The following is a 54,951-nucleotide window of genomic DNA, read 5'->3' on the forward strand; positions in this document are numbered from 1 at the left end:
TCTGCCGCGTTCCGCTCATCGCTTCGACCTTTCGTACGGAGTACCCGAATCGCCTACAGTACTTCTTCCTCTCCGGCCGCCACTCGAACGGCAAGCCCGGCGGCTGACGGGTCGAACTGGTATTTTCTGCGCCCATGAGCCGTCGAGGCTGGATCGTCACATCCGTGCTGGTCGTGCTCGCCGGGCTGGTGACCGTCCAGGTCTTCACCAGGTCGGACGACTTCCTGCCCCGCCAGGTCAGCCCGCTGCCTGCGGCCGGCCCGGCCCCGCGCGGCCATCACACGGCCGTCTGGACGGGCACCGAGCTGATCGTCTGGGGCGGGGACGACGGCCGCCGCACCCTGAGCGACGGCGCCCGCTACCACCCGGTCCGCAAGACCTGGACCCGCCTGCCGCCACCGCCCATCCGGCCCCGAAGCCACCACGTGGCGGCCTGGACGGGCAAGGAGATGATCGTCTGGGGAGGCACGTCCACGCCCGCGGAGACCGGCTTCGCCGCGCTCGCCGACGGAGCCCGCTACGACCCGGCGACCGGCACGTGGCGCCGGATCTCCCCGGCGCCGGCACCTCCCCTGGAGGCCGGTGTGCGGGCGGTCGGCGTCCCCGGCTACCTGGTGGTCGCCCAGCGCAAGGCCATCCTCGTCTACGAGGTGGCCACGGACCGGTGGCGGACGGTCACTCCGTCCGACGAAGGCGTCGATCCCCTGCTGGAGGAGGTGATCGACCTGGCCGTCGCCGGGGACCGCGTCGTCGTCATCAGCCGCGCCCATTACCTCGGCACTCCCCCCGGCCTGGGCTTCGCCGTCCTCGACCCCGCCGCGTCCACCCTGGAGGAGGTGGGCGCCTCCCTGGGCTACGGCGGGCTCGTCGGCGTCGGAGCCACCTTCGACGGCACTCACCTGCGGGTCCTGGTCGAGGACGAGGACGGCAGCACCCTGCACAGGGTCGGCCTGGAGGACGGGGAGACCTGGGACACGCCCGGCGCCGAACCCGACTACGACGACAGCGACGACGGCGACTGGGAGAACCCGAACGCCTGGCAGGCCGACGGCATGCCTGCTCCGATCCGTCCCGGCATGCCCCCGACCAGCGGCGACTCGCTCGTCTGGACTTCCGGCGGGCCGCTCGCGCTGACGTCCGCCGGTCTCAGCCGTTTCCTGGTCGACACCGAGGCGGTGGAGACGAACGGCGACGTCACCGGCCACTGCGGCGGCGCGGCGGCCGCGTGGACCGGCATCTCGCTCATGGTGTGGGGCTGCGGCGGCGCGGACGGCGACGGCCCGCCGGGCCAGGCCGTCGGCCTGCAGATCACTCCATGAACACCGGTCCCGCAGCCCTGGCCCGGCCGATCACGCGACGTCCCGCAGCCTGGTCACCATGGGGACGGCGGCGGCCGTGAGCAGCCCGCAGACCAGGAAGAGCAGGAAGTAGTTCGGCCCCGGCGCGAACGGGTCGGCGCCGACGCCGAGCAGCAGCGGCGCCACGGCGGGCGCGATCGCGCTGGGCAGGTGCTTGGCCATCGAGAAGGCGCCCAGGTACCGCCCAGCCTCCCGCTCGTCGGGCAGGACCTGCGTGACCAGGCCCAGGTCGACGGCGTAGTAGACGCCCGTCGCCGCCCCGGAGACGACCGCCACCACCACGACCACGGCGACGCTGGCGGTCACCGCCTTGAGCACGAGCATCGCGGCCAGGATCGCCGTCGCCCAGAGCACGAACGGCCTGCCCCGGCCGATCCTGGCCGCCCACCTGCCGCCCAGGTAGGCGAACCCGCCGGACAGCAGCGTGCTGAGGATCACGGTGATCCCCACCAGCGCGCCGGCCTGCTCGGTCGGCATGCCCAGGCGGCTTTGCAAGTAGTACAGCGAGTAGCTGGAGATCAGCGCGAAGCCGATGCTGACCAGCAGCCGCTGCGCCCACAGCAGCCGGTAGTCGCGCGCGCCCCTGGGCAGGACGAGCAGCGCGGCGGCCAGGCCGCGCAGGCTGATGGGGGCGCGTTCGGCCGGGCCGAGCACGCGGTCGGGCAGCAGCAGGCACAACACCGCGCCGGCGGCCACGGCCAGCGCGCCGACCACGGCGAACTGGGTCAGCAGCGAGTCCTTGAGCACCTGGGCCAGCACCATGGCCGGGACCACGCCGACCACGTTGCACATCGAGAACACCCCGGCCATGCGCACCCGCCGCTCGGCCGGGAACTGGTCGACGACCGTGGCGGTCAGCCCGGCGACCATCGCCTGGTAGCCGATCACGGCGACCACCCAGCCGATCGCGACCACGGGCACCGTGGCGGCCAGTGCCAGGAGCAGCAGCCCGGCCAGTCCGAGCAGCGAGCCGCCGAGTATCCATGGCCGGCGCATGCCGTACCTGCTGGTGGTGCGGTCGGACAGGTGTCCCGCGACGGGGTTGGCGATCACGGTGGCGATGCCGCCGAGCGCGGCGACCAGGCCGAGCGTGGCTTCCTTGCCGTCCGGGGCGATCTGCTGGATCTTCAGGCTCAGCCCGAGCACGAGCGGCAGGGCCCCGGCGGCGGCGTAGCAGAGTTCGGCGACGCCGATCGCGGCGACCAGGCCGGGCCGTACGCGGGCGGCGGGACGTTCGGTGGTGAGCGTCATGACGTCACCAGCGCCGCGCGCAGCCGGGCGACGTGCTCGGCGCCGAGCCCGTGGGCGGTCAGCAGCTTCTCCGCGCCGCCGCGCTCGGCGAGCGCGGCCAGCAGGGTGCGCATGGCCGCGGGCGGCGCCTGCAGCAGCTGCGCGGGCACGTCGTCGGGCAGGACGAGCCCGGCGGTGACGGCCGCCAGGTGCTCGCCGGTCAGCGCGTAGTCGCGGACGATGTCGTCGTGGCCGATCCCGAGCAGATCGAGGATGAGCGCGACCACGATGCCGGTGCGGTCCTTGCCGGCCGCGCAGTGCACCAGCGCGGGCAGCCCGTCGGCGATCGCGGCGATCACCTGGGCGAACCAGGCGGTGCGGTGGTCGAGCAGCATCACGTACAGCTCGCCCAGTCGCAGGTCGTGCGGCAGGGAGGCGGGCGAGCCGGTCTCGTCCAGGCCCAGCCGGGCGACGGTGGTGAGTTCGGCGGGCCAGTCGTGCACGGCGCGTTCGGCCTCGCCCCGCAGGTCGGCGATGAGGCGCAGGCGGGCGATCAGGGCCTCATCCGCGGCGGAAAGGCCCTGCGGCTGGGCCGAACGGTACAGCAGTCCCGGGCGTAGCGAGGTGTGCTCGGCGACGTCACGGAGGTTCAGAAGCGGCATGGGTCATATATATGAGTGGCCGGGGTGTGGCCGCGTGGCGCGAGCGTGACATCACGGTGAACCTCCCGCCATGTTTAGGGTTGGGCCCGTGCCTAGAGAAGCGCGCTACCGTCAGATCGCCCGTGAGCTGGGGCGTGACATCGAGACCGGGCGACTGCCCCCGGGTCAGCGGCTGCCCACCGAGGACGCGCTGGCCGAGCGCTTCGGCGTGCACCGGCTGACCGCGCGGCAGGCGATGGTGGAGCTGCGCCGTACCGGCCTGGTCGAGACACGTCAGGGGCTGGGCAGTTTCGTGCGGCGGGCGCCGCGCCGGATCGAGGTCAGCGTCGATCCCGCCACCCGGCGGCACCGTCCGGCCGACCTGAAGGAGCTGGCCGCGGCCTTCGGCGCCGCCCGGCCGGCCGAGGTGGCGGGGGTGGCCGGGGCGGTGCCGGAGGAGGTTCTTGGGCGTGAAGACGCGCTCAGGCCGGCCGCCGCCCGGCATCTGGGCCTCACCGGCGGGCTGGTCCACGAGATCACCACGCTTCTGCGCACCGACGGCGTGCCCTGCGTCGTCAGCCGCTACCATCTGCCCCCGGACTGGTCGGAGCTGGCCTTGGTACCGGCGGCGGGCGTGTTCGGCTCGCTGGGGGTGGAGATCGAGTACGTGTGGCACGCGGTGTCCGCCGAGCCCGCGGGTCCCAGCGATCAGGCGGTGCTCGGCGTGCAGCCGGGCTCGGCCGTACTCGTCAGGGAGGGGCTGACCGCGCACGGCGGCCGGCCCCTGTGTCACGTCGAGCGGCGCTGCCGCGGCGACCTGATCTCCTTCGTCACCCGATATGACTGAGCAGCACCTCGGTCGGCAGCTCGTAGACCGGCGGCACGGCCGAGATCGGCACGAGCGTGGCCGTCACGCCGCTGTCGCGCAGGTCGACCCGGGTGTAGGCCTGCAGGTGCACGGCCCTGGTGAGCCCGGCCGGGGCCATGGTGTCGGCCGCGTAGGCGTTGCCCGGGCCGACCCACACCGGCACCCCGGCCAGCTCGCCCATCGTGGCGCTGTGGGTGTGCCCGGCCAGCACGACCCGCACGTCGGTGCCCGCGACCACCTCGGCCAGCCGGTGGGGCTCGCGCAGGCCGATGCCGTCCATGAGCGGCAGGACGCTGGGGATCGGCGGATGGTGCAGCACCAGCACGGTGCCGTCGAGGGCGGGCTCGGCCAGCACCCCGGCGAGCCAGGCGAGCTGGTCGTCGCCGAGTTCGCCGTGGTGGTGGCCCGGCACCGTCGAGTCGAGCGCGACGATGCGCAGGCCGCCGGCCGTCGTCACCGAGTCGGTCCGGCTCACGCCCAGCCCGGCGCGGAAGGCGGCGGGCTCGTCGTGGTTGCCCATCGCCACCACGACCGCCGCGCCGAGCTCGCGCGCGACCGGCGCGACCAGCGCGTCGACCGTCCGGTAGGACTCCTCGTCGCCCTGGTCGGCGATGTCGCCGGAGAGCACGAAGGCGCTGACGGGCAACCCGGCGGCCGAGACCGCCGCCAGGGCGGCGCGCAGCCCGGCGACGGAGTCGACCGAGCCGTGCAGGCGTTCCCCGCCGGGCACGGCGTGGATGTCGGTCAGGTGGATCAGCGTGTGGTTCATGCCTGCCACCATGGGTCATATATATGAATGTTCGGGTGGCGTGCGGGAGAACATCTCCTGCATACCCGCATGCCGGCGGGTGACCCCGCGACCCGCTCCTCATCATCGCCGACAAGGTCACCATGGACTCGCCGGAGATGCCGTTCCTGGTCGTCTACCTGGAATGCGCGTGGGGAATGCGGGTCGTCCCCCGCGAGCTCCCCGCCATTCACATCAACCTCTCCATCGGCAACATGGACTTCGGCGAGTTCGAGGAGAGCGCCGACGCGGACGGCGTCTTCCGCGGGTTCCCCCGCTGAACCGGTTCTGGTGCCGGCCTGGCCCGGCCGCCCGCTCAGCCGGGGCCGGCGCAGAGCTGGGCGGTGAGGGTGGTGCGGGCCCACTCCTCCCAGGTGTCCGGTGACCAGCCGCGGTCACGGACGAAGATCAGGTAGAGCTGCGGGCTGAGCAGGCCGAACAGCACGTCCGCCGCCGTCTCGACGGAGAGACCGGGACGGACGTCGGGCTTGCCGGCCAGGGCCTCGGCCGCGGCGTGTTGCACGGTGTAACGCGGGTCCGGGCCGTCCGGCCACTGCGCGGCGATCTCCGGGTCGGTGGCCGCGGCGGCCGCGATCAGCGGCATGATCGGGGCGACCCGGCCGAGGATCTCCCGGGTGCCGCGGACGTGCGCGCGCAGTTGCCCGGCCGCGGTGGGCTCGGCGCACGCGGCGCGAAACCACTCGCGATCCATGGTGGCGACCGGCTCGGCGTCCCCGGCGATGGACGTGTCGACGACGTCCTTGAACAGCGTGCGCTTGTTGCGGAAGACGAAGTAGACCGTCTGGACGGCCACGCCCGCCCGGTCCGCGACCTCCTGCAGGCTCGTCGCCCCGTAACCCCGCGCGATGAACAGCTCGCGAGCCGCCTCGACGACCTTCTCCCGGGTTTGGCGCGAACGCTCGGCCCGCTTGTCCGGCCGCTTGACTCCATCCATGTTGCGAGTATATCTCTAGAGTTCGACACTAGAGTTCAACTCTAAAGATTTTGGAGGAGACGATGGACCAGCCCAGCACCACCAGGAAGCCGGAACCGGACTCAGCTCTGCGACACCAGGAGGAGGAGTCCGTCCGGCGTGCGCTGGAGGGCTTCTACCGCGCCGGCAAGCCGCCGTGGGACACCGGCGTGACGCCGCCCGAGCTGGTCGCCCTGGTCGAGGGGCACGAGGGGCTGCCGCCCGGGTGTGCGCTCGAACTCGGCTGCGGCACCGGGACCAACGCCGTCTACCTCGCCAGGCACGGCTGGGACGTGGCGGCCGTCGACCTGATCGACCGCGCCGTCGACCAGGCCAGGGAGAAGGCCGCGGCGGCGGGCGTGGCGGTCCGGCTGCGGCACGGAGACGCCACCCGCCTCGACGAGTTGGACGTGCCCGGCCCCTTCGACCTGTTCTTCGACCTGAGCTGCTACTGCGGGGTCCCGCTGCACCGCCGCGACGCCTACGCCGCCGGGCTCACCCAGCGCGCCGCTCCCGGAGCACGGCTGCTGATGTTCGGGTACGGCCCCGAACCGCTCGGCAACCCGGTCCCCGAGGTCGCGTCGTGGGCGGCGGGCGTCACGGCCGACGAGCTCCGCACCAGGTTCGCCGGGTGGGAGCTGATCGACGTCACGCCGGGCACCAACTCGGTGCCGACCTTCTGGTTCACGCTGCGCCGCGACGCCTAGCCGCAGCGACCGCCGGCGGGATCGGCGCAGCGATCAGCTCGCCGATCCCGCCGGTCCTCGCCGATCCTCATCGGTCGCGGGCAGCCGCTGCCCGACGGCTCGGCGACCTCCCTCCCGGACGGCTCCACCCAGGCGGTGCGCACCAGGCGCTTTCGCCCGCCCAAGGGCCGCTGCCACCTGTTCCCCAGGTAACTCGATTGCCCGCCACCGCCGGCATGGGCAGCATGGACGATCGACCCGACGAAAGGTGATCTTGATGCGATCGTTCCTGCGGCCGGACGACGTACGCGACCTGGTGACGGAACAGTTCGGCGCCGCCCGGCGGCCGACCGCGCTCGACCGGCTGGCCGGGGGCAGCAAGAAGGGCGTCTACCGGCTCCGGCTCGACGACGGGACGACCGCCGTCCTCTACGTGTGGGCGGCCGGCGAGAACTACTGGCCGGCCGCGCCGACCGTCCCGGACGACCCGTTCACCGACGCTTCGGGTGCGGAGCTGTTCGCCGTCAACCACTCCGCCCTCACGGCCGCGGGCGTGCGGGTCCCCCGGCTGCTGATGCTCGATCGCGGTGGCCGCCATCTGCCTGCCGAGGTCGCCCTGGTCGAGGATATGGGCGCGGTGAAGCTCGAAACGTTGATGGAGCGTGACCCGGCCGCGGCCGCCGCGCCGCTGGCCACGCTCGGCGACGCCCTGCGCCGCATGCACACCACCCCGGGACGGCGATACGGCCGGCTCAACGCCCGCGGCGACGCGTCCCGGACCCGGCCCGCCGAGGACGTCATCGTGGACCGGGCGCTCGCCCATCTCGACGCGGTGGCGACCCGCGACGCCCGCCTGGGCGAGGCGCATGACCGGATCGCCGCGCATGTCCGCCGTCTTCGCGGCGCGGTCATGGCCCGTGAGAGCTACGGGCTGGTGCACGGCGAACTCGGACCGGATCACGTGCTCGTCACGCCCGCGGGTGAGCCCGTCGTGATCGATTTCGAGGGCCTGACGTACTTCGACGTCGAATGGGAGCACGCCTGGCTGCAGCTGCGCTTCGGCGAGGCGTACCCGGCGCTGCGTCCGGTCGGTCTCGACCCCGACAGGCTGGAGCTCTACCGGTACGCGCAGGTGCTCTCGCTGATCGAGGGCCCGCTACGAATCGCGGACACCGACTTCCCCGGCCGGCGATGGATGCTGGACCTGGCCGAGTGGAACATCGCCAAGGCCCTCGCCGCCGCCTGACGGCTCACTCGAACGCAGACGTGCCCGCTACTTCAGCGTGGACGACACCACCTGCGGTTTGCCCGCGCCGAGGAAGAAGATGCCGGGGAAGCCCGCGGTCGCGAATCCGGCGTTCGGGTTGCGGCGGAGCGTGGAGTGCTCGATGCGGAGCGTGCCGGTGCGGTCGTTGCTGACGAAGAAGATCGCCCCGCCGCCCTCTCGCGCCCGGTTGCCCTCGATGCGCGAGCCGGCGATGCGCACCGTGAACCGGTTGCCGTCGGTGTAGATCGCGCCGCCGCTGCCGCCGCCGGGGGTGCCGGCGCGGGCCGGGTTGGCGCCCCGGCCGATGGCCCGGTTGCCGGTCATGACGCTGCCCGATATCACCCAGGACACGCCGATGCTGCTCAGCGCGCCACCGTTGGAGCAGACCCCGCCCTGGAACGTGCTCCGCACGACCTGGACGGGCCGGTCGCGGTACTGGTCGAGCACCCGGATCGCGGCGCCGCCCACGTCGGGGCCGGTGGGGTCGCAGCGGTTGCGCAGGAACTTGGAGCCGACCACCTTGAGCTGCCCGCCGCGCACGAAGATCGCGCCTCCGCCGCCGCCGTCCGTCCGCTCGCCGGTGGCGTTCCCGTCGGCGAAGGTCAGGTCGCGCACGGTCAGTCGCGGGGTCGCCTGGTCGTCGCAGTGCGAGGTGGTCCACAGCTGGGCCTTGTCGCAGGTGTTCTGGTAGAGGATCCGCCGCTTGCCGCCGCCGCTGAGCGTCACCTTGCCGCCGCCGTCCAGGACGACCGTGGCGCTGTTGTTGCGGACCTTGGCGGTGGCCTTCATCAGGATCGTCACGGGCTTCGGGCCGCAGTCGAAGGTGATCGTCCCGCCCTTGGCCACGGCCGCGACCACGGCTTGGGACGTACAGCTCGCGGGGGTGCCGTGCCCGACCACCTGGGCTCGGGGTGCGGCCGGGGCGGGCACGGCCGACACGAGTAACGCGACCATCATCGTGAGGCGCATGCGGCAGATGCTAACCGCGCGCCGACGTCATCACAATTACCGGCTGAAGGTTCGAATCGCCGGCGGCCGAATGTACGCCTTTACCGCCTTGGGACTTCTTCGCAACCACTTCGCGCCTGTTCGCCTCTCGTCTGAGGTGAGAAATTGTTTTCATGATCCCGGCAACGACCGGCAGTGCCACTCCGGCGACTGAAAGCCTCAGCCGGCGCCTGGTCGCCGCGGGGGCCGTGGGACTCATTCTCCCCGTCCTGCTCGTGGGGGCGAGCTTCGTGCTCATGTCCTACGGCGAGGAGAACGGCAGGTGCGGGCATTTCGGCTGCGCCCAGGTGCTGATCTGGCTCTGGGAGCCCGGACGATGGCTGGCGGTGGCAGCCGGATGGCCACTGCTTCGCCTCTTTCACGTGCGGCCCGCGTGGCGCGTCACCGTGGTGGCGGCGTTCTTTCTGGTGGCGCTCTGGGAATTCGCCTGGGCGTATTTCGATGATTCGGTCGGTCTCGTCCTGCTCAGCGGATTGTTGACTTATCCGAGTGCCGCCGTGGCGACCGATCCGCGCGTTTCCGGGTTTCGGCGGGCGGTCATCGTCCTGCCTTACCTGGCCGCTCTCGTGGTCGCCGCCCTTCTCGGCTGACCCCGGATATCACGCACGCTCGGCAATGCCTTCCCGCGCTCGCTAGGATTTCCCGCGACCGGACGGAGAAGAGCGACATGGCCGAGTTGATCCGCGGCGTCCACGACGAGGCGCCGATCTCGTACGGGCGGTTCGGCCTGTACGACGCATCAGACCGCGGCCGCGATGTCGTGCGGGAGACCGAGCACGGTGCGCTGGTGGCCGAGCCCGAGGGCATCGCGCTGGGCAAGGTCGAGCTGGTCAGCCGGGCCGGGGCGCGACTGGCCGGGGTGCGGCTGGAGGCATGGGACGCCCAACCCGAGGATGAACCCGGCGAACCATGGGCGGAGGCGGGGCGGGTCCTCTTCTGGAGTCCGGGCGGCATCGTCGCGATCGGTGGAACGGGATACAGCCCGACGGGACAGAAGCTGCTCATCGGACCGCCGTGTCACGCCTACCGGCTGAGCGCCTACACCGGTCCGGTGCGGAGCGAGCCGACCCCCTGGGATCCCGCCGAGGTCGAAGCCGTCGAGGAGGGCTGGCTGCTGCGGTTCTGGCCGGTGGCGGACGCCGCCGGCCCCGCCCTTCGCGGTGAAGACGACAGCGGGCACCTGGCCAGGATGCGCGAGATCCTCTCGCTCGGCCCCGATACGGCGGCGCCGCCCCCGCGGGCCTGGCCCGCGCTGCGCCCGCATCCGCGGCCCGACACCACCACGGCGGTGATGCGTTACGACCCGCCGGCCCCGCACCGCGCCGTGGTGCTGCACGATTCGACGGGCGGCGGCGCTCCGGGGCGCGAAAGAGGGCGCGTCTCGCTCTCGTCCGTCGAAGCGGAGGATGACTCGCGGCTGGTCCACGAGGTATTGGGCGACCTGCTGTACGACGTGCTCGGCAACCTGCCGCCGAACGTGTGGTCCTGGTCGCGGCCGATGCTGGCGGACTACGCGACGCGGTTGCGCGTGGACCGGCGCATCGGCCGGGAGCTGAACCCGGACGGCGCACCCACCCTGGTGCTGGAGGCGTCCAGCGTGAGAACGCCGTTCTTCGGGGTCGAACCGGGTTTCAGCGGGCGGGCCTGGGTGTGGGGGCCGGATGAGCACGCCCACGCCGACGTGCTGTCGGTCGGCAGGGAGGTCGTCGCCCGTGATCGCATCCGTGAGAACACGCTGGTCACGGGGGTCGTCACCGTCCTGCGCAGGGAGAACGACTTCGTCGAGGTCCGTGCGGCGTCGCGGGCCGAGGCCGCCCGGGTGATCGACGTGGAGCGGTCGCGCGGCTGACCGAGACCGTACGGGTTCTTCACCATCGCCATGCCTGCTCCTACCTTCCGTACGTCACGCTGAAGAAAGGTGCAAAAGGGACATTTGGAGCGTAGGCATGACTCTGCTCAAGAGCCGTTCACTCCCGGCCGCCGTCCTCGCCGGAGCCCTGGCCATCCTGGCGGCGGCCACCGGTCCGACCGCCGCCGAACAGCGGCGCGACGACATCTACTGCGGCCCCGGCCCGGGCGGCGCCGTGTCCATGGTGACCAGCGAGCCCAAGCCCGACGCCTGCGCGACCGCCCAGAACGTGGCCCAGGCCTACAGCCAGGCCGTGTCCGGCGACCAGCCCGCCACGGTGCAGGTGGCCGGGGCGACGTGGAACTGCGGGGTACGTCAGGGCGACCCGAACACCTACCTGGAATGCGTCAGCGGCAGCGACGCGGTACGGATCACCTCCTGACGCCCTGGCCGACGACACATCACTTCCGGGTGCAGGTCGAGGGCGGCCCGGGTCAGTGCCCGTGGCCGAAGGAGCGCCGGTAGGCGGCCGGGGTGGTGTGCACCAGCGCGTGAAAGCGCCTGCGCAGGTTGGTGGCCGAGGACAGGCCGACGCGGTCCGCGACGATCTCGACCGGCAGGTCGGTCTGTTCCAGCAGCGCCCGGGCCGCCGCGACCCGCTGCTGGAGCAGCCAGCGGCCGGGGCTGACGCCGAGCTGGCCGGCGAACCTGCGGGCGAGCGTCCGCTGCGAGACGCCGGCCCGCGCGGCGAGGACGTCGAGGGTGAGAGGCTGGTGCAGCCGTTCGGTGGCCCAGTCGAGCAGCGGGGCCAGCGATTCCGACCGCCGTTCGGTGAGGGCGTCGGTGCTGTACTGCAGTTGCCCGCCCTCACGGTGCGGGGGCATCACCATGTGCCTGGCGACGTGCGCGGCGTACGCGGCGCCGTGGTCGGTGCGGGCCAGGTGGAGGCACAGGTCGATGCCGGCCGCCGTGCCGGCGCTGGTGGCGACGTCGCCCAGGTCGACGTACAACATGTCGGGTTCGACCAGCACGTCGGGGAAGCGGGTGGCGAGCTCGCCGGCGAGCCGCCAGTGCGTGGTCGCCCTGCGGTGCGCCAGCAGCCCGGCCTCGGCGAGCAGGAAGGTGCCCGAGCAGATCGCGACCACGCGGGCGCCGCGCCCGTGCGCGCGCCGCAGGGCATCGAGTACGGCCGACGAGGCGGGCGCCGCGCGGTCGTGCCAGCCGGGGACGAGCACCGTGTCCGCCGCGTCGAGTGCCGTCAGGTCCGCGCCGACGAGCATGTCGTACCCCGCCAGCGTCGGCACGGGGCCCGGCCGCTCGGTGCACACCGCGAACGCGTAGCCGTCGCGCAGGCCCGGACGGCTCAGGCCGAAGACCTCGGCGGCGGAGGCCAGCTCGAACGTGGACTGCCGAGGCAGGACCAGTGCGGTCACCCGATGGACGCTCATGGCAGGAATGTACTTGCCGATGTCGATCCAGTCACTGGCCGGGACCCCTGGTCCGGTCCGAAGATCGGATCATGACGCAAGCACCGAATGACGCCCGGTCTCCGCACCCCGACCAGACCGGCCCGGACCACGGCCCCACGGCGACGATCATCAGGATCAGCGAGGCCCGCGTACGTCCTGACCGCTTCGAGGCGTTTCGCGACTTCATCATGTCCGCGGTGCGCGAGTTCCCCGCCCGCCATCCCGGGCTGGTCGATCACGAGGTCCTGCTCGACGCGCCTGACTCACTGCTGTACGTGAGCCGCTGGCGCGGCGAGGAGGACCTGGTCGACTTCGCCGGGGAGAACTGGCGTGACCAGCCGGTGCTCTTGCCCGGGGAGGAGGAGTACCTCGCCGCACCACTGACCGTGCGGCACTTCACCTCACACAGTTGAGCCGGCCGTGGCCGCGCGGCGGATCGGCGGATCGGACGCCGACGTTCAGTCGTCCCAGGCCCCGGCCGCGGCGGCCGTCTTGACGTAGTCGGCGAAGGGCCGCGGGTGGCGGCCGAGCGCGCGCCACACACCGTCACCGACGTGCTCGCCGGCGCCGTCACGGATCCTGCCCAGCAGTTCGCCCACCAGCGCGGCCGCCTCGTCCGGCACGCCCTGAGCCGTCAGCGCGGCGTTGAACCGGGAGGTCTCCAGCGGCGTGTAGCGGACGTGCCGCCCGCTCGCCTCGGCGATCATCTCGACGGCGGTGCGGAACGACAGCGCCTCGGGCCCGGACAGTTCGTAGATCTCGCCCGCGTGGCCGTCCCGGGTGAGCGCGGCGACGGCGACGTCGGCGATGTCCTCGGCGTCGACGAACGTCTCACGCCCCTCCCCCGCGGGCAGCGCCAGCTCACCGGCCCGCACCGGCTCCAGGAACAGGTCCTCGCTGAAGTTCTGCGCGAACCAGGCCGGACGCAGGATCGTCCACTCCAGGCCGGTCGCGCGCAGGGCCAGCTCGACCGGCTCCTGATACGGGCACGCCGCACCGGCCACGCCCCGCGCCGAGAGCAGCACCACCCGGCGGACCCCGCTGCGCGCCGCGACACCGAGGAACTCCGCCACGGTCGCGGCGGCGACGGACTCGTTCATCGGGATGAGGTAGACGGCGCCGGCGCCGTCCAGAGCCGGGCTCCAGGTGTCACGATCGGCGAAGTCGAACCGGGTCCCGCCGCCGGAACGCGAGGCGGCGCGGACGGGGCGGCCGAGCCGGTCGAGCCGGGCGGCGATGCGGCGGCCGGTCTTGCCCCGGGCGCCGAGTACGAGAATGGGTGAGTCTGACATGTGCCCAGCACATCAGCAGCGGGGCGAGACGATCCATGGTCATTCATCTCGGTCACATGTGAGATCGTCTCTTCATGGATCTGCTTGAGGACCATCTCGCGGGTGTCCGGGCGCGTGGCGCGGTCTTCTGCCAGTCGGTGGCCGAGCCGCCGTGGTCGGTGCGGTTCAGCGATCCGGCGCCGCTGGCGCTGGGCGCGATGCTGCGCGGGGAGTCCTGGATCGTCCGCGAGGGATTGGCTCCCCTCCGGGTCCCGGAGCGGGGGATCGTGCTGGTGCGCGGGCTGCGTCCGTTCACGGTGTCCGACCGTCCGGGCACGCCGCCCCAGGTGGTGATCGGCGGCGCGCAGCAGTGCTGGACGACGGACGCCGGCCCCGCCACGTCCGGGGACGATCTGGTGCTGGGGCCGCGCACGTACGGGTTCAGCGCCGACGGCTCCGACCTGTTCGTCACCGCCGAGTACCCGCTGCACGGCGAGGTGTCCGGGCCGCTGCTCACGGCGCTGCCCGAGGTGGCGCTGATCCCGCCGGAGCCGGAGTTCGCGCCGCTGCTCGACCTGCTGGCGCTGGAGATCGGCCGCGAGGAGCCCGGTCAGCAGGTCGTCCTCGACCGGCTGCTGGACCTGCTGCTGGTCCGTGCCCTGCGCTCGTGGTTCGCCCGCCCCGGCGTGCCGGCGCCGACCGGCTACCGGGCCCTGTCCGACCCGCGCATCGGACGGGCGCTGCGGCTGATGCACGAGCACCCGGCCCGCCCGTGGACGGTCGCGGCCCTGGGCGCCGAGGTGGGCATGTCGCGGGCGGTGTTCGCGCGGCGCTTCGCCGAACTGGTCGGGCGGCCGCCGCTGGCCTACCTCACCGAGTGGCGGATGACCATCGCCGCCGACCTGCTGCGCACGCCCGGCGCGACCGTCGCCGCCGTGGCCAGGAGGACCGGGTACGCCGACGGGTTCGCCTTCAGCAACGCCTTCAAACGGGTACGCGGCGTGCCGCCCAGCGCCCTGACCCGTCCGTCGCGGGAGGACGAAGGCCCCGCACGGGTCAGATGACGGATCCGGGCCGGCACCACGGGGAACGGCAACTCGGAGGTGGTGGGTGCGCGGGGCGTGGATGCGCGGCGGCGACTCCGTGGCCCGCTGCGGCGCCGGTGGCATGCTCACGGGCGGGCCCGAGTTGGAGATCCGCCAGCTGCCCTGACCATCAGGATCGCCGGCCGCCGCGCCGATGACCGTGGCGGGCTGCTTCAGCCGGCCAGCAGCAAGATCTTGCCGACGTGCCCGCCGGCCTCCATGAGCCGGTGCGCCTCGGCCGCCTCGGCCATGGGCACCCGCTGGTCGATGACCAGGCGCACGGCGCCGCTCTCGATCATCGGCCAGACCTTCTCCCGCACCTCGGCGACGATGGCCGCCTTCTGCTCGGCCGAGCGGGTGCGCAACGTGGTGCCGTGCACGGAGATGCGCTTGAAGACCAGTTCGGCGAGGTTGAGCGAGCCCTCCAGCCCGTTCTGCAGGCCGATGACGACCAGGCGTCCGTCGGCGGCCAGGGAGCGGACGTTGGGTTCGAGGTATCGGCCGCCGACGACGTCGAGGATCACGTCGTAGGGGCCGTGCTCGGCGAAGTCCTGGGTGCGGTAGTCGATCGTCACGTCCGCGCCGAGTTCCCGCGCCCGGGCCGCCTTGCCGGGGGTGCCGACGGTGGTGACGACGCGGGCGCCGAGCGCCTTGGCGATCTGGATCGCCGTGGTGCCGATGCCGCCGGCCCCGCCGTGCACGAGCAGGGTCTCGCCCGCCTTGAGGTGCGCGGTCATGACCAGGTTGGACCACACGGTGGCGGTGGCCTCCGGCAGGGTGGCGGCCTCGTCCAGGCTGATCCCCTCGGGGATCGTGAGCAGTTGTCCGGCGGGGACGGCGACCTTCTGCGCGTAGCCGCCTCCGGTCAGCAGCGCGCAGACCTCGTCGCCCACCTGCCAGCGGCGCACGCCCTGGCCGACGGCGGAGATGCGGCCCGAGACCTCAAGCCCCAGGTACGGCGAGGCGCCGGGCGGCAGCGGGTAGAGGCCCATCCGCTGCATGACGTCGGCCCGGTTCAGCGCACTGGCCACCACGTCGACGACCACTTCGCCGGGGGCGGGCGACGGATCGTCGACCTCGGTCCATTCCAGGACCTCCGGGCCGCCGGGTTCCTTGATCGTTACAGCCTTCATGACACTTCCGTTCAGCTGGGCGGGCGGAGGGCTCACGTCCGAGGCAAGCACGGCCGGTGCACGTGGGCGACGAGGCGCGACTGTCCGACCCTGATGTGTTCACTGCTTACATTAGGTGAGCGATGTAGGCGGTGTCAACATTGCACGATGGTCCTGGTGGAGTGCGGGCCCGTCAGGCCGTCGGCCTCTGAGGTGACATCGCCGCCGAGGCGGTGAACAGGGCATGGACGGCGGCGCGGACCCGCTCGGCGACCCCGTCGGGCGTTGCGGCGTCGAACTTGCCGTCCAGGTGCAGGAACGCCAGCCCGTGGACGAGGGCCCACACCGTGGTCGACATCGCGTCCGGGTCGGCGCCGGGGAACGCGCTCCGGACGACGCCGCGCACGTAACCGGAGATGGCGGCGGTGGCGGCGACCCGCTCCTCGCTGCCCGGATCGCACGGCTCGGCGAACATCGCACGGAACAGCGCCGGGTGGTCGAGCGCGAAGCGGACATAGGCGACGGCGACCGCGGCGAGGTCGTCGGCGCTCGCCGGCGCGGGATGCGCGGCGGCCAGGTGCCCGGCCAGCTCGCGATAGCCCTGCGCGGCGACGGCGGAGACGAGCGCGTCGCGGTCGGCGAAGTGGCGGTAGGGGGCGGTCTGCGACACGCCGGCCCGCCGCGCCACCGCGCGGAGCGACAGCCCGGCACTGCCGTCCTCCTCCAGGAGTTCCCGCGCGGCGCGCAGGCAGGCGGCGCGCAGATCGCCGTGGTGGTACGAGGCGCCGGCCGGCGACACGCGACCCACCCCCTTCTCGAATCGCGATGTGTACGCTGCAAACATTACCGGATCGCATTCGAGGCCAGGTCGGTCCAGAGTCGTTCCTGATGCCCGGGTTGAGCAACGGCGATCGGGGCCGCTGTTGACGGCGGTTTCCGGGGCTTCGGCGGACGCCGGTCGCCCGGTCGCACAGGCCGCCCTTGGAGACAATGGGCGGCTCAGTTGCCGTGCAGGGCCGTTCTCAGGGCGTCGATGGCGAGTTTGCATGCGACGTTGGCGGCGCGGGTGTCGCGCAGGCTGTCCAGCAGCAGGAAGTCGTGGACCATGCCCGCCACCCGGACCGAGGTGACGTCCACCCCGGCCTCGCGCAGCTTGTTCGCGTACTGCTCGCCCTCGTCACGCAGCACATCGGCCTCGTCGGTGATGACCAGGGTCGCGGGCAGCCCCCGGAGCTGCTCGACGGAGGCCCGCAGCGGGGCGGCGTACACCTCGGCGCGCTGGGCGGGGTCGGCGGTGTAGGCGTCCCAGAACCATTTCATGCCGTCGCGCGTGAGGTAGTACCCCTCGGCGAACTGCACGTAGGACGGGGTGTCGAAGTCGGCGTTCGTCACCGGGTAGAGCAGCACCTGAGCCTTGAGATCGATCCCGCCGCGCTCCTTGTTCATCAGCGCGAACACCGCCGACATGCAGCCGCCGACCGACTCGCCGGTGACCGCGACCCGCGAGGTGTCCAGGCCGTGCTCCGCGCCGTGCGCCATGACCCACTGCCCCACGGCGTAGTTCTGCTCGACCTGCGTCGGGTACTTCGCCTCCGGCGCCCGGTCGTAGACGGGGAACACCCCGGCGGCGCCCGCGCCGACCGCGAGTTCGCGGAAGAGGCGGTCGTGGGTCTTGTCATCGCCGAAGACCCAGCCGGCGCCGTGGATGTAGAACACCACCGGCAGCGGCCCGCTCGTCCCCTTCGGCCGGATGATGCGGGTACGTACCGTGCCCCACTGGCCGGCGTCCACCTCGACCCACTCCTCGTCCACGTCCGGACGGGGCACGCCGGCGTCGCTCTGCAGGCCGAGCAGGATCTCCCGGCCCTGCTCCGGAGGGACCTCGTAGATCCGGGGGTGCGGGTCGGTCGCCTCGGTCAGCTCCGTGGCGGCGGGCTCGAGGTACGGGGTGATCGGCGGCGGAATCTCGGTCATGCTCACTGACTCACTTCATGTCGCGGGCACAGGCATGCCCCGTGGTGCGCTGCGGCTGATGGACGGCTACCGGACAGGCCGGACAGTGACGCCATTCATACCCACAGTGACGAAATCCAGCCTCTTCCACTGCGGCACGCCGGGCCTCGACGCGGTCGGCCCGCTCCGCCAGGTGGCAGAGCGGGCCGAGGAGGAGAACGGCGTCCGCGCTCTCGTCCGGCACGGGCAGGTGCCGTGCGTCGGCGGATGCACCCGGCGTCGTCGCCATACTTGATCACGACAGCGGGCGGGATCGGCCGCCACCCTCGTCCGCTTACGTGGCCGCCCGAACAGCCTCGCCCACCAGGGACGGCGAAGTGTGCCAGGGAGCGCCGTGACCGGGAAGCACCCAGGACGCCGACAGCCCGGCGATCCGGTCGAGCGAGGACAACGCTTCGTCCGGGTCGTCGGTGAAGGGCGCCGGCTGCGGGCCTCCGCGCCCGGTCAGGACGTGCCGCGTGGTCAAGGCGTCCCCGACGAAGACCGCGTCGGCGATCGGGACGTGCACCGCGACACTGCCCGGCGAATGCCCCGGCATCCCCACGATCACCGGCTTCCCGGGCAGGTCCAGGACGTCGCCGTCACCGATCTCGATCACCTCACCGACATAGCGGGGACGCAGGCCGCCCTTGCGGACGGAGTAACCCAGGAACCCAAGCGTCGGACCGATCCGCATGGGACCGAACGCGACCTTGGGCTTCTCCCCCGTACGAGTGCGGACGGCGTCGGCGGCGTGCACGAACACCGGCACGCCGTGCTCGCTGCGCAGCCGCTCGGCGAAGCCGATGTGGTCGGAGTCGCCGTGGGTCAGCACCAGACCGCGAACATCGGCGACGGACTTCCCCAGAGAGCGGAGCTCGCGCTGCAGATCCTGCCAGTGACCGGGCAGTCCGGCGTCGATGAGCGTGATGCCCTCGGCGGTGTCGACGAGGTAGCAGGCCACGAGATCGTTGCCGAGGCAGTGCAGATGAGGTGCGAGTTTCATGGAACTTCTTCCTTCAGATACCTGAACACACTGCGAGCCAAGGCGAACGATCATTGATCCGCCGGCTCGTGCAGCGCGCCGATGATCTCGCGCCCGACGGGATTCGTGAAATCGGCGGCCAACGCGTCAAGCGCCGTGTGCCGCGCGGCGGTGTCCTTCGGCCTGCCCGTCCATGCACGACCGACGCCGGTACGGTCACGGCCCGCCGCACAGGCGCAGTGCGCTCCGCAGGCAGTGGGTCTCCGCCTCCTGGGCGGTGAGGCGGCCGGCTGCGACCAGGGCCGCAGCGGTGTGCTGGAGCCCGAGGACGGCGGCGGCGAGCCAGGCCGCGGACAGCGAAGGGTCGAAGTCGCCCGCGCGCTGGCCTCGCTGGATGAGCCGTTCGAGTCTCGGGGGTGCGGTGTCGTGGGGGTCGTCGTGGGGGCGGGGGATCCGGGTCGCGGTGGCGTTCAGGAGAAGCGGGTAGCGGTCGAGGAATCGCCAGCCGGCGCCGAGGAACCGGGCCAGCGCGTCGGCGGGCGGGGCGGTGTCGAGGTCCGCCTCGTCGAGCAGGGCGGCGTATTCGGCGGCCGCGGCCTCGACCAGGGTGGCGATGAGGTCGTCGCGTGAAGGGAAGTGCGCGTAGACGGTCTGGCGGCTCACACCCGCCGTGACGGCGATGTCCTCCATGGTCGCCTCGGGCCGCTCGCTCAGCACGAGGCGGGCCGCGTCGAGGATGGCCTCGATGCTGCGCCGCGCGTCGGACCTGCGGCGGCGCGGCTTGGTCGCCCTGGGCGGCGTGACGGTGTCGTGCGAGTCGGCCATTTCAAGGATGGTACGCATGCCGACTTAACCTTGACAAGCCGTAAGACCTGGCTAACTCTTACAGCGTGACAGAGAAAAGTCGGCGGAGGACCACCCCGGGCCCGGTCCACGCCGCACGGGCGGCCTGACCGATCGACTGACGAGGAAGGGTGACATGCGCATTCTCATCTCCGGCGCCGGCATCGCCGGTCCGGTCCTGGCGTACTGGCTCACGAGGAACGGCTTCGAGGTCACCGTCGTCGAGCGCGCGCCGTCGCTGCGCAGGACCGGCGGCCAGGCGGTCGACCTGTTCCGGCCCGCGATGAACATCTCCGAGAAGATGGGCGTGCTCGCGCGCGTCGAGGAGCGGGCCACCGGCACGCAGCGGATGACCATTCACCAGGAGGGCGCGCGGCACCCAATCCGGGCGGACCTGACCAAGATCTTCGGCGCCACCTCCGACCGGCACTTGGAGATCATGCGCGACGACCTGAGCGAGATCTACCACGACGCCACCCGCCACGATGTCGAGTACCTCTTCGGCGACTCGATCACGGTGATCTCGCCGACCGGCGAGGTGTGGTTCGAGAACGCCGCGCCGCGCCGGTTCGACCTGGTCGTCGGCGCGGACGGGCTGCACTCCAACGTGCGCCGCCTCGTCTTCGGCGAGGAGTCCCGCTTCAGCGCCTTCATCGGGGCCTACCTCGGCGCGGTGACCCTGCCCGACGGTGCCGGCCTCGACCGCGAGCTCGTCCTGCACGTCGGCGTGGGCCGCACGGTCGGCGTGTACGGCGCGCGGCACCTGGGCGAGGCGCGGGCGCTGTTCCTGTTCCGCAGCGATCACGAGCTCGACCCTCACCACCACGACGTGCACCGGCAGAAGGAGTCGCTGCGCGATGCGTTCGCCGGCATGCACGCCGACGTGGACCAATGGCTGGACGAGCTCGACCGCACCCCGGCCTTCTACTTCGACTCGATCACCCAGCTCCGCATGGACACCTGGTCGCGCGGGAGGGTGACGCTCGCCGGCGACGCGGGCTACTGCCCCGGCCCGGCCGTCGGCGGCAGCACCAGCCTGGCCGTCGTCGGCGCCTACGTCCTGGCGGGCGAGCTGGCCCGGGCGGGCGGCGACCACGAGCGCGCCTACCCCGCCTACCAGCGCGCGATGGCCGAGCACGTGCGCGGCTGCCGCGCGGTCGCGCTGAGCGCGGCGAAGACCCTGATCCCTGCCTCCCGCCTCGGCGTGCGGGGGCTGGCCCAGGGCGCCCGGCTGATCTCCGCCCTGCCCGCGGGGCCTGGTCGCGCCCTGCTGCGCCTGGCCACCAAGAGCGCGCGCCTGTACAACTCGATGACCTTTGAGGACTACCCGCCGCCGACCGCGTGACTCACGCTGGTGTCAGGAACGCTCACGGGGAAAGAGATGATCGCCATGCGCCTGGTCCGCCCGCTCATCGCCACGGCGATGGTCATCACCGCCACCGGCCTGCCGGCCGTACCCGCCCAGGCCACCCGGCAGGCGTCCGCGACGCCCACTCTGGTGGACGTCCGCGCCGCGCACCAGCCCGGCCTGGACCGGCTGGTCTTCGAGTTCCGCGGCCGCCTGCCCGCCACCCACGACGTCCGGTACGTGCCACGCCTGTTCGCCGACGGCTCCGGCCACCGGGTGCACGTGGTCGGCGGCGCCCTGTTACAGGTCCGCTTCGACGGGGCCGACGGGCACGACCTGCGCGGCGACGTCACCTACGGCCCGCAGCGCAGGACGTACGCGCTGCCCGGCGTCATCCAGGTCGTCAACACCGGCGACTTCGAGGCCACGCTCACCTTCGGCGTCGGACTCGCCCGGCGCGTGCCGGTCAAGGTCTACACGCTGACCAGGCCCAGCAGGGTCGTGATCGACCTCGCCACCCCATACCGGACCGTGCCGGTGCGTGCCTACTTCCGCGGCGCGGACGACCGTGACACGGCCGTGCGGCGGCCGGTGATCGCGCCCGCGACCGCGTTCGGCGCGCTGCAGCGGTTGTTCGCCGGGCCCACCCAGGCCGAACGGGCGCGGGGGCTGCGGTTCGTCGCTTCCAAGTCGACCGGTTTCAGCAGGCTGACCGTCGAGCGGGGTGTCGCCCGCGTGCATCTCACCGGCCCGTGCGGGAGCGGCGGGGCCGCGTACACGATCGCGGACCAGATCAGGCCCACGCTCAAGCAGTTCCCGTCGATCAAGTGGGTGAAGATCTACGACGCCGCAGGTCACACCCAGCGGCCGGACGGGCGCGGCGACTCCATCCCGCGGTGCCTGGAGCCGTGAACGCGCGACCGTGAACGCGCGACCGTGATCCCGCCCGCGCCTCGGCGATCCCATCCCGCTCGTGAAGGGTCGCCACTGCGGGTTACCGGCGGCGGTCCCGCGTCACGTGCCGGGGACGGCGAGGTCACGGTGCGGCGGGGCCGCCGCCGGTCAGCTGGTCGGCGCGGTGGCGCAGGTCGGCGGCGAACTCCTCGGCCCGGCTCAGCTGGGTGCGCAGCGCCTCGCAGCGTTCGCGGGCGGCCTGCTCGAACCGGCCCAGCCGCGCCAGCAGGTGCTCGCGCTCTGCCGTCGCCAGGCCCCCCGCCGCGCCGCCGCCGTCGTCGAGCCGGTCGGTGATGGACAGCAGCTCGCCCATCTCCTCCAGTGTGAACCCGAGCGGCTTCATCCGGCGGATCACCATCAGCCGGGCAACGTCGGCCTCGGTGTACAGGCGGAAGCCGCCCTGGGTGCGCGCCGACGGCCGGACCAGGCCGACCTCGTCGTAGTGCCGGATGGTGCGCAGCGACAGCTCGGTGCGCGCCGCCACCTGCCCGATGTGCATGTGCCCCTCGCGGTCTCCCCCGCTGGTCGCCGGGGGCGTGACGTCTTCCTGGCCGGCGGACAGCGCTGATCCATCCATGCCTTGACACGACCTCTCTGCTCAGCCGGTGACCCCACCGAATCTCTACCCTAACGTTAAGGTAGAGTTGCCGATGGCCGTACCCGAGGTGAGGAACATCGACGCGCGCATGCCTTTGATCACCACAGCCTGCTGCCCGCCGTGACCCGCCCGCGGCAGCGCCGCTGACGTCGTCGTCCGGCCTGCCGTCCGCCCCCGAATCCCCGGGGTCGCCCGTGCGCGGGCGCCCTTTCGTGCTCTCCGCCCGGCCCGGCTGGTGGCACGCCGCCCGCTGTGTTCCGCCTGCCGCTGTTAGGACGTCTTTGCCCCGTTCATCCGTACCCGCCGGCCCGTCCGCGTCCCTGGCCGCCCGGCTACGCCCCGGACGCCCCGCATGGCTCAAGCCCTCGGTGGCCCGGACCGAGATCCTGTCCGGGCTGGTCGTCGCCCTCGCCCTGATCCCCGAGGCGATCTCGTTCTCGATCATCGCCGGGGTCGATCCGAGCATCGGGTTGTTCGCCTCGTTCACCATGGCCGTGGTCATCGCCGTCGTCGGCGGCCGTCCCGCGATGATCTCGGCAGCGACCGGGGCCATCGCCCTGGTCGTCGCCCCGCTGGCGCGCGAGCACGGCCTGGGCTACCTGATCGCCACCGTCATCCTGGGCGGCCTCGTCCAGATCGCGCTCGGCGCGCTCGGCGTGGCCAGACTGATGCGATTCGTGCCGCGCAGCGTCATGGTCGGCTTCGTCAACGCCCTCGCGATCCTGATCTTCATGGCGCAGGTGCCCGAGCTCATCGACGTCCCCCGGATCGTCTATCCCCTGGTCGGCGCGGCGCTGGCGCTGATGGTGTTCCTGCCCCGGCTGACCAAGGTGGTCCCGGCCCCGCTGATCTCCATCGCCGCGCTCACCGCGCTGACCATCGGGGCCGGCCTGGCCGTGCCGACCGTCGGCGACCGCGGCGCGCTGCCGTCGGCCCTGCCCGTCCCCGGCCTGCCGGACGTGCCGTTCACGCTCGACACCCTGACCCTCATCGCGCCGTACGCGGTCGGGTTCGCCCTGGTCGGGCTGATGGAGTCGCTGATGACGGCCAAGCTGGTCGACGACCTGACCGACACCCGCTCCTCCAAGACCCGCGAGTCCATCGGCCAGGGCGTCGCCAACATCGTCACCGGCTTCTTCGGCGGCATGGGCGGCTGCGCCATGATCGGCCAGACCATGATCAACGTCAAGAACGGCGCCCGCACCCGCCTGTCCACCTTCACCGCCGGCGTCATGCTGATGGTGTTGTGCATCGTGTTCGGCCCGCTGGTCTCGCAGATCCCGATGGCCGCGCTGGTCGCCGTGATGATCCTGGTGTCGTTCGGCACCTTCGACTGGCACTCCGTCGCCCCGGCCACGCTCAAGCGCATGCCGGCCGGTGAGATCGGCGTGATGGTGATCACGGTGGCGGTCGTGGTCGCCACGCACAACCTGGCCATCGGGGTCGTGGCCGGCTCGCTGACCGGCCTGGTCATCTTCGCCCGCCGGGTGGCGCACCTGGCCCGGGTCACCGCCGTCGTCGACCCCGACGGCCGGCAGGTCGTCTACGCGGTGACCGGCGAGTTGTTCTTCGCCTCGTCCAACGACCTGGTCTCCCGCTTCGACTACGCGACCGACCCCGACGACGTGGTCATCGACCTGACCGACGCCCACATCTGGGACGCCTCCTCGGTGGCCGCCCTGGACGCCGTCGAGGCCAAGTACGCCGCGCGCGGCAAGACCGTCCGCATCGTCGGGCTGAACCAGCCCAGCGCGCGCATGCACGACGCCCTGTCCGGGGAACTGTCCGGTGGCGCCGTGTCGTGACGGGCGGTCAGGGCTGGACGCGTCGTCCCAGGTGGGCCAGCAGCCGGGTGAACAGCGGGGCCGTCGGCAGGACCGGGATCGGTTCGGCGAACCGGCCCGCGCGACGCTGGACGTCGCCGACGGCGTTCGCCGCGTACTCCCAGACCGCGCGCACGACGTCGTCGTCGGCGTGGTACGGCAGGTGGGCGCCGGTGGCGAGGTCCCAGCCGTGGACCAGCGACTCCTGCAGCGCGATCGAGGCCAGCGTGGCGCCGGGGACGGTGGCGCCCATGAAGGCGTACCGGCGCTCCAGCACGCCGGGGGCGGCGAAGGCGGCCACCGACCGTGCGGCGATCGCGCGGAAGGCTGTGGCGGGGTCGGGGCCTAGATGGTCGGTGTCGGCCTGGCGCTGTTCGTCGAGTTCGGACGGATCCGGCTGCTCACCCTCGGCGAAGCGGGCGAGCAGGAGCAGCGCGCCGGCCAGGTGGTGTGCGGTCTGGCGTACGGTCCATTTCCCGCCCGCGCCGACCGTGTCCCAGTGGTGCGCGCCGACCTGCTCCAGCAACCGGACGACCTGGGCATGGCTACGTCCCAGCAGGTCGGGCACGCCCGGCAGACCCGGCTGGCCCGACAGGTCCTTCCGATCTGACTGGCCCGCCCGGCCCGGCTGGCCCGGCTGGCCCGACAGGTCCTCCCGGTCCGACAGGTCCTTCCGATCTGACTGGCCCGACAGACCCGACAGGCGCGACAGGTCCGGCTGACCCGACAGGTCCTCCCGGTCCGGCTGGTCCTCCCGGTCCGGCTGGCCCGCCCAGCCCGGCTGGTCCGACTGGCCCGCCCGGTCCGGCAGGTTCGGGCGGGCGGCGGGGGACATCGTGCGGCGGAGCTGCTCGGCGTCGTAGAGCAGTTCGCCTGAGACGATCTTCCCGTCGCGCACGCGCAGGAGTCCGGCGGCGGTCAGCGTGCCGGGCAGCGGGTCCATCTCCCAGTCGATGATGGAGCAGACCAGGTCGCCGTCGATGAACTGATGACGTACCCGGAAGGCGCGCACGGCCGCGCCGGCCTGGCGGGCCATGGCGCGATAGCTCGCGCTGTCGGTGAAGCCGGCGACGGGGCCGGTGAAGGCGAAGTCGTCGGCCAGCGGGACCTGGCTCAGGTCACCGGCCAGATGCTGCCAGGCGTGGTAGTAGGGCTCGACGACGGTACGAGGATCCATGGGAGCCGCCTCCGGTGCGGGGTCGCGGGCGCGACCGTTCCCCTGACAGATCCGGCCCGCGACACCGACTCATCGCACGGCCGCCGAATTCCCTGCCGCCAGTGGTAACCCGAACCAGCCGAACAGCCCCGGATCGGGGAAACCGACGATCTCCGCCACCCCGTCCTGGGCCAGGGACAGCACCATGATCCCGTAGCCGCGGCAGGCGCCGGCCTGGTCGGGTAGGTAGGCGGCCAGGGCGGGCTGGCCGTTCGCGGCGATCTCGACCAGGTCGATGAGGTCCAGCCGCCCGTCGGCCGGCCGGGTGGCGAAGAACTCCGTCACCGCCGTCCGGCCGCTGATCTCGACCTGTTCCGGTGGCATCCGCAAGATCACGTCCTCGCGGAGGAGGCCGGCCAGCGCGTCCAGGTCGCGCCGGCGCCAGGAGTCCACGAACCGGCGCAGCAGCTGCCGCTCGTAGTCGATCAGCGGCCGCTGCGGCGCGGCGGCCCTGGCGCGCAGCGCGGCCCGGCCACGCTGCAGCGAGCTGTTGACGGCCGGGACGCTGAGGTCCAGCAGCGCCGCGACCTCGGCCGCGCTCCAGGACAGCACCTCGCGCAGGATGACCACGGCCCGCTGGGTCGGCGGCAGCAGCTGTAAAGCCGTGACGAAGGCCAGCGCCACCTCCTCGCGCCGCTCGACGAGCAGCGCCGGGTCGAGTTCGGCGAGCAGCGTGTCGGGATAGGGCTGCAGCTGATCGACCTCGGCGGCCACGACGGGCAGCCGCCCACGCCGTTCGACGGCCCGCAGGCACGCCATGGTCGCGATCCTGTGCAGCCAGTGGTGCAGCGGCGAGCGGCCCTCGTAACCACCCAGACCGCGCCAGGCGCGCAACAGCGTCTCCTGCAGCGCGTCCTCGGCCTGGTCGAGTGAGCCGAGCATGCGATAGCAGTGCAGGTGAAGCGCCCGCAGGTGCGGCGCGACCAGCGCGTCGAAGGCAGCGTGCTCACCGCGGCGCGCGGCGGCCAGCAGCCGGTCCTGCCCGGCGCCGGAGTCCTGAAGCATGCTCACCCCAGCGACCCTAACCACCGACTACGACAAGAACCGGCCGACCGACGACCGCCCACAACAAGAACCACCGAACCTGACGACCGCCTGCGACTAAACCTCCGGACCCGGCGATCCGCTGCGACAAGCACCACCGAATCTGACGACCGCCTGCGACTAAGACCGCCGAACCTGAGGACCCGCTGCCGCCAAGACCGCCGAGCCGAACGACCGGCTGCGGCAAGAACCGCCGCTTACCTCCGCCCGCCCGCAGCCCCACGGTCCGACGCGGGTCCTCGGGGACGTGTCCTCACGCGGTGGCCCGACTAGGGACCAAAGTCCCTGTCTGGCGCCGGAGCCCGCGGGTAGCGTCGCCGGTATGCCCGACATCGACCTGACCAGGATCCGGGCCGTCGTCTTCGACACCGACGGCGTGGTGACCGACACCGCCCGGGTGCACGCCGCCGCGTGGAAACACGTCTTCGACGCCTTCCTGCGCGGCCGGTCCGCGCCGTTCGACGTCCGGGCCGACTACCTGCGCCACGTGGACGGCCGCTCCCGCCTGGACGGCGTGCGCACCTTCCTGGCCTCCCGCGACCTCCACCTGCCCGAGGGCGGACCGGACGACGAGCCGGGCGCGCCGACCGTGCACGGCCTCGGCCGGGCCAAGGACGCGCTGTTCACCCGGGAGGTCGACGAGCACGGCGTGGCCGCGTACGGCTCGACCGTCGCCCTGCTGCACGAGCTGCGCGGGCGCGGCTGCCGTACCGCGGTGGTGTCGGCCAGCAGGCACTGCCGTCAGGTCGTGGTCGCGGCGGGCCTGATCCACCTGTTCGACGTGCTGGTCGACGGCGAGGACGCGGCCCGGCTGGGCCTGCCGGGCAAACCGGACCCGGCGCTGTTCCTGGAGGCGTGCGCCCGCCTGGACCTGCCGGCCGGAGAGGCGGCGATGGTGGAGGACGCGCTGCCCGGCGTCGAAGCCGGCCGCCGCGGCGGCTTCGCCCTGGTCGTCGGCGTGGACCGGGCGGACTCCCGGGCGGCGGAGATGCGCGCGTCCGGGGCCGACGTCGTGGTGAGTGACCTGGCCGAACTGACGGTCACCGGGCACGTCCCCGCAGGACGGCGATGAACGCCTGGACGCCCACCCCCGAAGACCTCCACCGCGCACCTCCACCCCCATCGCGAAGGAAGTAGTCATGCCAGGAACCGGCGACTTCGGACACCGCCTCACCTACCACCGCGAACGCCTCGGCCTGACCCTGCAGCAGCTCGCCGACCGCGCGGACATGTCCGCCGGGTACCTCCAGTACATGGAGACCCACCTGGACGTGCCCGACCGGGGCACCATGGTCCGCCTGGCCGACGCGCTGGAGACCACCGTCCAGGACCTGCTGGGCGGCGGATACGACCGGCCGCCCGGCCCAGGGCCCGCACTGGCGGCCCCCGTGCTCGAGACCCTGGACACCGGGGAATGCCTGCGTCTGATCGCCTCCGGCGGCATCGGCCGGGTCGTGTTCAGCGGCTCGCACGGCCCGACGGCCCTGCCCGTCAACTACCGGCTGCACGACGGCGCCATCGTCTTCCGCACCGCCTACGGCGGCCCGATGGACCAGGACCTGCGCAGCGGCACGAAAGACGTGGACATCAAGATCGGTTTCGAGGTGGACAGGATCGACGAAGCGCGACGCCAGGGCTGGAGCGTGCTCGTCCAGGGCCCGGCCCACCACGTGCCGGACGACGAGGTGGACAAGCTCGCCGACACCGGCCTCACCCCGTGGGCGGGCGGCGATCGGCGGCTGTACATCCGGATCGTCCCGCACCAGATCACCGGTCGCCGCATCGGCGGCCTGTGACGCCGGGCTGCGGAAGCTCAGAGTTTGCCGGGTTCTCCGGTCCGGATGAACGTGAGCACAGCGTGCCGTAGTTGTCGCAGGAAGTCCGTGAGATCCTCGGCGATCGGGGCGAAGTCTTCGTCTCTGGACGCCGCCCGCGACCGATGGACCTCGCCGCTCCCGGTGATGGCGTAGAGGACGCCGCCGCCGTCGCTGGCGAACACGGTGCCCGAGGCCGGGCCGGGGAGGTCGACGGGGCCCTGGGTCACGAGCTCGTCGTGGACGTGGCAGGCGCAGTGGATGAAGTAGCCGTTTCCGATGTCGGGCAGCGAGACCTCGTGGATCACTCGATAGAAGCCGGCGAGCGGATCGGGCAGGCTCAGGTGCTTGTCACCCTCGGCTGAACCGATCGCGTTGGCGTCGGGCGGGTAGCCGTAGGTGGCTTCGAAGCCGTCCAGGAAAGGCCGCAACGCCTGGTCGAGCTCGTCGTGCCAGGCGATCAGCCAGTCGTCGTCGAGGGAGTCGGTGATCACCGTCCCATTCTCCCCTGCCGGCGCCCGCGCCTTCCCGGTGCCCGAACCCGCGATGGCGCAGTCGGCTGGTACGGGCCATGAGCGCTACGGCGAGCCGGCCGCGGAGGCGCTGTGGCCGGGCCGCGCGCGGACCGGACTGCTGCCCGACGACCAGGACCGGTCTCGCTGGAACGACGAACTGATCGCCGCCCTGTACGACCGGCTCGGCGCGCTGACCGGCTCGCCGGTCGTGGAGCGCCGCCCAGGGCGTGGCGACGAGGCGTACCGGCGGGCGCGAGACCTCACCGGCGACGGCGCGGAACGGCGCTTCCTCGAACGCCGGCCGACGGGACGGGCCCGGGCCGGTCATGGCGTGAGCGAGGTCCCCGTCGCCGACCCCGGGACGCCTCTGATGTCCCCAGGTCGTCGGCGGATCGGCCCCCCGAATACGTCGAGTGGAGTACCCGGAGGTCGGCCAGGCAGCGGATGCGCGTCCCGAGCCGGTTGAGGAAAGTGTTCACAGGAGGCCCGCGGCCGTCGAGGGGTGCCGCTGCGGAGCCGAGCGGACCGGGGACGAGCGGCGGGAGACGACATGCCAGAGGGGACACGCCGGGACCAGCAGTCGTTGGGGGCGTTGCTGCGGCGCTGGCGGGAACGCGCGTTACTCACGCAGGAGGACGTGGCCGCGCGCTCCGGGCTCAGCGTCCGAACCGTCCGGCGGCTGGAGGGGGACGGGCTGCCGCGCGCCCGCAGCACGTCGTTACGGCTCCTGGGCGAGGCGCTCGGCCTCGACCGCGCCGAACGGGCCAGGATGGCGGCCATGGCCCGCGGCACCACCCAGGTCACCGAACGCGACTGGCCCGGTCCTCACCCCCAGGCGCCGGCACCGGTAGCGGCGTCGCAGGCGGAGGGCAGCGCGCGCACGCGGACGCGTGACGGTCTCGTCCGCGCGCACGACGCTCTCGGTCAGGCCGAGCACGCCTGCAGGAACGGGCGTGCGGCCTTGAGTGTCCTCATCGCCGATTCACTCACGCCGACGCACGAGGAGCTTCCCGGCGAGGTCAGTTGAACGGCACGCCCGGGCGACCTCACCAGAGCCACATCAGGCGATGGCCCCGAGCCGGTAGAAGCTGCTGCCGTTGTCGAAGAAGTGGTTGACGGTCTCCTCGGTGAGGATCGTGGTGAGGCCCATGAAGTCGTCCGGGTTGAGCGGGCCGTCGTCGTCCCAGAGCCGGAGCGTGGCGCCGACCGAGACGCACTTGTCCACCTCGACCCGCTGGCCCTCGGCCATCGACACGTAGGCCGCGGTCGTCGGCCAGATCTTCACGCGGTCCTCGTTCAGGATGTACACCTCGTCCCGATCGCCCTCCTCGAGGACGTCGACGGCCCTGATGCCGTCGAGGAACACCTTCCCCGGGCCACAGGCGAGCGGGCCCGCCCGGTTCTCCTGGGCGGTCGCCGGGCTTCCGGTCATCGCGAGGCTTCCCACCGCCGCGACCGCGGCCGCGAGCGTCGTCAGTCTTCTGCGCCAGGTACGCATGTCGGTTCCTTTCGTCGTGGGGCATGGCTGTCCTGAGCGGAGCATGGGACCAGGACTCGCGCGGCGCGCCTTCGCGTACGTGGTCGCGATCCGAGCCGCTCATCAGCAGGCTGCCGCAGGCACAGGGCACGCACCAGGACACCGACCGGCCACGGACCGGGCTCTCCGCGGCAGGGGTCGATTGACATCGCGTCGACGCGTCTGTTATTAATCCACCAACTGGTTGGTGGATTAAGGAGCTCGGATGGCGACGACCCGACGAGGCAGGCCACCGGCCGCGACGGCCACGGACCGCCGCGACGCTCTGGTCCGTGCCGCGTACCAGCGCCTGGCCGAACGCGGCTTCGAGGGACTGCGCCTGCGGGACGTCGCCGGCCACGTCGGCATCGACCACTCCTCGATCCACCACCACTTCCCCACCAAGCAGGACCTGGTGGTGGCGGTCGTGGACCACAGCACCCGGCAGTTCTGGTCGACCACGCCGCAGGACGGCAGCCCGGCCGAGCGCCTGCGCGGCCACCTCGCCGCACTCCGCAGGAAGATCGTCGAGGAGCCCGAGCTGCACGCGGTGCTGCGCGAGCTGGACCTGCGCGCCCGGCGCGACCCCGAGCTGCGGGAGATCATCGCCGGCCGCGAGGAAGGCTGGCGGAACTCCCTGCGCACCCTGCTGGCCGAGGCCGCCATGGACGGCGCGCTGACGCCGGGCGTCGATCCGGCCGCCGGCGCCGAGCTGATCATCGCCACGGTCAAGGGCGCGAGCCTGACCCCCGACCGCGCCGACGACGTGCTCGGGCTGCTCGACCGGCTGCTGTTACCCGCATGACCCAGGGAGGAGACGGCTCATGTCCACGAGATCACTGCGCGTCATCGTCGCGGGCGGCGGCATCGGCGGGCTCTGCCTCGCGCAGGGCCTGCACGCCGCCGGGATAGGCGTCGAGGTCTACGAACGCGACGCCGCGCCCGACGCGCGCTCACAGGGGTACCGGCTCAACATCGAACCGGTGGGCAGCCGGGCCCTGCACGACTGCCTTCCCCCGCACCTCTGGGACATCCTGGTGGCCACCGCCGGAGATCCGGGCCCGGGCATGGGCGTCTTCACCGAGCGGCTGCGGCTGCTGATGCGCGAGGACGACCCGCCCCCGGGGCTCGGCCCGTCAGAACGGACGCACGCGGTCAGCCGGATCACGCTGCGCCGGCTGCTGCTCGCCGGGCTGGACGGCGTAGTCCGGTTCGGCAAGGAGTTCACCGGCTACCGGCAGAACGCGGACGGCACGGTCACCGCCCTGTTCGCCGACGGCACCTCCGCCACCGGCGACCTGCTGGTCGGCGCGGACGGCGTCCGCTCACGAGTACGCCGCCAGCTCCTGCCGCACGCCGGACAGCGCGACGCGCCCGGCGTCGGGATCGGCGGCAAGCTCCGGCTCGGCGACGAGACGGCCTGGCTGCCCAGGGAGATGTCCAGCACCAAGAACATGATCCTGCCGAAGCGGGACTTCCTGTTCACCGCGGTGTTCCGGCGCCGTGAGGGCGGCGCGGCCGTCGCCGAGCGCGCCGGCGACCGGTTGCGCGCCGCCGGCCTGGACCCGGACCTGCTCATCCAGGACATGAAGGACGACGACTACGTCATGTGGGCCTTCGTCGCCCACCGGAACGAACTGCCCCCCGAACCGCCCGTCGATCTACCCGGTGACCTGCCCGCCGACCTGCCTGGCGCGGACGGGCGGCGGCTGCGCGACCTGGTCACGTCCCGCCTCGCGGACTGGCATCCCGACCTGCGCGAACTGATCGGCCGGACGCCCGCGGACACCATCGAGCGCTTCGACTTCGCCGCCGCGGCCACGGTGAGACCCTGGCCCACCACGAACGTGACCCTGCTGGGCGACGCGATCCACCACATGCCGCCGGTCGGCGGGCTCGGCGGCAACGCCGCGCTGTTCGACGCCGACGCGTTGCGCCGCGCGTTGATCGCGGTCCACCGAGGCGAGCAGGAGCTGCTGCCCGCGCTCGCCGCGTACGAGCGGGCCATGTTGCGGCACGGCTTCGGCGCGGTGCGGGCCGCGACCTGGTACCTGCGCCTGGCCGTCCTGCGCAGTCGCGCCGTCCGGGCGGCCGCGCGGACGTTCTTCCGGCTGTGCGGCGCGGTCCCGGCCCTGCGCCGCGCCGTCTTCTCGGACTGAGCGCGGGGTCGCCCGCAGCGGATCCCGCCCCTCCCTGAAGTCGATGCGACCCGATACCTTGCCACGCAAGGTATCGGGTCGTACCGTGGTCTCATGTCTGAGGGCACCGAGACGCCGCCAGGATCAGCGTCCGTCGCTCGCCTGCGCCGCGAGCTCTCTCGCGGCACGACCGAGCTGGCCGTGCTGTCCGTCCTCGGCGTCCGCCGCCGATACGGCTACGAACTGCTCAAAGTGCTCCGCGAAACCGGCGAGGGCGTCCTGGAGATCAAGGAGGGCACCCTCTATCCGCTGCTGCACCGGCTGGAGGACTCCGGCCACATCCTGGCGACCTGGGAGGCGGAAGGCCGGGCCAGGCCGCGCAAGTACTACGTCATCACTCCGGAGGGTCGCACCCACCTCGCCTTGCTGCGCGCCGAGTGGAACAGCCTGGCCGACGGGATGCGACAACTCCTCGACACCCTTGACGAGGTGCGGGAATGAGCAACGACCAAGAGATCATCGACGATTACACCGAGCGGGTCGGACGCCATCTGACGGGCCCGGCCCGAGACAAGGCGAAGGCCGAGCTCGGCGCGCACCTGTCCGACGCGGCCGAGGCGGGCGAACTGGGACACGCCCTGAGCCGGCTCGGCACCCCGAGAGAGGCCGCGGCCTCCTTCGCCGAGTTACGCTCCGCGCCGCCCGCGCCCATGAACGCGCGGCTGGCCGCGGTCGTGATCGACAACCTGCCGCTGGTCGGCGTCACGCTCACGCTGCTGGTGCAGGCGATCCGCCAGTTCCCCGACCTGGGCAACGGCTTCGCGCTCTCGTTCCCGCCCCTGGTGTACGTCAAGATCGGTGACGGGTGCATGAGCGTGGGCCCGTCCGCGATCTGCGAATCCGGCGTCTACGACTACGCCGGGCTCCTCTACTCCATCGGCGTGCCGCTCGCCATGCTCTGGTCGATCGTCGGCCTGGGGCTGATCGAGTCCTTGACCGGGACGACCCCGGGCAAGCGCCTGCTGAAACTGTGTGTCGTGACCGAGTCCGGGCTGCGCCCGCACCCGGCCGCCGGCCTCGGCCGGCGGCTCAGCCTGCTGGTGGGACCGGTCGCCTGGCTGGACTGGCTGCCCGTGCTGTGGGGCGACCGGCGCCGGCTGCTCGACCTCCTGATCGGGACCAAGGTCGTCCGGGCGGCGCGGCAGGGCTCGCCGTCCACGGTGTGACTCGGGTGCGGCGCCTACCTCAGGCCGTCCAGGAGCCGCAGCTCCTCGTGGAGGATCCGCGCCTCGTCCGTGAACCCCAGCCGCTCGTGCACGTCGGCGCTGGCGCTCAGGAACACGCCCAGGTCCTGGTAGGAGGCGGGGGTCCCGGCCTGGATGAGGTAGGTGTAGACCTGGTGACCCTCCTGCACGATCGGCATCGCCTCCTCCCACCGGTCCAGCTTGCCCAGCAGGCGGGCGACCATCGCCATCGAGCGGCCCAGCCACGGCAGGAAACGGTCGAGATCGTCGTCCGCCAGCGACTCGCGGATGTCGTACGCCTCCCGCCCCGCCACCAGCGCGTCGGCGGGCCGGTCGAGCTCCTCCAGGCGCATGCCGAGGTTGAACAGCGCCGAGGCCAGGCTGGGGAGGTGGCGCGGAGGGTTGTCCCTGGCGAGTTCGCGGCGGATGGCGATCGCCTCCTCGTACAGCGGCAGGGCCTCCTCGGGACGGTCGAGGTCGCCCAGCCGGTTGCCGCAGTTCGACAGGGAGGCGCACAGGTCGGCGAGAAAACCGCCGGGATCGGCGGCGACCAGCTCCCTGCGGATGGCCAGCGCCTCCCGTTCGAGCTGCAGGGCCGTCTCGAAGCGGCCCAGGTCCGCCGCGTGGATGCCGAGGTTCGACAAGGAGCCGGCGAGGCTGGGCAGGCGGCCGGGATCGGCCGGCACCAGGGCGCGCCAGAGCGTGACCGCCTCCAGCTCCATGAGCCACGCCTCCTCGGGCCGGCCCGTCCGGTTGAGTTGCGTGCCGAGGTTCGACAGGGCGGCGGCCAGCATGGGTTCGTACCGCCCGGCGCCGGCCGCGACCAGGCCGCGGTAGAGGGCGACGGCCTCCTCGACGAGCGTCAGCGCCTCGGCCACCCGGCCCAGCTCCGACAACGTCGCGGCGACGTTGTTCATGCTGGAGGCCAGCTCACCCCGGCGGGACGGGTCGGCGGCAGCCAGCTCACGGTAGCGGGCCAGTATCTGCTGCTCGTACCCCAGGGCCTCGGCCGGCAGCCCCTGCGCGGACAGCGTCGCGACGAGGTCGGCCAGTGCCGCTTGCGCCTTCGCGATGCGCTCATCGGAATGTTCGAAGGACAAAGAGGACCTCGCTCGATAGCGTCCGCCGACTTCGCACATTCTCCGGCTATTTGATCATTTTGTCACGACGGCGCCCATCGGCGGTCGAGGTGCCACACTTCGCGGGGTGCCGGACATGTACCAGGTGTCCGGCACCTTTCGCCAAGGAGACCCTGTGACCTACCGAGATCGCTTCGAAGCGGTCTATGACGCCTACTACCCGGCGATACATCAGTACGCCGCCCGCCGTACCGGCTCGCCCGACGACACCGCCGACGTCATCTCCGAGACGTTCCTCACCGCCTGGCGGCGTATCGGCGAGGTGCCCGAGGGCGAGGAGGCGCTGCTGTGGCTGTACGGGGTGGCCCGCCGCGTGCTGGCCAACCGGCAGCGCGGCGACGTGCGCAGAGCCGTGCTCGCCGAACGCCTGCGCGCGGAGCTGGCCGCCGACCGGCCGGTCAGCCCGGTCGACCTGGACCACGTGCGCGCCGCCTTCGACCAGCTCCCCGCGCGTGACCGCGAGGTCTTGGCGCTGGCCTGCTGGGAGGGCCTGACCAGCCGGCAGATCGCCACCGTCATGGGAGGCACGGCCCTGGCCGCCCGTACCCGGCTGAGCCGGGCGCGCAAGCGGATGGCGGCGGCGCTGGAGCGGCAGGCGTCCTTGACGATCGCGATGGGGGAAGCATGAGCGACATCGACCACCTGGTGAAGGCCATCGACCCGGCACCCCACGCGCCGGATCAGGGGCCCGGCGCGCGGGAGCTGCGTGCGGCGATCCTGGCGACGCCGGCGCCCGCGCCCCGGCCGGCCCGGCGCCTGGCGTGGCGGGCCGGGGCGGCCGTCGGGCTCGCGGCGGCCGTGGCCGCGGCGGCGGTCCTGTTCGGCCAGGACGTCCTCACCCCGACGCACTCCCCCGACGTCACCTCCCTGCCGGACACGTCGATCCTGCTCGCCGCCGCGGCCCGCGCCGAGGCGGCCCCGCAAGGCGCCTACTGGCGTCTCAAGGAACTGGACGTGGGCACGGCGGGCCCGTACGGCAGGACCGGCGACACCTACCACCTCCGGACCTCCTACCTCATGGAACAGTGGATGGCCAAGGACGGCCGCGCCTGGATCGGCCGCAGGCGACTGGCCGCGCACCCCCTGGACACGGCCGCCTGGCGCAGGGACGGCTCGCCCGCGGAATGGGAGATCGGCGAGGACGGCGGCGTCCACTCCACCTCCCCGGAAGCGGGCACGCTCACCCGGCTCAAGGGAGAGCAGAAGCTCTACTGGAGCGCCAGGCCCATGACCATGAAGGAGATCGAGGCCCTGCCCGCCGACCCGGAGGCGCTCAAGCAGCGAGCCGCCGAGGCCATCCGCCGCGATCAGGACTTCGCCGGCTCCGTGGCCGACGGCCTGCCGTCCACCCTGGCCTCGCTCCTGTACCAGCTCCCCGCCTCCCCCCGGGTACGCGCCGCCGCCTACCAGGCGCTGGCGACACTGCCCGGCGTACGGGTCGAAGGCCCGGCCACCGATCCGCGCGGACGGCCGGGCGTCTCGGTGACCTTCCCGCTCCAGCGCGGCCGGCCCGGCCAGGGCAGGCTGATCATCGACCCGGGCACCTCCAAGGTGCTGACCTACGAGGTCACCGGCACGCCGCAGAAGGGAGACCGGGCCAACCTGGTGCTGGAGTCCGGCTGGACCGACACCGAGCCGGCGCCGCCCGCCACCGAATGAACGCCTACGGAACAGGCCTACCGGTTGGGGAAGGAACCGACCAGCCCGCCGTCGATCACCAGGTCCTGGCCGGTGATGTAGGAGGCGTCGTCGGAGGCCAGGAAGGCCACGGCGGCCGCCACCTCGGCGGCGTGACCGACGGTGCCCAGCGGCACCTGCGCGGCGTTGCGGGCATCGGCCTCCGGGCCGGTGTTCGCACCGCGGTACATCTCGGTGTCGATGTAGCCCGGGCTGACCGAGTTCACGCGGATCCCGCGCGGCGCCAGGTCCGAGCCCAGCGTGCGCGCCAGATTGTGGACGGCGGCCTTGGTCGCCGAGTAGACGGAGGCGATCGGCAGCCCGCGATACAACGTCCACGAGGCGTTCAGCACGATCGCGCCGCCCTCCTTCAGCAGCGGCAGCGCCTTACGCACGGTGAAGAACACGCCCTTGAAGTTCACGTCGACGGAATGGTCGAAATCGGCCTCGGTCAGCTCGGCTGCGGGCTTGAAGACGCCCGTGCCCGCGTTGGCGAACACCGCGTCCAGGCCGCCGCGCCAGGTCTCGACGCGGCGCATCAGCACGTCCAGGTCGGCCAGGCTCGCGACGTCGGCGCGGACGGTCAGCAGGCGCGGCCCCGCGTCGAGCGCGGCCGCCGCCCGCGCCAGCCGGGACTCGTCACGCCCGGTGATGACGACGTAGGCGCCCTCGTCGAGCAGACGGCGAGCGGTGGCCAGGCCCATGCCGGACGTGGGGTCTACCACCACCACCCTCCCGCTACCCGGCCGCGACCCCCAGGAGGGCGGCCAGCCGCTCCCCGGTGTCCGTACCGGCCGCCGGTGAGTGCAGCATCAGCCGATGTCCGGGCAGATCGGGGAGGGTCAGCGCGGTGTACTCGAAGGTGAGATCACCGGCGTCGGGGTGGGTGACGGTCTTGCTGCCGGACGTCGCGTCGCCGACGTCGTGCTCGGCCCAGACCTCCGCGAACTCCGGGCTGGCCGCGCACATGTCCGCGGCCAGCCGGCCGAACTCCGGATCGTCCGGATAGCGCGCGGCGTCCGCCCGGAACTGGCCGACGATCGCCTTCGCCGCGTCCCGCCAGTCGCACAGCGCCGACCGGTAGCGGGTGCTGGTGAAGAACGTGACCAGACAGTTGTGGTCGTCCTCGCCGTAACCGAAGATCAGCTCGGCCGCCCGGTTGACGGCCACCAGGTTCCAGTGCCGGTCGATCAGGTACGCGGGACGGGGCAGCCAGGCGTCGATCACCCGGCGCAACCCGTCGGGCACCTGCCGGACCGCCGCCGGTGGCAGCCGCGGCGGGTTCGACCCGGCCAGCAGGTAGAGGTGCTCGCGTTCGGCGGCGTCCAGGCGGAGCACCCGGGCGATCGAGTCGAGCACCTCGCCGGACACGTTGATCTCCCGGCCCTGCTCCAGCCACGTGTACCAGGACACCCCCACCCCGGCCAGCACCGCGACCTCCTCGCGGCGCAACCCGGGCGTCCGGCGCGAGCGGACGTCACCGGCGGCCATCCCCACGTCGGCGGGGGTCACCCGGGCCCGCCGCGACCGCAGGAACTCGCGCATCTCCGCCGAACGTCTGGCCCGCGCCTCCGCGGGGAGCTTGGTGATGTCCACGAAACCCATGCTAGGTCGGGCCGAACACCGCAAGCGGCGGCCGTTTCGCGGGCCACTGATCAGCTCGCGATAATGACCGGATGGATGAGGTCGAGGTCGTCGTCGCCCATCACGAGCGGGCGACCCTGCGCGTCGGCGACGTGTTCCTGAAGATCGACACCGACCAGGCGCGCACCGACGTCGAGGTCGAGGCGATGGCCAGGGCGCCCGTCCCGACTCCCCGGGTCCTGTGGCGCAAGCCGCCCGTGCTCGCGCTCGCCGCGCTCCCCGGCACGGCGCTCGGCCGCCTCGGCCGGCCGTCCACCGCGTCACCCGCGGCGTGGGCCGCGGCCGGCGCCGCCGTGCGGAGGTTGCACGACGCGCCGCTGCCGCCCTGGCCAGGGCGCGGCCTCGACGAGATCGCCGCCGAACTCGACGCGGAATGCGCGTGGCTCCTCGCGAACGACGTCCTGCCCGCCGACCTGGTCACCCGCAACCGCCAGGTCGCCGAGGCCGCGCTGCGACCGTTCACGCCGGTGTTCGCGCACGGCGACCTGCAGGTCAGCCACGTGTTCGTCGACGGCGACGAGGTCACCGGCGTGATCGACTGGTCCGAGGCGGCCCAGGGCGATCCCCTGTTCGACCTCGCCAGCCTGACGCTCGGGCACGAGAAGCACCTCGGCGACGTCATCGCGGGCTACGGCGCGGACGTCGACCTCGACGCGATCCGCGGATGGTGGTCGCTGCGGAGCCTGCGTGCGGCGCGCTGGCTGATCGAGCACGGCTTCGACCCGTCCTCGCCGGGTTGCGAGTTCGACGTGTTGAGAGCCAGGATGTGAACCAAGGCCGCGCCTTTACAAAGTAGATCAACGACTGAAGATACGAATTCGGATATCGGTCGTCCGTTGATATCAATATTGGACAGGTCCGAGGTCCTGTGGTGTCCTCTTGCGCATGAAGAAGGCAATACTCGGCGTCCTCGTGCTCACCTCATCCCTCCTCGGCGTCCCCGCCCACGCGGCCACCGCCCCCGGCGTCGCCGCGGCGGCCCAGGAGGCGCGGCCGGGCACGATCGTGCGCGACGACCTGCGCGCGGTGTTCGACGCGGCCGGTGTGCGAGGCACGTTCGCGTTGCTCGACGTGTCGGCAGGGAAGACGACCGTGGTGGACCGTCGGCGCGCCGAGACGCCGATGGTGCCCGCCTCCAGTTTCAAGGTCCCGCACGCGCTGATCGCGTTGGAGACGGGCGTGGTGAAGAGCCCCGACGAGGTGATCCCCTGGGACGGCACGCCGCAGCCGTTCCCCGACTGGGAGAAGGACATGAGCATGCGGGAGGCCGTCCGCGTCTCCAACGCGGCGGCGTTCCAGGTGATCGCCCGCCGCGTCGGGCTCAAGCGTGAACGGCAGTGGCTGCACCGGCTGGGCTACGGCAACCGGCAGACCGGGACGGCGGTGGACCGGTTCTGGCTGGACGGCCCGCTGAAGATCTCGGCGGTGCAGCAGACCCGGTTCATGCAGCGGCTGGCCGCGCTGCGCCTGCCCGCCACGCGCGAGCACCAGCGCACCGTCCGCGACCTGATCCTGCAGGAGAGGAAGGACGGGTACGCCCTGTACGCCAAGTCGGGCTGGCAGAACGCCCCCGACCCCGGCACCGGCTGGTGGACCGGCTGGGTCGAGCGCGGCGGCCGCGTCCACGCGTTCGCGCTGAACATCGACATCGCCGAGGACGGCGACGCCGCCAAGCGCGCCACGCTCGCCCGTGAACTGCTGCGGCGGCTGAACGTCCTGCCTGCCGCGTGAGCGTCTCCCCACCCGGCGGCGACCACGGCTACGACCACGGCTTCGACCACGACCACGGTGACCGGCGTACGGTCGCCGTGGTCGTCGCCATTCAGGCGGCCATCTCGCTGGGTTACTTCGCGGCGATGGCGCACGTCGTCCTGCATCTCAGAGGCGGGCTGGGGCTGGCCGCCGGGCTGATCGGCCTGGTGCTGGCGCTGCGCAACCTCGTGCAGCACACGCTCTCCCTGCCGGTCGGCGCGCTGGTGGACGTGCTCGGCCCGGTCCGGATGGGCATTCTGGCGTGCCTGCTGCGCGCGGCCGGGTTCGCGCTGCTCGGCACCGTCTCCAGCCTGCCCTGGCTGGTCGTCGCGGTGGTGCTGCTGGGCGCGGGCGGGGCGCTGTTCCATCCGGCGGCGCAGTCGCTGCTGGCCGGGCTCGCGGAACGGCGCAGAGCCCGCGGCTACGCCGCCTACGCGATGACGTTGCAGGTCGCGGCCGTGCTCGGCCCGGTGCTCGGGCTGGCGCTGCTGAACGTCGGCTACTGGCTGGTGGCGCTGACGGCGGCCGCGCTGTGGGCAGGCGCGGCGTACCTGTTCACGCTGGTGCGGCACGCACCGCCGGCGCGGGACGCGGGCGGGGTCGTCGCCGGGGTGCGCACGGCGGTGCGCGACCGGGTCTTCGTCTGGTTCGCGGCCGTGTCGGCGCCGGCCATCCTGCTGACCGACCAGGCGTCGGTGGTGGTGCCGCTGGGCGGCGTGGACGCGGGCGCGTTGACCGTGTTCTCCTGCGTGCTCGCCATGGTGTCGGCGGCGGTGCAGCCGTGGTGCGCGGTGCCGGGGCGCGCCGACCGTCCTGGGGTGCTGCGTGCCGGGCTGTGGTGCGCGGCCGGCGGCCATCTGCTGCTGGCGTTCGGCGCGGGCGGCGGGCTGCCCGGCCTGGTGGCGGTGGCCGCGCTGCACGGCCTCGCCGACGGCCTGCTGCAGCCGGCGGTGTTCCAGACGGTCGCCCGGCTCGCCCCGCGGGCGCGGTTCGGGGCTTACCTGGGCGTGCAGACGTTCCTGTCCGGCCTGTTCGCGTTCGCCGGCGGCATCGCGGTGGGCTGGTCGTTCGACCAGGGGCCGGGCGGGGCGACGGCGGCGCTGATCGTCCTGGCGCTGACCGGCTGCGTCGCCGCGGCCTGCGCCCGGCCACTCCCCCGGCCGGCGGGCCCAGGCGCCGCCAGCGAGCCCGAGCCCGTCGAGGGCGCCAGGAGCCGCGTGGAGACGCCGATGTTGTAGCTCCAGGTGTCCGGCCGGTTACTCCGGCACCGCCTTCCTTCCGACGTTACGCTTTCCGTGCCGCACGGCGGCCGGGCTGCTCGGCGTGGCCGGCGGCGCCACGGGTCGTCGGCGGAGGGCGGTCGGACCTTGGACGTCGGCATCGCGGTGGCCGCGGCGCGCTCATCGGCTGCCCCACACCGCGCGGATCACCTCGGCGATCGCGCGCAGGACCCGTGCGCGATCGGCCGGGCCGCATCCCCGGGTGGCCATCCAGACGATGACGACGGCGGTCGTGGCCACGCATCCCAGGCCGGCGATCGGCATCAGCACCCACACCGCAGGGTTCATCGGCGCGTCCCTTCCATGGTCGGCAGCCGGTGGATCGGCCGCGATGCGGGTCAGTCCACCGTGCGGGCGGCCGCCGTCCAACGGTTGCCGGAGCGACCGGACGGAAAGCCTTCCCGCCCAGGTCAGCGCGGCTTCCCGCCCCCGCGGGACCGGACGGTCCGGACGGGAGGGCCGCACGCGTGACGGGTGACGGCGACCTGCCCGCCGCCAGGGCGGTGTTGCGCGAGGCGTTGAGGTCGCTGGAGCGGGCGGCCCGCGAGCGCACGCCCGGGCTGCGCCGCCGCGACCTGATCGACCGCGCCAACGAACTGCTCACCGCCAGGCGGGCGGCGGCGCGGCTCACCCCGCAGACGGTCAGCGACTGGTTCACCAAGGGCAGCACCGCCCACGACTTCGTACCGCTGTGGACGCTGGTCCGCGTGCTGCTGGAGCACGCCGGTGACCCGCCCGCCTACGAGCCGCGGCACGCCTGGTGGCGCAACCAGCACGAGCTGTGGAAGACGCGCTGGGAGCAGGCTCGCGCCGCCGGCGTCCAGGACGGACGCCCGGGCCATGGCCAGGCGGCCGGAGAAACGTGCCCGTACCCGGGGCTGCGCCCGTTCAACGGGGCCGAGTCCGAGTGGTTCTTCGGCCGGGAGGCGCTGGTCAGCCGGGTCATGGACCGGCTCGAACGATGTCTCGCCGAACGCAGCCCGCTGGCCGTCGTCGCGCCCTCCGGCGCGGGCAAGTCGTCGTTGCTGCAGGCCGGGGTGCTTCCCGCGCTGGCCAGAGGGCAACTGCCCGGCTCCGGACGGTGGCCGCGGCTGCTGCTCACCCCCACCGCCGATCCGCTCGCGGCGCTGGTCGCGGGGCTCGGCCCGCTGATCGGGGCCGAGGAGCCGGCGGTCGGTGCGGCGGTGCGGGGTGAGCCCGGTGACCTGGCGGCGCTGATCCGCGAGCGGCTGCCCGGCGGCCGGATCGTCCTGGTCGTCGACCAGCTGGAGGAGCTGTTCACGCTGTGCGGGGACGAGTCCGCGCAGCGCCGCTTCGTGACCGCGCTGGCCGGCCTGACCGGGGCGGCGGCGTCGGAAGAGCCCGTCGCGCTGGCGCTCTACGGTCTGCGCGCCGACTTCTACGGCTCCTGCGCCGGCTTCGCCCACCTGCGCGACACGCTCGCCGACCACCAGGTGTTCATCGGCGCGATGACCGACGACGAGGTGCGCAGGGCCGTGACGGAACCGGCCGGGCACGCCGGGCTGACGCTCGCGCCCGGCCTGGTCGACGTCATCCTGCGCGATCTGCGCGGCACCGCGGGATCGTCCGAGGGCACGTACCAGGCCGGGCGGTTGCCGCTGCTCGCGCACGCGCTGCGGGTGACGTGGCTGAACCGCAGGGGCAACGCCCTGACCCTGGACGGCTACCGCGCCTGCGGCGGCATCGACGGAGCGGTCGCCGCCACCGCCGAGGAGGAGTTCGAGAAGCTCACGAAGCTGACCCCGGACGCCGGGCAGGCGGCCAGGGCGCTGTTCCTCGGCCTGGTCAGGATCGGCGAGAACGGCGAGGTCACCAGCCGCCGCCGGGCCCACGACGACCTGATGCTGGCCGCCGCGGAGCCGCGGATCGTCAAGGAGGCCGCCGAGCGGTTCACCCGCGCCCGGCTGCTCACCCAGGGAGCGCGGCGGGAGGACGGCTCGGTCACCGTCGAGCTCACCCACGAAGCGCTGCTGTGGGCCTGGCCGCGGCTGCGTGACGACTGGATCGGGCAGGGCGCGGGCAAGGGGGCGAACGCCCTGGTCCGCCAGGAGGCGGAGGACGCGGCCGTCGCCTGGGAGCGCGGCCGGCGCAAGGACGCGGCGGTCCTGTACCGGGGCAGCCGGCTGGAGCTGGCCCGCGGCTGGGCGGCGGGCGCGAGCCGCGCCGAGGTCACCCCGCTCGTCCGGGAGTTCATCGCCGCCTCCGAGCGGCACGAGCGGCGCGGCAGGCGGATCAGGAGCGCGGTGGTGGCCGCGGTGTGCGCGCTGGCGCTGATCGCCTCGGGGCTGGCCGTGTTCGCGCTGAACAAGCAGAGCGCCGCCGTCGCGGAACGCGACAACGCGATCTTCGAGCGGGTCGCCGCGGAGGCCGACCGGCAGCGCGAGACGAACACCTCGCTGGCCGCGCAGCTCGACCTGGCCGCCTACCGGATGCGTCCGACGGCCGCGCTGCGTACCCGGCTGATGACGCAGGCGGGAGCGGTGCAGTCGACCGCGCTGCCGGGGAGTTACCCGCACGTCCCCGTGGTCGCCTTCGGCCCGGACGGCAGCCTGGCCACCGGCGCCGGCCGGCTGCGGCTCTGGAACGTCGCCGACCCGGGCCGTCCGTCCCCCCTGACCGGCGAGCTCAGCGCCGGAGAGCGGGTGTTCGTGCAGCAGCTCGCCTACGGCCCACGCGGCGACCTGCTGGCCCGCGGCGGCTCGGACGGCACCATCAGGCTCCTGGACGTCTCCGACGTCCGCCACCCGGTGGCGCTGTCCGACCCGGTGCGCGTGGCGACGGGCATGGTGGTCAGCCTGAAGTTCAGCCCCGACGGCCGCACCCTGGCACTCGGCACCAGGGCCGACACCCCGGGCACCACGACCAGCACCGTGCAACTGTGGGACGTGACGGATCCGCGGCGGCCCCGCCGGCTGAGCACCGTGCTGTCCAGGCAGCGCGAAGGCGTCACGTCCGTCGCGTTCAGCCCGGACGGCGACACCCTCGCCGTCACCGGCGGCACCGGTCCCGGGACTGACCGCAGGCTGCTGACCCGGCTGTGGGACGTGTCCGATCCGGCCCGTCCCGCCGCGCTGGGCGGCGAGCTGGGCGGGCACACCGGCGTCGTGCACCAGGTGGCCTTCGCCCCCGGCGGGCGGGCCATGGCCACCGCGGGCGGCGACAACCGGGTGCTGATCTGGGACGTCACGAACCGCGAGCGGCCCAGCGTGCGCAACACGCTGTTCCTGTCCACCACGGTCAGCGCGGTCGCCTTCAGCCCGGACGGAAACCTGCTGGCCACCGGCGACAACTCGGGCAGCGTCCACCTGTGGAACACCGGCGACCCGGCACACGCCAGGGTGCTCGGCCCGCCGCTGCGCGGGCACACCAGCGTGGTCGTCAGCCTGGCCTTCGACGCCACCGGCCGCGCGCTGGCCAGCGGCAGCGGCGACCGTACGGTGCGGCTGTGGCGGCTGCCCCCGACGCTGGCCGTCACGGACGGCGGCCTGTCGGTCAACGCGCTGGCGATCAGCGGCGACGGCCGGCTGCTCGCGGCGGCCTCCGGGTTCCACGTCACGCTCTGGGACGTCTCCGACCCGACCCGCCTGACCCCGCTCGGCACGCTGCCCCGCGCCCTGTTCGTCGTGGACGCGCTGGCCTTCGGCACCGGCGGGTCGGGAACCGTCCTGGCGACCGGTGACCGGGGCGGCGCGATACGGCTGTGGGACGTCTCCGCGCCGGCCCGTCCGGTCGATCGCGGCGAGGTGCCGCCCCGGCGGCTCGCGCCGATCTCCGCGCTGGCCTTCGACGCCACCGGGCGCACCCTGACCGCCGCCTCGATGAGCCTGCAGGGCGGCTACTCCGGCGCGCTGCGCGCCTGGGACGTGACGGACCCGGCCCGCCCCACCGTGCTCAGCGCCGAATTGCGCCGGCAGGCCCTACCGATTAAAGCACTGCCGATCAAGGCCCTGGCCGCCGCGCCCCGTGGGCCGTACCTCTACAGCGGCGAGGTGCTGGGCACCGTGCACGTCTGGCGGACGGGCGGCGGGGCCGTTCCCGCGCCCGCCGGTCAGGTGGCCACCAACCAGCTGATCATGTCCGCCGACGTCGACGCCCGCGCGCTGCTGGCCACCGGCGGCGGGGACAACACGATCCGGTTGTGGGACCTGTCGCGGCCCGGCTCGCCCAGGGCGGCCGGCACGCCGCTGCCGGCCGGTGGAGTGGTCTCCAGCGTGCGCTTCGCCCCGGACGGGAAGCTGCTCGCCGGCGGCGCGGTCGGCCAGATCCGGCTGTGGGACACCGCCGTGCCCGCGTCCGCGTCGGCGCTGGGGCTGCCGGTCACCGGGCACAACGGCGCGGTCAACGCCCTGGTCTTCGGCCCGCGCGGCGACCTGCTCATCAGCGGCGGCCAGGACGGCACGATCCGGCTCTGGCAGGCCGACCCGGAGCGCGCCTTCACCATCCTGTGCCGGTCGACGCGGCACGCCATGACGCCCGACGTGTGGCGGACGTACGTGTCGCCGGCCCTGTCCTACGAACCGCCCTGCGGCGAGCCGGTGCCGTACTGACCGGTCGTGGCCGGCCGCTCCCCCGCGCGGCGCCGGGCGGATGAGCGGCGCGCTACTCCCGGGGAAGTAGCCGGGCCGCCGCTACTTCCCGCGTGCCACGTCCAGGAGTCTCCCCCGGCAGGATGCCCGCTGACCAGCCCGGATAGCACCATGTCCGGCATGAACACGATCGAATCCCAAGCCCGTACGGGGGTCGTACTCGCCGCGGTGGCCGTGGTGCAGTTCATGGTGTCGCTGGACCTGTCGGTCGTGAACGTCGGCCTGCCGGAGATCGCGGCCGGCCTCGGTTTCGGCGCGGTGGGCCTGACCTGGGTGATCCACGCCTACGCGCTCACCTTCGGCGGGCTGCTCCTGCTCGGCGGCAAGGCCGCCGACCGCTACGGCCGCAGGCCGGTCCTGCTGGCCGGGCTCGTGCTGTTCGGGCTGGCCTCGCTGGCGGGCGGCTTCGCCGTCGAGCCGGGCCACCTCGTCGCCGCCCGCGCGCTCCAGGGCGTCGGGGCCGCCGCGCTGGCCCCGGCCGCGCTGGCCCTGCTGGCCACCACGTTCCCCGCTGGCCGGGCCCGCGTGCGCGCCTTCGGGGTGTGGAGCGCGACGAACGCCGCCGGCGCCGCGCTGGGCGTGCTCATCGGCGGGCTGCTCACCGAGTACGCCGGCTGGCGCTGGGTGATGTTCGTCAACGTGCCGATGGCCGCCGTCGCGCTGGCCCTGGCCTGGCGGGGCGTGCCCGCGCGGCCCGCTCCGGCGCCCGGCCGGCGTCCTGACGTGGTGGGCGCGGTGCTGGCCACGGCGGGCATGAGCCTGCTGGTGTTCGGCATCGTGCGCACCGAGCAGTACGCGTGGACCTCGTCCGTCACGCTGGCGACCCTGGGCGGCGCCGTGGCGCTGCTGGCCGCGTTCGTCCTGGTCGAACGGACGACCACGCGTGAGCCGCTGATCCGGCTCGGCCTGTTCGCCAACCGCTCGGTGGTCGGCGCGAACGTCTACAGCCTGCTGTCCGGGGCCGCCATGGCCGCGTCGTTCTACTTCCTGTCCCTGTATCTGCAACGCGTGCTCGGGAACGGGCCCGCGCTGGCCGGGCTGCAGTTCCTGCCGGTCGCGCTGGGCGTGATCGCGGGCTCGGTGCTCGCGGTCAAGCTCGGCTACCGGTTCGCGCCGCGTACGCTGCTGGTCGCCGGCGGGCTGGTGACGGCGTCCGGGATGGCCTGGTTCGGCATGATCAGCCCGGACGGTGGTTTCGTCACCGACATCCTGGGCCCGTCCATCGTCGCCGGCATCGGCTTCGGGATCGGCCTCGGTCCGCTGGTCGCCCTCGCCACCACCGGCGTCGCCGCGCACGAGAGCGGCACCGCGTCGGGCCTGCTCAACAGCTCCCGACAGCTCGGCGCCGCACTCGGGCTGGCCGCGCTCGGCAGCGCCGCGCACCAGCGCAGCGGCCCGGCCGCCACCGCCGCCGCGCTCAGCGACGGCTACGCGTTCGGCCTGACGCTGGGCGCGGTGCTGCTGGCCGGCGCCGTACTCGTCGCGCTGACCGTCCTGCCCTGGTCGCGGCGGCCCACCCAGGCGGAACGGGCCGAGGCCCGGCCCCGCGCCGACCTGAGCAAGGAAGGACGTTCGGCATGACGATCACCACAGACACACACACCGGCACCGGCAGGGCCGGGGCCGGGCCCCGGATGCGCCGGCTGCTGCGGCCGCACGCGCTGAATTTCGCGGCCGTCGTCGCCTTCCAGGTGGTCGGCGCCGTCGCGGGGCTGGCGCCGCTGCTGGCCGTCGCCGAGCTGGGCCGGACCCTGCTGGCGCCCGGCCCGATCGATTCCGGACGGGTCTGGTTCGTGGTGCTCGCGGGCGCGGCGGGGCTGCTCGCCCGGCTGGTGTTCACCGGGGCGTCGTCCGGGATCGGGCACCTCGTGGACGGCGAGGTGCAGCTCGCCCTCCGCCGGCGGCTGGCCGCCGGGCTGGGACGGGTGCCGATCGGCTGGTTCTCCCGCCGCCGCACCGGCGAGCTGGCCAAGGTGGTCGGCGAGGACGTCAGCGCCGTGCACCCGTTCATCGCCCACGCGCCGGGCGAGCTGGTCGCGGCCTTCGTGGTGCCGCTGGTGTCGCTGGTCTACCTGTTCACCGTCGACTGGCGGCTCACGCTGATCACGCTGATCCCGGTGGCGCTGGCGGTGGCCCTGGTCCCGCTGATGATGACGCCGGCCAAGCTGCGCGAGCAGACCGAGTTCGACGCGGCCATGGGGCGGATCTCCAGCTCGGTGGTGGAGTTCGTGCAGGGGATCGCGGTGGTCAAGGCGTTCGGCGGGGCCGGGCGCGCCCATCGCAGGTTCCGCACGGCCACCGACGACTTCGTGGCCAGCTTCTACCGGATGGTGCGCGGCCTGTCCGCGATCGCCGCGGCCATGCAGGTGGTGTTGTCGCCGCCGTTCGTGCTGCTGGTGGTGCTGGCCGGCGGCGCGCTGCTGATCACCAGCGGCGGGCTGCCGCCGGCGGACCTGCTGCCGTTCCTGCTGCTCGGGCTGGGGCTGACCGCTCCGGTGGCGGCGCTCGGGCACGGCTTCGACGACCTGCAGACCGCCAGGCGCGCGATCGGCCGGATCAAGGACGTGCTCGCGGTGCGCCCGCTGCCCGAGCCCGACCGGCCGCGCACCCCGCGGGGGCACCGGGTGGAGCTGCGTGACGTCCGCTTCGCCTACGACGACGGCCACGAGGTGCTGCGCGGCATCGACCTGGTGCTCGAACCCGGGACGGTCACCGCGATCGTCGGCCCGTCGGGCAGCGGCAAGTCCACGCTGGTGCAGTTGCTGCCGCGGTTCTTCGACCCGTCGCACGGCTCGATCACGCTGGGCGGGGTCGATCTGCGCGAGCTGGACGCCGAGGAGCTGTACCGGCGGGTGTCGTTCGTCTTCCAGGACGTCCGGCTGCTGCGGGCCTCGGTCGCCGACAACATCGCGCTCGCGGTGCCCAGGGCCGGGCACGACGACGTGGTCAGGGCGGCGAAGCTGGCGAACATCCACGAGCGCGTCCTGGAGCTGCCGCACGGCTACGACACCGTGATCGGGCAGGACGTGCACCTGTCGGGCGGCGAGGCGCAACGCGTCGCGCTCGCCCGGGCGCTGCTGGCCGACGCGCCGGTCCTGGTGCTGGACGAGGCGACCTCGTTCGCCGACCCGCAGACCGAGCAGGCGGTGCGCCGCGCGCTGGCGTCACCGGCCGGCGACCGGACGATCCTGGTCATCGCGCACCGCCTGGAGACCGTCGCCGACGCCGACACCGTGCTCGTGCTGGCGGACGGAACCGTCGCCGAGCGCGGCCGGCCCGCCGACCTGCTGGCCCAGGACGGACGTTTCGCCGCGTTCTGGCGCTCACACCAGTCCACCGTTCACGACGTGCCGCGAGGAGAAGACCCGCGATGATCCGCCTGCTGCTGCGCGTGCTCGGCGCCGAGTACGCCCCGCCGGTGCGCCGCACCGTGGCCCTGATGACCGTGACCGCGGTCGCCGAGGGCCTGTCCTACGCGCTGCTGGTCCCCGTGCTGCGGACCCTGTTCGGCGGCACTCCGGCCGATGCCGGGCCGTGGCTGGGGGCGTTCGCCGCCGCGGTCGCCGGCTACGCGGCGCTGCGTTACGCCAGTGACCTGTCCGGCTTCCGGGTCGGCACCACGCTGCTGCGCGGCATGTACCACCGGCTCGGCGACCACCTGGGCCGGCTGCCCGTCGGCTGGTACGGCGCGGGCCGGGTCGGGGAGGTGTCGGTGCTGGCCGGCAGCGGCGTGCTGCAGGCGATGAGCGTGATCGCGCACCTGCTGGCGCCGTTCATCTCCGCCGCCGTGACGCCGCTGACCATCGTCGCCCTGATGCTGGTCTTCAACTGGCAGCTCGGGCTGGCCGCGCTGCTCGCCGCGCCCGTCGTGGCCGCGGCCCAGGCGTGGACGGTTCGCTCGATGGCCGCGACCGACGCCGAGCGCGCCGCGCGTGACCACGAGGCCAGTGCCAGGGTCATCGAGTACCTGCAGGCCCAGCCGGTGCTGCGGGCCGGCGGCCGGACCGGTGAGCGGTTCCGGCTGCTGGACGAGTCGCTGCGGCAGGTGCAGCGGGCGTCGCGGCGTACCGTGCTGGCGACGCTGCCCGGCACGGTGGGCCTGACGCTCGCGGTGCAGGCGGCGTTCACCGCGCTGCTGGTCCTGGGCGCCTACCTGGCGCTCGGCGGCGGCATCGGGGTGGCCGAGGTGCTGGCGATCCTGGTGCTGGCCGCGCGCTGCGCCGACCCGCTGCTGGCGCTGGCCGACCTCGGCGGCAAGCTGCGCGCCGCGCGTTCGGAGCTGGCCAGGCTGGACGAGGTGCTGCGCGCCGAGCCGCTGCCCGAGCCGCGCGAGCCGGTCCGGCCGGTCCGCCACGACCTGGAGCTGGATTCCGTCTCCTTCGCGCACGGCGAGCGCGCGGTGCTCGACGAGGTGTCGCTGTCGGTGCCGCAGGGCGGCCGGCTGGCCGTGGTCGGGCCGTCCGGCTCGGGCAAGAGCACGCTGCTGCAACTGCTGGCCCGCTTCTACGACGTCCAGGGCGGCGCGATCCGCGTGGGCGGCGTCGACGTGCGCTCGATGAGCACCGAGACGCTGATGTCGCAGCTGGCCATCGTCTTCCAGGACGTCTACCTCTTCGACGGCACGATCGAGGAGAACGTCCGGCTCGGCCGGCCCGGCGCGTCCGACGCCGAGGTGCGGGCGGCCGCCGCCGCGGCCCGGCTGGACGAGGTGATCGAGCGGCTGCCCGGCGGCTGGTCGGCGAACGTCGGCGAGGGCGGCGCCCTGCTGTCGGGCGGCGAGCGCCAGCGCGTCTCGATCGCCCGCGCCCTGCTGAAGGACGCCCCGATCGTGCTGCTCGACGAGGTGACCTCCGCGCTCGACCCGCTGAACGAGGCGGCGGTGCACGCGGGCATCGAACGCCTGATGGCCGGACGGACGGTGGTGATGGTGGCGCACCGGCTGCGCACGGTCCAGCGCGCCGACCACATCGTCTTCCTGGACGGCGGCCGGATCGCCGAGGAGGGCACCCACGAGGAGCTGCTGCGCCGCGCGGGCCGCTACGCCGGGTTCTGGAACGTCTCACTCACCCCGTGACCCATGCGGCAGGCGGGCCCGCCGTTCAGGAGGGGCGGGCCAGGTACGCGGTCTTGGCATCGGCGGTGAATCCGCAGGCACGGTAGAACGCGTGGGTGGCGGGCTGGCTGGAGCCGGTCTGCAGCATCGCCTTGTAGCAGCCGGCGTCCCAGGCGGCCTGCAGGGTGCCGGCCATGATCTGCTTGCCGAGGCCCGTGCCGCGCCGCGACTCGTCGACGACGACGTTCTCGATGACGGCGTAGGGCGAGGCCGCCCGGGTGAGGTTGGGGATCACGTTGAGATAGGCCGTCGCGACGATCGCGCCGTCGCGTTCGAGCACGAACAGCCGTAGCGCCGGAGAGTCCAGGATCTGCTGGAAGACGGCGGCGTCGGACCCGTCGCTCAGGACGGGATCGTGGGGCTGCAGCTGCCGGTAGAGGCGGAGGATGTGCTCGAAGTCGCCGGCTCGGGCCTCGCGGAACATGCGCAAGAGCATAGGGCGGCCGCTCCCCCGGGGAACGCGCGGCCCGTCCCGCGAGGCCCGTGCCGTCCCCCGGGCTTGATCGCGGACGGGCGGCAGTGGCATCCTGGCGAGCGCCTGGTGGTCGCTGACTTGGCCGCGCCTGCCGGGCCGGCACTGAACGGGGGGTGCGACGGGGGATGGAGACGCGCTTCGGGCCCACACAACTGTTGAACCGGCAGCGTGAGCGGGCCGAGCTCGACGGCCTGCTCGGGGACGTGCGGTCAGGGCGCGGACGGGTCCTGGTGCTGCGCGGCGAGGCGGGGGTGGGCAAGTCCGCGCTGCTGCACCACACGGTGGGCGCGGCGGCGGACATGCGGGTGGCCCGCGCGGCGGGCGTCGAGTCGGAGATGGAGCTGACGTTCGCCGGCCTGCATCTCCTGCTCGCGCCGCTGCTGGACCGGCTGGAGAGCCTGCCCGCGCCGCAGCGCGACGCGCTGGCGGTCGCGTTCGGGCTGCGGGAGGGCGGTACGCCGGACCGGTTCCTGGTCGGGCTGGCGGTGCTGACCTTGCTGGCCGAGGCGGCCGAGGAACGCGCGTTGTTGTGCGTCGTCGACGACGCGCAGTGGCTCGACCTGCCGTCGGCGCAGGTGCTGGCGTTCGTGGCGCGGCGGCTGCTGGCCGAGCCGATCGGGCTGATCTTCGCGATCCGCGAGCCGGGCGAGCAGTTCCACGGGCTGGCGGACCTGGAGGTGCGCGGCCTGCCGGAGCCCGAGGCGCACACGCTGCTGCGCTCGGTGGTCCCGTTCCCGCTGGACGAACAGGTCAGGGACCGGATCCTGGCCGAGACGAACGGCAACCCCCTCGCCCTGCTGGAGTTGCCGCGCGGCCTCAGCCCGGCCCAGCTCGCGGGCGAGTTCGGGCTGGTCGAGGCCCAGGCCGTGCCGGCGCGGATCGAGGAGGGCTTCCGCCGCAGGCTGGCGGCGCTGCCGCCGGAGACCCGGTCGCTGATGCTGGTCGCGGCGGCCGAGCCGACCGGCGACGCGGTGCTGATCTGGCGGGCGGCCGGGCGGCTCGGGGTCGGCCCGTCCGCGGCGGAGCCGGCGCTGGCCGACGGGTTGCTGGAGGTCGGGGCGCGGGCGCGGTTCCGTCATCCGCTGGTGCGCTCGGCGGTGTACTCGGCGGCGCCGGAGCGCCGGGCGGCGCACGGGGCGCTGGCCGAGGCGACCGATCCGGGGTCCGACCCCGATCGCCGGGCCTGGCATCGCGCGGCCGGACCCGACGAGGCCGTGGCCGGTGAGCTGGAGCAGGTGGCCGGCCGGGCCCAGGCGCGCGGCGGCATCGCGGCGGTGGCGGCGTTCCTGCGGCGCGCGAGCGAGCTGTCGCCCGATCCGGCCGCACGCGGGGCCAGGGCGCTGGCCGCGGGGCAGGCCGCCTTCGAGGCCGGAGCTCCCGACACGGCGCTCGACCTGCTCGTCGCCGCCGAGCTCTGCCCGCTGGACGAACTGCAGAGCGCGCGGCTGACCAGGCTACGCGGCCAGATCGCCTTCGCCCGCAGGCGCGGCGGCGAGGCGCTGCCGACGCTGCTCGACGCGGCCGACCGGCTGGCCCACGTCGAGCCGGGGCAGGCGCGTGAGGCGTATCTCGACGCCATCGGGTCGGCGGTGTTCGCCGGCCGGCTGGGCGAACCGGGCGTGCTGCGGAAGGTGGCCGAGGCCGCCCGTGCCGCGCCTCCTGGGCCGCGACCGGTCGACGCGCTCCTCGACGGCCTGGTGACCCGGTTCGCCGAGGGGCTCGTCGAGGGCGCGCCGGGGTTGGCGCGTGCCCTGGAGGCGTTCAGGCGGCAGGCGGGAGGCGACGGGGACGACAACATGCGCTGGCTCTGGCTGACCTACCTGGTCGCCATCGACCTGTGGGACGACGAGGCGTGCCACGAGCTGACCATGCACGCCGTGCGCACGGCTCGCGAGACCGGCGCGCTCAACTTCCTTCCCCTGGCACTCACCTATCGCGCCGCCGTGCACGTGTACGCGGGCGAGTTCGACGCGGCCGCCGCGCTGGTCGAGGAATCCGACGCGATCTTGAAGGTGACCGGCAACTCCTACCTCGGTTTCGCCTCGGGATTGCTCCTCGGCTGGCGTGGTGAGGAGAGGTCGCCGCAGGTGCTCGACTCGCTCTCCGAGTGGGCGATCACCTGGAACGAGGGGCGGTCGATCGGCGGGCGCCACTACGTGAACGCGGTGGCGTACAACGGTTTCGGCCGCTACCAGGATGCCCTGGACAGCGCGCGGAGCGCGTGCGAGCACGACGATCTGGGGCTGACCGGGTTGTCCCTCGTCGAGCTGGTCGAGGCGGCCGCCCGCAGCGACGCCCCCGAGGCGGCCGCGGACGCGCTGAGGCGGCTGGAGGAACGTGCCACCGCCGGCGGCACGCCCTGGGCGCTCGGCCTGCTGGCCAGGTCGAAGGCGCTGCTGTGCGACGGCGAGGCCGCCGAGCGGCTGTACCGCGAGGCCATCGACCATCTGGGGCGCAGCCGGGGCGCCGTCCATCTGGCGCGGACCCATCTGGTGTACGGCGAGTGGCTGCGGCGCGGGAACCGGCGGGCCGACGCGCGCGAGCAGCTGCGTACCGCTCATGAGATGTTGCGCGGGTTCGGCGCGGAGGCCTTCGCCGAGCGCGCCCGCCGCGAGCTCCTGGCCACCGGCGAGAGCGTGCGCAAGCGCACCACCGGCGGGCCCGGCCGGCTCACCCCGCAGGAGCTGCAGATCGCCGGCCTGGCGAAGTCGGGCCTGTCGAACCCGGAGATCGCCGCCCAGCTGTTCCTCAGCCCGCGCACCGTCGAGTACCACCTGCGCAAGGTGTTCGCCAAACTCGCCATCACCTCTCGTCTCGGGCTCTCGCAGGCGCTGCCCGACCAGGGCCACGACGGTCCGCGAGCCCCGGGTCCACCGGCCTCCTGAGAACGGAGAAGACGCCCATGACCGAACAGAAGCCCTGGCAGTGGGACGAGCGGACGTGGCGCGGCCACGTGGCGCGGGTGCGGGCGGGCCGCTCGCTGCGCCCGTCCGCCTGGCCGGGCGGCGCCCGCGTCGCGGTCGCCCTGTCCTTCGACTCCGACCACGAGACGATCCCGTTACGCGACGGCCTGACCGGGCCGGGCCGGCTCGCCCAGGGCGAGTACGGCTCCCGCGTCGGCGCGCCCCGGGTGCTGCGCCTGCTGGACCGTTTCGGCATCCCGGCCTCGTTCTTCATGCCGGCGGTCTCGGCGCTGCTGCACCCGATGGAGGTGCGCGACTACGCCGCCGCCGGCCACGAGGTCGCCATGCACGGCTGGATCCACGAGAGCAACGCGCTGCTCGGCCCGGCCGAGGAGCGGGAGCTGGCCCTGCGCGCCGCCGACACCCTGGAGAAGCTGTCGGGCACCCGCCCGGTCGGCATCCGCACCCCGGCGTGGGAGTTCTCCGACCACAGCCTGGCCATCACGCGGGAGCTGGGCCTGCGCTACGACTCCTCCCTCATGGCCGACGACGATCCGTACGAGCTGCTGGCCGACGGCGAGCCGACCGGCGTCGTCGAGATCCCGGTCGAGTGGATCAGGGACGACGTGCCGTACCTGCTGCTGGAGCACGGCGGCACCCTGCGGACCTGCCCGCCGCCGCGCGAGGTGGCGGGCATCTGGCGCGACGAGTTCGACGCCGCGCTGGA

55 protein-coding genes (1 of these 55 only partly in view) are annotated in these 54,951 nt (G+C 73.2%); 32 read left to right on the forward strand and 23 right to left on the reverse strand.

The genetic code is table 11. From position 1 onward, the window contains the following. Positions 1–134: 134 nt before the first annotated feature. Entirely contained in the window at positions 135–1,319 is a 1,185-nt protein-coding gene (locus tag HII36_RS08440; protein ID WP_173522520.1) for a Kelch repeat-containing protein, read from the forward strand. 30 nt (positions 1,320–1,349) lie between these two features. Here the strand turns inward: HII36_RS08440 and HII36_RS08445 are convergent, their stop codons facing one another. Next, positions 1,350–2,609, reverse strand: a complete 1,260-nt coding sequence (locus HII36_RS08445) for an MFS transporter (RefSeq protein WP_173522521.1) — start codon at positions 2,607–2,609, stop codon at positions 1,350–1,352. Continuing rightward, entirely contained in the window at positions 2,606–3,250 is a 645-nt protein-coding gene (locus tag HII36_RS08450; RefSeq protein ID WP_173522522.1) for a tyrosine-protein phosphatase, read from the reverse strand. The genes HII36_RS08445 and HII36_RS08450 overlap by 4 nt, the downstream gene beginning before the upstream one ends. Before the next feature lie 88 nt (positions 3,251–3,338). Between HII36_RS08450 and HII36_RS08455 the strand changes: the two genes are divergently transcribed. Further along, complete coding sequence (locus HII36_RS08455) at positions 3,339–4,076, forward strand: GntR family transcriptional regulator (RefSeq protein ID WP_173522523.1); 738 nt, start codon at positions 3,339–3,341, stop codon at positions 4,074–4,076. On the opposite strand, the gene HII36_RS08460 is transcribed toward HII36_RS08455, so the two are convergent. Beyond that, the gene (locus HII36_RS08460; protein WP_173522524.1) at positions 4,060–4,866 is read right to left on the reverse strand and encodes a metallophosphoesterase; all 807 of its coding nucleotides are present in this window, start codon (positions 4,864–4,866) and stop codon (positions 4,060–4,062) included. The genes HII36_RS08455 and HII36_RS08460 overlap by 17 nt on opposite strands. Positions 4,867–4,970: 104 nt before the next feature. Between HII36_RS08460 and HII36_RS08465 the strand changes: the two genes are divergently transcribed. After that, positions 4,971–5,165, forward strand: coding sequence for a DUF6924 domain-containing protein (locus HII36_RS08465; RefSeq protein WP_407940766.1), 195 nt, complete (start codon positions 4,971–4,973; stop codon positions 5,163–5,165). 35 nt (positions 5,166–5,200) lie between these two features. Here HII36_RS08465 and HII36_RS08470 read toward each other — a convergent pair whose 3' ends face one another. Next, positions 5,201–5,839, reverse strand: a complete 639-nt coding sequence (locus HII36_RS08470; protein ID WP_173522526.1) for a TetR/AcrR family transcriptional regulator — start codon at positions 5,837–5,839, stop codon at positions 5,201–5,203. 62 nt (positions 5,840–5,901) lie between these two features. Here HII36_RS08470 and HII36_RS08475 point away from each other — a divergent pair, with 62 nt between their 5' ends. Both HII36_RS08475 and HII36_RS08480 read left to right on the forward strand, forming a co-directional pair. After that, positions 5,902–6,564 (forward strand): class I SAM-dependent methyltransferase, encoded by a 663-nt coding sequence (locus HII36_RS08475; RefSeq protein ID WP_173522527.1) that lies wholly within the window; start codon positions 5,902–5,904, stop codon positions 6,562–6,564. A gap of 256 nt (positions 6,565–6,820) precedes the next feature. Next, entirely contained in the window at positions 6,821–7,789 is a 969-nt protein-coding gene (locus tag HII36_RS08480; RefSeq protein ID WP_217369304.1) for a phosphotransferase family protein, read from the forward strand. A gap of 27 nt (positions 7,790–7,816) precedes the next feature. Here HII36_RS08480 and HII36_RS08485 read toward each other — a convergent pair whose 3' ends face one another. Then, complete coding sequence (locus HII36_RS08485; protein ID WP_217369305.1) at positions 7,817–8,779, reverse strand: hypothetical protein; 963 nt, start codon at positions 8,777–8,779, stop codon at positions 7,817–7,819. A gap of 152 nt (positions 8,780–8,931) precedes the next feature. On the opposite strand from HII36_RS08485, the gene HII36_RS08490 reads away from it, so the two are divergent. The 3 genes from HII36_RS08490 to HII36_RS08500 all read left to right on the forward strand — a co-directional run bounded on the left by HII36_RS08490 (position 8,932) and on the right by HII36_RS08500 (position 11,109). Next, positions 8,932–9,408 carry a hypothetical protein gene (locus tag HII36_RS08490; RefSeq protein WP_173522529.1) on the forward strand — a complete coding sequence of 159 codons (477 nt, stop codon included), beginning with the start codon at positions 8,932–8,934 and terminating at the stop codon, positions 9,406–9,408. Positions 9,409–9,485: 77 nt separating this feature from the next. Then, positions 9,486–10,667, forward strand: coding sequence for a hypothetical protein (locus HII36_RS08495; RefSeq protein WP_173522530.1), 1,182 nt, complete (start codon positions 9,486–9,488; stop codon positions 10,665–10,667). A 97-nt stretch (positions 10,668–10,764) separates the two neighbouring features. Next, positions 10,765–11,109, forward strand: coding sequence for a hypothetical protein (locus HII36_RS08500; RefSeq protein WP_173522531.1), 345 nt, complete (start codon positions 10,765–10,767; stop codon positions 11,107–11,109). Between the two features lie 52 nt (positions 11,110–11,161). Here HII36_RS08500 and HII36_RS08505 read toward each other — a convergent pair whose 3' ends face one another. Next, entirely contained in the window at positions 11,162–12,115 is a 954-nt protein-coding gene (locus HII36_RS08505) for a helix-turn-helix domain-containing protein (protein ID WP_173522532.1), read from the reverse strand. Positions 12,116–12,186: 71 nt separating this feature from the next. Here HII36_RS08505 and HII36_RS08510 point away from each other — a divergent pair, with 71 nt between their 5' ends. Further along, entirely contained in the window at positions 12,187–12,549 is a 363-nt protein-coding gene (locus tag HII36_RS08510; protein WP_173522533.1) for an antibiotic biosynthesis monooxygenase family protein, read from the forward strand. Between the two features lie 45 nt (positions 12,550–12,594). Here HII36_RS08510 and HII36_RS08515 read toward each other — a convergent pair whose 3' ends face one another. Next, positions 12,595–13,428 carry an NAD(P)H-binding protein gene (locus HII36_RS08515; protein WP_173522534.1) on the reverse strand — a complete coding sequence of 278 codons (834 nt, stop codon included), beginning with the start codon at positions 13,426–13,428 and terminating at the stop codon, positions 12,595–12,597. A 74-nt stretch (positions 13,429–13,502) separates the two neighbouring features. Here HII36_RS08515 and HII36_RS08520 point away from each other — a divergent pair, with 74 nt between their 5' ends. Beyond that, entirely contained in the window at positions 13,503–14,471 is a 969-nt protein-coding gene (locus HII36_RS08520) for an AraC family transcriptional regulator (protein ID WP_173522535.1), read from the forward strand. A 194-nt stretch (positions 14,472–14,665) separates the two neighbouring features. Here HII36_RS08520 and HII36_RS08525 read toward each other — a convergent pair whose 3' ends face one another. The 6 genes from HII36_RS08525 to HII36_RS08550 form a co-directional block, all read right to left on the reverse strand. Further along, positions 14,666–15,625 carry an NAD(P)H-quinone oxidoreductase gene (locus HII36_RS08525; protein ID WP_173522536.1) on the reverse strand — a complete coding sequence of 320 codons (960 nt, stop codon included), beginning with the start codon at positions 15,623–15,625 and terminating at the stop codon, positions 14,666–14,668. Positions 15,626–15,797: 172 nt separating this feature from the next. Next, a complete protein-coding gene (locus tag HII36_RS08530) occupies positions 15,798–16,403 on the reverse strand; it encodes a TetR/AcrR family transcriptional regulator (RefSeq protein WP_328807639.1) in 606 nt (201 codons plus the stop codon). A gap of 200 nt (positions 16,404–16,603) precedes the next feature. Continuing rightward, a complete protein-coding gene (locus HII36_RS08535; RefSeq protein ID WP_173522538.1) occupies positions 16,604–17,578 on the reverse strand; it encodes an alpha/beta hydrolase in 975 nt (324 codons plus the stop codon). Positions 17,579–17,588: 10 nt separating this feature from the next. After that, positions 17,589–17,846, reverse strand: a complete 258-nt coding sequence (locus tag HII36_RS59150; protein ID WP_407940763.1) for a methyltransferase domain-containing protein — start codon at positions 17,844–17,846, stop codon at positions 17,589–17,591. A gap of 45 nt (positions 17,847–17,891) precedes the next feature. Next, a complete protein-coding gene (locus tag HII36_RS08545) occupies positions 17,892–18,602 on the reverse strand; it encodes an MBL fold metallo-hydrolase (protein ID WP_173522540.1) in 711 nt (236 codons plus the stop codon). A 195-nt stretch (positions 18,603–18,797) separates the two neighbouring features. Then, positions 18,798–19,406: a TetR/AcrR family transcriptional regulator gene (locus HII36_RS08550; RefSeq protein ID WP_173522541.1), complete on the reverse strand. Its 609-nt coding sequence runs from the start codon at positions 19,404–19,406 to the stop codon at positions 18,798–18,800. Between the two features lie 154 nt (positions 19,407–19,560). On the opposite strand from HII36_RS08550, the gene HII36_RS08555 reads away from it, so the two are divergent. Further along, entirely contained in the window at positions 19,561–20,769 is a 1,209-nt protein-coding gene (locus HII36_RS08555; RefSeq protein WP_173522542.1) for an FAD-dependent monooxygenase, read from the forward strand. A gap of 36 nt (positions 20,770–20,805) precedes the next feature. Further along, positions 20,806–21,684 (forward strand): AMIN-like domain-containing (lipo)protein, encoded by an 879-nt coding sequence (locus tag HII36_RS08560; RefSeq protein ID WP_173522543.1) that lies wholly within the window; start codon positions 20,806–20,808, stop codon positions 21,682–21,684. Positions 21,685–21,808: 124 nt separating this feature from the next. On the opposite strand, the gene HII36_RS08565 is transcribed toward HII36_RS08560, so the two are convergent. Next, positions 21,809–22,225: a MerR family transcriptional regulator gene (locus tag HII36_RS08565; RefSeq protein ID WP_173522593.1), complete on the reverse strand. Its 417-nt coding sequence runs from the start codon at positions 22,223–22,225 to the stop codon at positions 21,809–21,811. A gap of 467 nt (positions 22,226–22,692) precedes the next feature. Between HII36_RS08565 and HII36_RS08570 the strand changes: the two genes are divergently transcribed. Further along, the gene (locus HII36_RS08570) at positions 22,693–24,129 is read left to right on the forward strand and encodes a SulP family inorganic anion transporter (RefSeq protein ID WP_328807640.1); all 1,437 of its coding nucleotides are present in this window, start codon (positions 22,693–22,695) and stop codon (positions 24,127–24,129) included. 7 nt (positions 24,130–24,136) lie between these two features. Here HII36_RS08570 and HII36_RS08575 read toward each other — a convergent pair whose 3' ends face one another. Both HII36_RS08575 and HII36_RS08580 read right to left on the reverse strand, forming a co-directional pair. Further along, positions 24,137–25,324, reverse strand: a complete 1,188-nt coding sequence (locus HII36_RS08575; protein WP_173522545.1) for a TIGR03086 family metal-binding protein — start codon at positions 25,322–25,324, stop codon at positions 24,137–24,139. A 69-nt stretch (positions 25,325–25,393) separates the two neighbouring features. After that, the gene (locus tag HII36_RS08580) at positions 25,394–26,368 is read right to left on the reverse strand and encodes an RNA polymerase subunit sigma-70 (protein ID WP_173522594.1); all 975 of its coding nucleotides are present in this window, start codon (positions 26,366–26,368) and stop codon (positions 25,394–25,396) included. A 361-nt stretch (positions 26,369–26,729) separates the two neighbouring features. On the opposite strand from HII36_RS08580, the gene HII36_RS08585 reads away from it, so the two are divergent. Together HII36_RS08585 and HII36_RS08590 are read left to right on the forward strand one after the other, a co-directional pair. Continuing rightward, on the forward strand, positions 26,730–27,479 hold the full coding sequence (locus tag HII36_RS08585; RefSeq protein ID WP_173522546.1) for an HAD family hydrolase: 750 nt from the start codon (positions 26,730–26,732) through the stop codon (positions 27,477–27,479). A gap of 67 nt (positions 27,480–27,546) precedes the next feature. After that, positions 27,547–28,203: a helix-turn-helix domain-containing protein gene (locus HII36_RS08590; protein WP_173522547.1), complete on the forward strand. Its 657-nt coding sequence runs from the start codon at positions 27,547–27,549 to the stop codon at positions 28,201–28,203. Positions 28,204–28,220: 17 nt separating this feature from the next. Here HII36_RS08590 and HII36_RS08595 read toward each other — a convergent pair whose 3' ends face one another. After that, positions 28,221–28,715 carry a hypothetical protein gene (locus HII36_RS08595; protein ID WP_173522548.1) on the reverse strand — a complete coding sequence of 165 codons (495 nt, stop codon included), beginning with the start codon at positions 28,713–28,715 and terminating at the stop codon, positions 28,221–28,223. Between HII36_RS08595 and HII36_RS08600 the strand changes: the two genes are divergently transcribed. Then, positions 28,708–29,202: a hypothetical protein gene (locus HII36_RS08600; protein ID WP_173522549.1), complete on the forward strand. Its 495-nt coding sequence runs from the start codon at positions 28,708–28,710 to the stop codon at positions 29,200–29,202. The genes HII36_RS08595 and HII36_RS08600 overlap by 8 nt on opposite strands. A gap of 84 nt (positions 29,203–29,286) precedes the next feature. Continuing rightward, on the forward strand, positions 29,287–29,763 hold the full coding sequence (locus HII36_RS08605) for a helix-turn-helix domain-containing protein (RefSeq protein ID WP_173522550.1): 477 nt from the start codon (positions 29,287–29,289) through the stop codon (positions 29,761–29,763). Between the two features lie 33 nt (positions 29,764–29,796). Here HII36_RS08605 and HII36_RS08610 read toward each other — a convergent pair whose 3' ends face one another. Next, a complete protein-coding gene (locus tag HII36_RS08610; protein WP_173522551.1) occupies positions 29,797–30,234 on the reverse strand; it encodes a hypothetical protein in 438 nt (145 codons plus the stop codon). 244 nt (positions 30,235–30,478) lie between these two features. Here HII36_RS08610 and HII36_RS08615 point away from each other — a divergent pair, with 244 nt between their 5' ends. From HII36_RS08615 to HII36_RS08630, 4 genes are all read left to right on the forward strand, one after another. Then, positions 30,479–31,057: a TetR/AcrR family transcriptional regulator gene (locus HII36_RS08615; protein ID WP_173522552.1), complete on the forward strand. Its 579-nt coding sequence runs from the start codon at positions 30,479–30,481 to the stop codon at positions 31,055–31,057. Between the two features lie 19 nt (positions 31,058–31,076). Further along, positions 31,077–32,411 carry an FAD-dependent oxidoreductase gene (locus HII36_RS08620; protein ID WP_173522553.1) on the forward strand — a complete coding sequence of 445 codons (1,335 nt, stop codon included), beginning with the start codon at positions 31,077–31,079 and terminating at the stop codon, positions 32,409–32,411. Between the two features lie 93 nt (positions 32,412–32,504). Beyond that, a complete protein-coding gene (locus HII36_RS08625) occupies positions 32,505–32,891 on the forward strand; it encodes a PadR family transcriptional regulator (RefSeq protein ID WP_173522554.1) in 387 nt (128 codons plus the stop codon). Beyond that, positions 32,888–33,616: an RDD family protein gene (locus tag HII36_RS08630; RefSeq protein ID WP_173522555.1), complete on the forward strand. Its 729-nt coding sequence runs from the start codon at positions 32,888–32,890 to the stop codon at positions 33,614–33,616. The genes HII36_RS08625 and HII36_RS08630 overlap by 4 nt, the downstream gene beginning before the upstream one ends. 14 nt (positions 33,617–33,630) lie before the next feature. Here the strand turns inward: HII36_RS08630 and HII36_RS08635 are convergent, their stop codons facing one another. Beyond that, complete coding sequence (locus HII36_RS08635) at positions 33,631–34,734, reverse strand: tetratricopeptide repeat protein (protein WP_173522556.1); 1,104 nt, start codon at positions 34,732–34,734, stop codon at positions 33,631–33,633. A gap of 154 nt (positions 34,735–34,888) precedes the next feature. Between HII36_RS08635 and HII36_RS08640 the strand changes: the two genes are divergently transcribed. Continuing rightward, on the forward strand, positions 34,889–35,401 hold the full coding sequence (locus HII36_RS08640; RefSeq protein WP_328807641.1) for an RNA polymerase sigma factor: 513 nt from the start codon (positions 34,889–34,891) through the stop codon (positions 35,399–35,401). Further along, positions 35,398–36,432 (forward strand): CU044_5270 family protein, encoded by a 1,035-nt coding sequence (locus HII36_RS08645; protein WP_173522557.1) that lies wholly within the window; start codon positions 35,398–35,400, stop codon positions 36,430–36,432. The genes HII36_RS08640 and HII36_RS08645 overlap by 4 nt, the downstream gene beginning before the upstream one ends. 17 nt (positions 36,433–36,449) lie before the next feature. Here HII36_RS08645 and HII36_RS08650 read toward each other — a convergent pair whose 3' ends face one another. Continuing rightward, on the reverse strand, positions 36,450–37,178 hold the full coding sequence (locus tag HII36_RS08650) for an SDR family NAD(P)-dependent oxidoreductase (protein WP_328807642.1): 729 nt from the start codon (positions 37,176–37,178) through the stop codon (positions 36,450–36,452). A gap of 10 nt (positions 37,179–37,188) precedes the next feature. After that, on the reverse strand, positions 37,189–38,046 hold the full coding sequence (locus tag HII36_RS08655; RefSeq protein WP_328807643.1) for a helix-turn-helix transcriptional regulator: 858 nt from the start codon (positions 38,044–38,046) through the stop codon (positions 37,189–37,191). Positions 38,047–38,126: 80 nt separating this feature from the next. Here HII36_RS08655 and HII36_RS08660 point away from each other — a divergent pair, with 80 nt between their 5' ends. The 3 genes from HII36_RS08660 to HII36_RS08670 all read left to right on the forward strand — a co-directional run bounded on the left by HII36_RS08660 (position 38,127) and on the right by HII36_RS08670 (position 41,084). Next, positions 38,127–38,864 (forward strand): phosphotransferase family protein, encoded by a 738-nt coding sequence (locus HII36_RS08660; protein WP_173522559.1) that lies wholly within the window; start codon positions 38,127–38,129, stop codon positions 38,862–38,864. Between the two features lie 115 nt (positions 38,865–38,979). Beyond that, positions 38,980–39,825, forward strand: coding sequence for a class D beta-lactamase (gene blaOXA, locus HII36_RS08665; protein ID WP_173522560.1), 846 nt, complete (start codon positions 38,980–38,982; stop codon positions 39,823–39,825). Continuing rightward, positions 39,822–41,084, forward strand: coding sequence for an MFS transporter (locus HII36_RS08670; RefSeq protein WP_173522561.1), 1,263 nt, complete (start codon positions 39,822–39,824; stop codon positions 41,082–41,084). Before blaOXA ends, HII36_RS08670 begins: the two co-directional genes overlap by 4 nt. A gap of 162 nt (positions 41,085–41,246) precedes the next feature. Here HII36_RS08670 and HII36_RS08675 read toward each other — a convergent pair whose 3' ends face one another. After that, the gene (locus tag HII36_RS08675) at positions 41,247–41,414 is read right to left on the reverse strand and encodes a hypothetical protein (RefSeq protein WP_173522562.1); all 168 of its coding nucleotides are present in this window, start codon (positions 41,412–41,414) and stop codon (positions 41,247–41,249) included. 179 nt (positions 41,415–41,593) lie between these two features. Between HII36_RS08675 and HII36_RS58590 the strand changes: the two genes are divergently transcribed. The 4 genes from HII36_RS58590 (at position 41,594) to HII36_RS08695 (ending at position 50,807) form a co-directional block, all read left to right on the forward strand. Continuing rightward, positions 41,594–45,694 carry an nSTAND1 domain-containing NTPase gene (locus HII36_RS58590; protein ID WP_173522563.1) on the forward strand — a complete coding sequence of 1,367 codons (4,101 nt, stop codon included), beginning with the start codon at positions 41,594–41,596 and terminating at the stop codon, positions 45,692–45,694. A 159-nt stretch (positions 45,695–45,853) separates the two neighbouring features. Next, positions 45,854–47,314: an MFS transporter gene (locus tag HII36_RS08685; RefSeq protein ID WP_236003306.1), complete on the forward strand. Its 1,461-nt coding sequence runs from the start codon at positions 45,854–45,856 to the stop codon at positions 47,312–47,314. Next, complete coding sequence (locus HII36_RS08690; RefSeq protein ID WP_217369306.1) at positions 47,311–49,107, forward strand: ABC transporter ATP-binding protein; 1,797 nt, start codon at positions 47,311–47,313, stop codon at positions 49,105–49,107. Before HII36_RS08685 ends, HII36_RS08690 begins: the two co-directional genes overlap by 4 nt. Continuing rightward, positions 49,104–50,807, forward strand: a complete 1,704-nt coding sequence (locus HII36_RS08695) for an ABC transporter ATP-binding protein (RefSeq protein ID WP_173522565.1) — start codon at positions 49,104–49,106, stop codon at positions 50,805–50,807. Before HII36_RS08690 ends, HII36_RS08695 begins: the two co-directional genes overlap by 4 nt. Positions 50,808–50,832: 25 nt before the next feature. Here the strand turns inward: HII36_RS08695 and HII36_RS08700 are convergent, their stop codons facing one another. Beyond that, positions 50,833–51,270 (reverse strand): GNAT family N-acetyltransferase, encoded by a 438-nt coding sequence (locus tag HII36_RS08700; protein ID WP_173522566.1) that lies wholly within the window; start codon positions 51,268–51,270, stop codon positions 50,833–50,835. Positions 51,271–51,446: 176 nt separating this feature from the next. On the opposite strand from HII36_RS08700, the gene HII36_RS57790 reads away from it, so the two are divergent. Together HII36_RS57790 and HII36_RS08710 are read left to right on the forward strand one after the other, a co-directional pair. After that, on the forward strand, positions 51,447–54,206 hold the full coding sequence (locus HII36_RS57790; protein WP_173522567.1) for a helix-turn-helix transcriptional regulator: 2,760 nt from the start codon (positions 51,447–51,449) through the stop codon (positions 54,204–54,206). 17 nt (positions 54,207–54,223) lie between these two features. Next, positions 54,224–54,951: the 5' portion of a polysaccharide deacetylase family protein gene (locus tag HII36_RS08710; protein ID WP_173522568.1), read on the forward strand. The gene runs 163 nt beyond the window's last position; 728 of the gene's 891 nt are visible here — the first part of the coding sequence; it begins with the start codon at positions 54,224–54,226; its stop codon lies off the right edge, out of view.

The organism is Nonomuraea antri, assembly GCF_013283785.1.
GTDB classification, from domain to species: domain Bacteria; phylum Actinomycetota; class Actinomycetes; order Streptosporangiales; family Streptosporangiaceae; genus Nonomuraea; species Nonomuraea antri.

What these genes read in the sequence shown, in the direction of transcription:
- HII36_RS08440 (WP_173522520.1), top strand. Translation starts at nt 135, where the DNA reads ATGAGCCGTCGAGGCTGGATCGTCACATCCGTGCTGGTCGTGCTCGCC.
- HII36_RS08445 (WP_173522521.1), bottom strand. Translation starts at nt 2,609, where the DNA reads ATGACGCTCACCACCGAACGTCCCGCCGCCCGCGTACGGCCCGGCCTG.
- HII36_RS08450 (WP_173522522.1), bottom strand. Translation starts at nt 3,250, where the DNA reads ATGCCGCTTCTGAACCTCCGTGACGTCGCCGAGCACACCTCGCTACGC.
- HII36_RS08460 (WP_173522524.1), bottom strand. Translation starts at nt 4,866, where the DNA reads ATGAACCACACGCTGATCCACCTGACCGACATCCACGCCGTGCCCGGC.
- HII36_RS08470 (WP_173522526.1), bottom strand. Translation starts at nt 5,839, where the DNA reads ATGGATGGAGTCAAGCGGCCGGACAAGCGGGCCGAGCGTTCGCGCCAA.
- HII36_RS08475 (WP_173522527.1), top strand. Translation starts at nt 5,902, where the DNA reads ATGGACCAGCCCAGCACCACCAGGAAGCCGGAACCGGACTCAGCTCTG.
- HII36_RS08480 (WP_217369304.1), top strand. Translation starts at nt 6,821, where the DNA reads ATGCGATCGTTCCTGCGGCCGGACGACGTACGCGACCTGGTGACGGAA.
- HII36_RS08485 (WP_217369305.1), bottom strand. Translation starts at nt 8,779, where the DNA reads ATGCGCCTCACGATGATGGTCGCGTTACTCGTGTCGGCCGTGCCCGCC.
- HII36_RS08490 (WP_173522529.1), top strand. Translation starts at nt 8,932, where the DNA reads ATGATCCCGGCAACGACCGGCAGTGCCACTCCGGCGACTGAAAGCCTC.
- HII36_RS08495 (WP_173522530.1), top strand. Translation starts at nt 9,486, where the DNA reads ATGGCCGAGTTGATCCGCGGCGTCCACGACGAGGCGCCGATCTCGTAC.
- HII36_RS08500 (WP_173522531.1), top strand. Translation starts at nt 10,765, where the DNA reads ATGACTCTGCTCAAGAGCCGTTCACTCCCGGCCGCCGTCCTCGCCGGA.
- HII36_RS08505 (WP_173522532.1), bottom strand. Translation starts at nt 12,115, where the DNA reads ATGAGCGTCCATCGGGTGACCGCACTGGTCCTGCCTCGGCAGTCCACG.
- HII36_RS08510 (WP_173522533.1), top strand. Translation starts at nt 12,187, where the DNA reads ATGACGCAAGCACCGAATGACGCCCGGTCTCCGCACCCCGACCAGACC.
- HII36_RS08515 (WP_173522534.1), bottom strand. Translation starts at nt 13,428, where the DNA reads ATGTCAGACTCACCCATTCTCGTACTCGGCGCCCGGGGCAAGACCGGC.
- HII36_RS08520 (WP_173522535.1), top strand. Translation starts at nt 13,503, where the DNA reads ATGGATCTGCTTGAGGACCATCTCGCGGGTGTCCGGGCGCGTGGCGCG.
- HII36_RS08525 (WP_173522536.1), bottom strand. Translation starts at nt 15,625, where the DNA reads ATGAAGGCTGTAACGATCAAGGAACCCGGCGGCCCGGAGGTCCTGGAA.
- HII36_RS08535 (WP_173522538.1), bottom strand. Translation starts at nt 17,578, where the DNA reads ATGACCGAGATTCCGCCGCCGATCACCCCGTACCTCGAGCCCGCCGCC.
- HII36_RS59150 (WP_407940763.1), bottom strand. Translation starts at nt 17,846, where the DNA reads ATGGCGACGACGCCGGGTGCATCCGCCGACGCACGGCACCTGCCCGTG.
- HII36_RS08545 (WP_173522540.1), bottom strand. Translation starts at nt 18,602, where the DNA reads ATGAAACTCGCACCTCATCTGCACTGCCTCGGCAACGATCTCGTGGCC.
- HII36_RS08550 (WP_173522541.1), bottom strand. Translation starts at nt 19,406, where the DNA reads ATGGCCGACTCGCACGACACCGTCACGCCGCCCAGGGCGACCAAGCCG.
- HII36_RS08555 (WP_173522542.1), top strand. Translation starts at nt 19,561, where the DNA reads ATGCGCATTCTCATCTCCGGCGCCGGCATCGCCGGTCCGGTCCTGGCG.
- HII36_RS08560 (WP_173522543.1), top strand. Translation starts at nt 20,806, where the DNA reads ATGATCGCCATGCGCCTGGTCCGCCCGCTCATCGCCACGGCGATGGTC.
- HII36_RS08565 (WP_173522593.1), bottom strand. Translation starts at nt 22,225, where the DNA reads ATGCACATCGGGCAGGTGGCGGCGCGCACCGAGCTGTCGCTGCGCACC.
- HII36_RS08575 (WP_173522545.1), bottom strand. Translation starts at nt 25,324, where the DNA reads ATGGATCCTCGTACCGTCGTCGAGCCCTACTACCACGCCTGGCAGCAT.
- HII36_RS08580 (WP_173522594.1), bottom strand. Translation starts at nt 26,368, where the DNA reads ATGCTTCAGGACTCCGGCGCCGGGCAGGACCGGCTGCTGGCCGCCGCG.
- HII36_RS08585 (WP_173522546.1), top strand. Translation starts at nt 26,730, where the DNA reads ATGCCCGACATCGACCTGACCAGGATCCGGGCCGTCGTCTTCGACACC.
- HII36_RS08590 (WP_173522547.1), top strand. Translation starts at nt 27,547, where the DNA reads ATGCCAGGAACCGGCGACTTCGGACACCGCCTCACCTACCACCGCGAA.
- HII36_RS08605 (WP_173522550.1), top strand. Translation starts at nt 29,287, where the DNA reads ATGCCAGAGGGGACACGCCGGGACCAGCAGTCGTTGGGGGCGTTGCTG.
- HII36_RS08610 (WP_173522551.1), bottom strand. Translation starts at nt 30,234, where the DNA reads ATGCGTACCTGGCGCAGAAGACTGACGACGCTCGCGGCCGCGGTCGCG.
- HII36_RS08615 (WP_173522552.1), top strand. Translation starts at nt 30,479, where the DNA reads ATGGCGACGACCCGACGAGGCAGGCCACCGGCCGCGACGGCCACGGAC.
- HII36_RS08620 (WP_173522553.1), top strand. Translation starts at nt 31,077, where the DNA reads ATGTCCACGAGATCACTGCGCGTCATCGTCGCGGGCGGCGGCATCGGC.
- HII36_RS08625 (WP_173522554.1), top strand. Translation starts at nt 32,505, where the DNA reads ATGTCTGAGGGCACCGAGACGCCGCCAGGATCAGCGTCCGTCGCTCGC.
- HII36_RS08630 (WP_173522555.1), top strand. Translation starts at nt 32,888, where the DNA reads ATGAGCAACGACCAAGAGATCATCGACGATTACACCGAGCGGGTCGGA.
- HII36_RS08645 (WP_173522557.1), top strand. Translation starts at nt 35,398, where the DNA reads ATGAGCGACATCGACCACCTGGTGAAGGCCATCGACCCGGCACCCCAC.
- HII36_RS08660 (WP_173522559.1), top strand. Translation starts at nt 38,127, where the DNA reads ATGGATGAGGTCGAGGTCGTCGTCGCCCATCACGAGCGGGCGACCCTG.
- blaOXA (WP_173522560.1), top strand. Translation starts at nt 38,980, where the DNA reads ATGAAGAAGGCAATACTCGGCGTCCTCGTGCTCACCTCATCCCTCCTC.
- HII36_RS08675 (WP_173522562.1), bottom strand. Translation starts at nt 41,414, where the DNA reads ATGAACCCTGCGGTGTGGGTGCTGATGCCGATCGCCGGCCTGGGATGC.
- HII36_RS08685 (WP_236003306.1), top strand. Translation starts at nt 45,854, where the DNA reads ATGAACACGATCGAATCCCAAGCCCGTACGGGGGTCGTACTCGCCGCG.
- HII36_RS08690 (WP_217369306.1), top strand. Translation starts at nt 47,311, where the DNA reads ATGACGATCACCACAGACACACACACCGGCACCGGCAGGGCCGGGGCC.
- HII36_RS08695 (WP_173522565.1), top strand. Translation starts at nt 49,104, where the DNA reads ATGATCCGCCTGCTGCTGCGCGTGCTCGGCGCCGAGTACGCCCCGCCG.
- HII36_RS08700 (WP_173522566.1), bottom strand. Translation starts at nt 51,270, where the DNA reads ATGTTCCGCGAGGCCCGAGCCGGCGACTTCGAGCACATCCTCCGCCTC.
- HII36_RS57790 (WP_173522567.1), top strand. Translation starts at nt 51,447, where the DNA reads ATGGAGACGCGCTTCGGGCCCACACAACTGTTGAACCGGCAGCGTGAG.